This window comes from Ruegeria sp. CF2 (assembly GCF_056537385.1).
Window position 1 is genome coordinate 2,121,124 of sequence record NZ_JBQFRL010000001.1, and the last position, 57,671, is coordinate 2,178,794.

Annotated in this window: 48 protein-coding genes and 2 tRNA genes (2 of these 50 only partly in view); 17 read left to right on the forward strand and 33 right to left on the reverse strand. The window is 56.1% G+C overall.

All coding sequences use genetic code 11. From position 1 onward, the window contains the following. The 4 genes from ACR0IR_RS10500 to ACR0IR_RS10515 all read right to left on the reverse strand — a co-directional run. Positions 1-1,956, reverse strand: partial view of a 3'-5' exonuclease gene (locus ACR0IR_RS10500; RefSeq protein ID WP_480779079.1) — the 5' portion only. The gene continues 723 nt to the left of window position 1, outside the view; only the first 1,956 of its 2,679 coding nucleotides appear in the window; it begins with the start codon at positions 1,954-1,956; the stop codon falls past the left edge of the window. Between the two features lie 99 nt (positions 1,957-2,055). After that, a complete protein-coding gene (locus ACR0IR_RS10505; protein WP_480779108.1) occupies positions 2,056-2,346 on the reverse strand; it encodes a thermonuclease family protein in 291 nt (96 codons plus the stop codon). Positions 2,347-2,474: 128 nt separating this feature from the next. Beyond that, entirely contained in the window at positions 2,475-3,254 is a 780-nt protein-coding gene (locus ACR0IR_RS10510; RefSeq protein WP_480779080.1) for a COG3904 family protein, read from the reverse strand. After that, positions 3,254-4,534: a hypothetical protein gene (locus ACR0IR_RS10515; RefSeq protein ID WP_480779081.1), complete on the reverse strand. Its 1,281-nt coding sequence runs from the start codon at positions 4,532-4,534 to the stop codon at positions 3,254-3,256. Before ACR0IR_RS10515 ends, ACR0IR_RS10510 begins: the two co-directional genes overlap by 1 nt. Before the next feature lie 392 nt (positions 4,535-4,926). Here ACR0IR_RS10515 and ACR0IR_RS10520 point away from each other — a divergent pair, with 392 nt between their 5' ends. Further along, entirely contained in the window at positions 4,927-5,547 is a 621-nt protein-coding gene (locus ACR0IR_RS10520) for a thermonuclease family protein (protein WP_480779082.1), read from the forward strand. Between the two features lie 448 nt (positions 5,548-5,995). Here ACR0IR_RS10520 and ACR0IR_RS10525 read toward each other — a convergent pair whose 3' ends face one another. The 3 genes from ACR0IR_RS10525 to ACR0IR_RS10535 all read right to left on the reverse strand — a co-directional run bounded on the left by ACR0IR_RS10525 (position 5,996) and on the right by ACR0IR_RS10535 (position 11,730). Further along, entirely contained in the window at positions 5,996-6,415 is a 420-nt protein-coding gene (locus ACR0IR_RS10525; RefSeq protein WP_480779083.1) for an HNH endonuclease, read from the reverse strand. A 352-nt stretch (positions 6,416-6,767) separates the two neighbouring features. Beyond that, complete coding sequence (locus ACR0IR_RS10530) at positions 6,768-8,240, reverse strand: DUF2779 domain-containing protein (RefSeq protein ID WP_480779084.1); 1,473 nt, start codon at positions 8,238-8,240, stop codon at positions 6,768-6,770. A gap of 187 nt (positions 8,241-8,427) precedes the next feature. Further along, positions 8,428-11,730, reverse strand: a complete 3,303-nt coding sequence (locus ACR0IR_RS10535) for a hypothetical protein (protein ID WP_480779085.1) — start codon at positions 11,728-11,730, stop codon at positions 8,428-8,430. Positions 11,731-12,148: 418 nt separating this feature from the next. Here ACR0IR_RS10535 and ACR0IR_RS10540 point away from each other — a divergent pair, with 418 nt between their 5' ends. The 3 genes from ACR0IR_RS10540 (at position 12,149) to ACR0IR_RS10550 (ending at position 14,223) form a co-directional block, all read left to right on the forward strand. After that, the gene (locus tag ACR0IR_RS10540) at positions 12,149-12,832 is read left to right on the forward strand and encodes a nucleotide-binding protein (RefSeq protein ID WP_480779086.1); all 684 of its coding nucleotides are present in this window, start codon (positions 12,149-12,151) and stop codon (positions 12,830-12,832) included. Between the two features lie 10 nt (positions 12,833-12,842). Beyond that, entirely contained in the window at positions 12,843-13,136 is a 294-nt protein-coding gene (locus ACR0IR_RS10545; protein ID WP_480779087.1) for a hypothetical protein, read from the forward strand. 313 nt (positions 13,137-13,449) lie between these two features. Beyond that, positions 13,450-14,223, forward strand: a complete 774-nt coding sequence (locus tag ACR0IR_RS10550; RefSeq protein ID WP_480779088.1) for a hypothetical protein — start codon at positions 13,450-13,452, stop codon at positions 14,221-14,223. 126 nt (positions 14,224-14,349) lie between these two features. Here ACR0IR_RS10550 and ACR0IR_RS10555 read toward each other — a convergent pair whose 3' ends face one another. Further along, complete coding sequence (locus ACR0IR_RS10555) at positions 14,350-14,595, reverse strand: hypothetical protein (RefSeq protein WP_480779089.1); 246 nt, start codon at positions 14,593-14,595, stop codon at positions 14,350-14,352. A gap of 656 nt (positions 14,596-15,251) precedes the next feature. Next, entirely contained in the window at positions 15,252-15,671 is a 420-nt protein-coding gene (locus ACR0IR_RS10560; protein WP_480779090.1) for a hypothetical protein, read from the reverse strand. A gap of 166 nt (positions 15,672-15,837) precedes the next feature. On the opposite strand from ACR0IR_RS10560, the gene ACR0IR_RS10565 reads away from it, so the two are divergent. Then, positions 15,838-16,245, forward strand: a complete 408-nt coding sequence (locus ACR0IR_RS10565) for a hypothetical protein (protein WP_480779091.1) — start codon at positions 15,838-15,840, stop codon at positions 16,243-16,245. Positions 16,246-16,861: 616 nt separating this feature from the next. On the opposite strand, the gene ACR0IR_RS10570 is transcribed toward ACR0IR_RS10565, so the two are convergent. After that, complete coding sequence (locus ACR0IR_RS10570; RefSeq protein WP_480779092.1) at positions 16,862-18,964, reverse strand: AAA family ATPase; 2,103 nt, start codon at positions 18,962-18,964, stop codon at positions 16,862-16,864. A gap of 670 nt (positions 18,965-19,634) precedes the next feature. Here ACR0IR_RS10570 and ACR0IR_RS10575 point away from each other — a divergent pair. From ACR0IR_RS10575 to ACR0IR_RS10610, 8 genes are all read left to right on the forward strand, one after another. Continuing rightward, positions 19,635-20,015: a hypothetical protein gene (locus ACR0IR_RS10575; protein ID WP_480779093.1), complete on the forward strand. Its 381-nt coding sequence runs from the start codon at positions 19,635-19,637 to the stop codon at positions 20,013-20,015. A gap of 243 nt (positions 20,016-20,258) precedes the next feature. Beyond that, positions 20,259-20,843, forward strand: a complete 585-nt coding sequence (locus ACR0IR_RS10580) for a DUF1819 family protein (RefSeq protein WP_170385566.1) — start codon at positions 20,259-20,261, stop codon at positions 20,841-20,843. A 2-nt stretch (positions 20,844-20,845) separates the two neighbouring features. Further along, positions 20,846-21,445: a DUF1788 domain-containing protein gene (locus tag ACR0IR_RS10585; RefSeq protein ID WP_480779094.1), complete on the forward strand. Its 600-nt coding sequence runs from the start codon at positions 20,846-20,848 to the stop codon at positions 21,443-21,445. Positions 21,446-21,448: 3 nt separating this feature from the next. Further along, positions 21,449-24,973 carry a BREX system P-loop protein BrxC gene (gene brxC, locus ACR0IR_RS10590; protein WP_480779095.1) on the forward strand — a complete coding sequence of 1,175 codons (3,525 nt, stop codon included), beginning with the start codon at positions 21,449-21,451 and terminating at the stop codon, positions 24,971-24,973. Continuing rightward, positions 24,973-28,425, forward strand: coding sequence for a BREX-1 system adenine-specific DNA-methyltransferase PglX (pglX, locus tag ACR0IR_RS10595; RefSeq protein ID WP_480779096.1), 3,453 nt, complete (start codon positions 24,973-24,975; stop codon positions 28,423-28,425). Before brxC ends, pglX begins: the two co-directional genes overlap by 1 nt. Before the next feature lie 13 nt (positions 28,426-28,438). After that, complete coding sequence (gene pglZ / locus ACR0IR_RS10600) at positions 28,439-30,940, forward strand: BREX-1 system phosphatase PglZ type A (protein WP_480779097.1); 2,502 nt, start codon at positions 28,439-28,441, stop codon at positions 30,938-30,940. A gap of 12 nt (positions 30,941-30,952) precedes the next feature. Next, the gene (gene brxL / locus ACR0IR_RS10605) at positions 30,953-33,046 is read left to right on the forward strand and encodes a BREX system Lon protease-like protein BrxL (RefSeq protein WP_480779098.1); all 2,094 of its coding nucleotides are present in this window, start codon (positions 30,953-30,955) and stop codon (positions 33,044-33,046) included. Between the two features lie 55 nt (positions 33,047-33,101). Further along, the gene (locus ACR0IR_RS10610; RefSeq protein ID WP_480779099.1) at positions 33,102-34,859 is read left to right on the forward strand and encodes a DUF262 domain-containing protein; all 1,758 of its coding nucleotides are present in this window, start codon (positions 33,102-33,104) and stop codon (positions 34,857-34,859) included. A 270-nt stretch (positions 34,860-35,129) separates the two neighbouring features. Here ACR0IR_RS10610 and ACR0IR_RS10615 read toward each other — a convergent pair whose 3' ends face one another. The 7 genes from ACR0IR_RS10615 to ACR0IR_RS10645 all read right to left on the reverse strand — a co-directional run bounded on the left by ACR0IR_RS10615 (position 35,130) and on the right by ACR0IR_RS10645 (position 40,136). Beyond that, on the reverse strand, positions 35,130-36,347 hold the full coding sequence (locus ACR0IR_RS10615) for a hypothetical protein (RefSeq protein WP_480779100.1): 1,218 nt from the start codon (positions 36,345-36,347) through the stop codon (positions 35,130-35,132). Between the two features lie 665 nt (positions 36,348-37,012). After that, positions 37,013-37,087 (reverse strand) — tRNA-Phe (locus tag ACR0IR_RS10620). 79 nt (positions 37,088-37,166) lie between these two features. Continuing rightward, positions 37,167-37,349 (reverse strand): DNA gyrase inhibitor YacG, encoded by a 183-nt coding sequence (locus tag ACR0IR_RS10625; protein ID WP_170337460.1) that lies wholly within the window; start codon positions 37,347-37,349, stop codon positions 37,167-37,169. Then, complete coding sequence (locus tag ACR0IR_RS10630; protein ID WP_170362815.1) at positions 37,346-38,368, reverse strand: ribonuclease E/G; 1,023 nt, start codon at positions 38,366-38,368, stop codon at positions 37,346-37,348. The genes ACR0IR_RS10625 and ACR0IR_RS10630 overlap by 4 nt, the downstream gene beginning before the upstream one ends. Further along, a complete protein-coding gene (locus ACR0IR_RS10635; RefSeq protein WP_170362813.1) occupies positions 38,365-38,943 on the reverse strand; it encodes a Maf family protein in 579 nt (192 codons plus the stop codon). The genes ACR0IR_RS10630 and ACR0IR_RS10635 overlap by 4 nt, the downstream gene beginning before the upstream one ends. A gap of 11 nt (positions 38,944-38,954) precedes the next feature. Continuing rightward, a complete protein-coding gene (gene infA / locus ACR0IR_RS10640; protein WP_005978431.1) occupies positions 38,955-39,173 on the reverse strand; it encodes a translation initiation factor IF-1 in 219 nt (72 codons plus the stop codon). Between the two features lie 87 nt (positions 39,174-39,260). Further along, positions 39,261-40,136 (reverse strand): carbon-nitrogen hydrolase family protein, encoded by an 876-nt coding sequence (locus tag ACR0IR_RS10645; RefSeq protein ID WP_170362811.1) that lies wholly within the window; start codon positions 40,134-40,136, stop codon positions 39,261-39,263. A 195-nt stretch (positions 40,137-40,331) separates the two neighbouring features. Here ACR0IR_RS10645 and ACR0IR_RS10650 point away from each other — a divergent pair, with 195 nt between their 5' ends. Further along, the gene (locus ACR0IR_RS10650) at positions 40,332-41,507 is read left to right on the forward strand and encodes a S41 family peptidase (protein WP_170362809.1); all 1,176 of its coding nucleotides are present in this window, start codon (positions 40,332-40,334) and stop codon (positions 41,505-41,507) included. A 55-nt stretch (positions 41,508-41,562) separates the two neighbouring features. On the opposite strand, the gene ACR0IR_RS10655 is transcribed toward ACR0IR_RS10650, so the two are convergent. The 9 genes from ACR0IR_RS10655 to ACR0IR_RS10695 form a co-directional block, all read right to left on the reverse strand. Then, positions 41,563-42,156 carry a GNAT family N-acetyltransferase gene (locus tag ACR0IR_RS10655; RefSeq protein WP_170362807.1) on the reverse strand — a complete coding sequence of 198 codons (594 nt, stop codon included), beginning with the start codon at positions 42,154-42,156 and terminating at the stop codon, positions 41,563-41,565. Further along, on the reverse strand, positions 42,149-42,547 hold the full coding sequence (locus ACR0IR_RS10660) for a ketosteroid isomerase-related protein (RefSeq protein WP_170362805.1): 399 nt from the start codon (positions 42,545-42,547) through the stop codon (positions 42,149-42,151). Before ACR0IR_RS10660 ends, ACR0IR_RS10655 begins: the two co-directional genes overlap by 8 nt. Next, a complete protein-coding gene (locus tag ACR0IR_RS10665) occupies positions 42,544-43,002 on the reverse strand; it encodes an arsenate-mycothiol transferase ArsC (RefSeq protein ID WP_170358064.1) in 459 nt (152 codons plus the stop codon). The genes ACR0IR_RS10660 and ACR0IR_RS10665 overlap by 4 nt, the downstream gene beginning before the upstream one ends. A 3-nt stretch (positions 43,003-43,005) precedes the next feature. Beyond that, positions 43,006-43,485 carry a UPF0262 family protein gene (locus tag ACR0IR_RS10670; RefSeq protein ID WP_093962859.1) on the reverse strand — a complete coding sequence of 160 codons (480 nt, stop codon included), beginning with the start codon at positions 43,483-43,485 and terminating at the stop codon, positions 43,006-43,008. 94 nt (positions 43,486-43,579) lie between these two features. Then, positions 43,580-44,881 carry a histidinol dehydrogenase gene (hisD, locus tag ACR0IR_RS10675; protein WP_170362803.1) on the reverse strand — a complete coding sequence of 434 codons (1,302 nt, stop codon included), beginning with the start codon at positions 44,879-44,881 and terminating at the stop codon, positions 43,580-43,582. A 58-nt stretch (positions 44,882-44,939) separates the two neighbouring features. Next, positions 44,940-45,461 carry a GNAT family N-acetyltransferase gene (locus ACR0IR_RS10680; protein WP_170362801.1) on the reverse strand — a complete coding sequence of 174 codons (522 nt, stop codon included), beginning with the start codon at positions 45,459-45,461 and terminating at the stop codon, positions 44,940-44,942. Position 45,462: 1 nt separating this feature from the next. After that, positions 45,463-45,939, reverse strand: coding sequence for a DUF2948 family protein (locus ACR0IR_RS10685; RefSeq protein ID WP_170362799.1), 477 nt, complete (start codon positions 45,937-45,939; stop codon positions 45,463-45,465). Beyond that, on the reverse strand, positions 45,939-47,204 hold the full coding sequence (murA, locus tag ACR0IR_RS10690; protein ID WP_170362797.1) for a UDP-N-acetylglucosamine 1-carboxyvinyltransferase: 1,266 nt from the start codon (positions 47,202-47,204) through the stop codon (positions 45,939-45,941). Before murA ends, ACR0IR_RS10685 begins: the two co-directional genes overlap by 1 nt. Positions 47,205-47,210: 6 nt before the next feature. Next, complete coding sequence (locus tag ACR0IR_RS10695; RefSeq protein ID WP_170337448.1) at positions 47,211-47,366, reverse strand: hypothetical protein; 156 nt, start codon at positions 47,364-47,366, stop codon at positions 47,211-47,213. Positions 47,367-47,449: 83 nt separating this feature from the next. Between ACR0IR_RS10695 and ACR0IR_RS10700 the strand changes: the two genes are divergently transcribed. Next, positions 47,450-47,524: transfer RNA gene (locus ACR0IR_RS10700), tRNA-Thr, on the forward strand. Positions 47,525-47,798: 274 nt separating this feature from the next. Here the strand turns inward: ACR0IR_RS10700 and ACR0IR_RS10705 are convergent. The 5 genes from ACR0IR_RS10705 to ACR0IR_RS10725 form a co-directional block, all read right to left on the reverse strand. Continuing rightward, complete coding sequence (locus ACR0IR_RS10705; protein ID WP_040633350.1) at positions 47,799-48,044, reverse strand: MoaD/ThiS family protein; 246 nt, start codon at positions 48,042-48,044, stop codon at positions 47,799-47,801. Then, positions 48,037-50,292, reverse strand: a complete 2,256-nt coding sequence (locus ACR0IR_RS10710) for a xanthine dehydrogenase family protein molybdopterin-binding subunit (protein WP_480779101.1) — start codon at positions 50,290-50,292, stop codon at positions 48,037-48,039. The genes ACR0IR_RS10705 and ACR0IR_RS10710 overlap by 8 nt, the downstream gene beginning before the upstream one ends. Continuing rightward, positions 50,292-50,771 carry a (2Fe-2S)-binding protein gene (locus tag ACR0IR_RS10715; RefSeq protein WP_170337446.1) on the reverse strand — a complete coding sequence of 160 codons (480 nt, stop codon included), beginning with the start codon at positions 50,769-50,771 and terminating at the stop codon, positions 50,292-50,294. The genes ACR0IR_RS10710 and ACR0IR_RS10715 overlap by 1 nt, the downstream gene beginning before the upstream one ends. After that, positions 50,768-51,634, reverse strand: a complete 867-nt coding sequence (locus ACR0IR_RS10720; protein WP_170362793.1) for an FAD binding domain-containing protein — start codon at positions 51,632-51,634, stop codon at positions 50,768-50,770. The genes ACR0IR_RS10715 and ACR0IR_RS10720 overlap by 4 nt, the downstream gene beginning before the upstream one ends. 126 nt (positions 51,635-51,760) lie before the next feature. After that, positions 51,761-54,973, reverse strand: coding sequence for a reductive dehalogenase (locus ACR0IR_RS10725; RefSeq protein WP_170362790.1), 3,213 nt, complete (start codon positions 54,971-54,973; stop codon positions 51,761-51,763). A gap of 75 nt (positions 54,974-55,048) precedes the next feature. Between ACR0IR_RS10725 and ACR0IR_RS10730 the strand changes: the two genes are divergently transcribed. Then, positions 55,049-55,951 carry a LysR family transcriptional regulator gene (locus ACR0IR_RS10730; protein ID WP_170337443.1) on the forward strand — a complete coding sequence of 301 codons (903 nt, stop codon included), beginning with the start codon at positions 55,049-55,051 and terminating at the stop codon, positions 55,949-55,951. Here the strand turns inward: ACR0IR_RS10730 and ACR0IR_RS10735 are convergent. Beyond that, positions 55,942-56,793, reverse strand: a complete 852-nt coding sequence (locus ACR0IR_RS10735) for a LysR substrate-binding domain-containing protein (protein ID WP_170337442.1) — start codon at positions 56,791-56,793, stop codon at positions 55,942-55,944. The two genes, ACR0IR_RS10730 and ACR0IR_RS10735, sit on opposite strands and share 10 nt — an antisense overlap. A 104-nt stretch (positions 56,794-56,897) precedes the next feature. Between ACR0IR_RS10735 and ACR0IR_RS10740 the strand changes: the two genes are divergently transcribed. After that, complete coding sequence (locus ACR0IR_RS10740) at positions 56,898-57,602, forward strand: SDR family oxidoreductase (protein WP_170362788.1); 705 nt, start codon at positions 56,898-56,900, stop codon at positions 57,600-57,602. 4 nt (positions 57,603-57,606) lie between these two features. Here the strand turns inward: ACR0IR_RS10740 and ACR0IR_RS10745 are convergent, their stop codons facing one another. Next, positions 57,607-57,671 carry the final stretch of an NAD(P)/FAD-dependent oxidoreductase gene (locus tag ACR0IR_RS10745; RefSeq protein WP_480779102.1) on the reverse strand. 1,210 nt of this gene lie beyond the right edge of the window, so only the last 65 of its 1,275 coding nucleotides appear in the window; its start codon lies beyond the right edge, outside the window; its stop codon occupies positions 57,607-57,609.

Genomic DNA, 57,671 nt, shown 5'->3' on the forward strand with positions numbered 1-57,671 from the left:
TTCCGTATGTTTGTAGCCGGAAATGACGATACATGCGGTGCTGTCTGGTTTTTTTTGGACGAAGTCTCTCAAGTGTGTCACCGCATAGGTCAACTCCTCCTCGAGACTGTCGGCTTTCAAAAGAACCGGATCATTTAAAGATCGATTGGCGTATTTAGGATCCAGAATTTCCAAATCGTCTTTGGCGGTATCCAACATTTCCTCTGCTAGATTGTTCAACAACACCGCATAAGCAACCTCCAGGATCTGGCGTGTGTTGCGATAGTTTCTAGTAATTTTCTCGGATCGCCCGCTTACCACTATCCCCGCATTTTTTAAGACACGGTGTTTGGGCAAAACGTGCTGCGCGATATCTCCACACAAGAAAATATCGTTTGGTCCTTCGGCAACGAGATGCCGCAATATTGCCAGCTCCGTTGTCCCGAAATCCTGGGCTTCATCGACTATGATATGGTCGTAATGCACTGATAGACCGGTCAAGTGTTTGCTGACGGCTTTGGTCAACCCAAGGTAATCGGTAATTCCGACAGCCTCCATTTTTGCTTCCCAGCCGAGCAACCCGTCTAAGACGGCATTTCTTGCGCCTTCACCTAAGGGATGGCGACGACCGCTTCTTTCTATGTCCAGGTAGTTTGCTCTGTCCGGAGTGGGCAGTGCGCTCCGGATCCAGTCAAACTCTTCACGAAGATAAGATTCAGCATCAATACCCTGAGCCGTAAGATTGCGATGAATACGTGAAAGAACAGATGCATCGTTATTGTTTTGCCATTGGCGATAATACTCACGAAAAACTTCGTCGATATTGTCACCGAGCTTGTCCGAGACTTCACCGTAATAACGAATGCGATCAGGCTCTAGTTCCTCGAGCAATCTTTGGCATAGCTCGAACATTGAAACAACGGTAATGCGCTTCAGTACGTCAGGGTCGTTGCAAGACAACTTGGCCAAGTGATCAATCAACCCAGCCAGACTTTGGTTAAGAGTTACGATCAGCACTCTCGGCTTTTTCTCGTTCTCGGCTAGGCGGATAGCCCTTCTCAAAGCGATGCAGGTTTTGCCGGCTCCAGAAACGCCAGAAAGCTGCGCTGAGCCACTATAGTCGCGATCCACGATGGTTTTTTGCTCTGGGTGCATAAATAGTAGCCAATCAAGCGATTTTCCGCTTTGCGCAAATTCGTTGATTTTTTGGAGATATTCCTCACTACCAAACAGCACGTCGTATACGTTGGATCCTACATTTATTGTGACAATTTCCGCGTCACTCCAAGCGCCTTCGGTCTTTGCTCGTCCAAAATGCAGGTCTAGACGCATAGCCGCCCCTTCCCTGTCGTCTTCCAACAACGCCAAAAGAACGTCTTGGGCTAGGCTAGCGAGATTTGGATCTTCTATACCCCCGGAGACTTCATAGATCCCGCCAGGGTCTGCTTCACACTTCAAAACACTAATTTTGCGGCTGACAGACCCTGGAAACTCATCTAGGAATTCATCCAAATGATTTTCATCAAGTCGATCTATGAGATGAAAATCGGACGGAACTGCGTCTCTTCTGAGCTCTGGCTTCGATCCCGCTTTATTTTCTCGGGTATACGTAACCTCTCCTTCAAGTAGCACAGGGGTCAACCCTGAGTTTCGGTTCAGCCATTTGTCACATTCGTCATGGGATCCGCAGAACAACAACCAAATAATCCGATTGGATTGGACAGTTATCAATCGAAAGGCGTCACCCAAGTCGTACTTGACACAGCCCTTAATCCTAGATTCTCCGTGCTTTGTCGTTTTGAACGACTTGAAGGCGCCTGCACCATCTATGCCCACCGCTCCAATTAAGTCATGAAGTTTTCTAAATATATTTCTACGGGTGCCGCCCAGCTTGTATAGATTTTGAAGTGAATGCGTAAATTCTTTAGTCCCAAAAACTTGCACTAAGCTTTGCGGATACTCACTGTCACTGCTCATTTTGGTCTCTTGTAAGATCTTGTACCTAGGCACTATTCAATTTGCCCACTCTCAAATTGAAACAAGACACGCAAAGCGTGCGTTGTCAAACCGTGCACGTTACCGGCAATAACCGGCCCGCTTTAGACGCGACCTCGCCGCCGGGGCCTCCAATTGCCTGTAGCGCCCATTCGAGTACCTCGCGCAATCCAGAGCATGTCCAGCCGCTATCACGGCCGCCCCAATGTCTTCCCCGTCCGCAAAACAAACACCGACCCAGCGATCATGCGTGCGCTCACCATTTAGTTTGCACTCTACGTCCTTGCCTCGAAGGAAATTCACCATCCAGCGTTTTGCGTCTTGACCAGAACGAGTGCCAAGCTCGGGCGCATCCACGCCGTTCAAGCGCACGGGAGTACCATCGACAACAATTGTGTCTGCATCACGTACTTTGAGACCACCCGCAGTGGCAGTCGTAGCGAACAGCGCCGCGGCAATGGTTAGCTTCTTGAACAAGGCAAAGTCCTCGGTGTCTGGTGTTAATCGATTATTTGGGTTGCTATGCGGGTATCCACGAGTTCATCCTCGACAAGCGCATAGATCTCCTCTGGAGGAGTATTCAGCGAATACAACATGAGCGCCGGGTCCACACCCATGTCGATGAGATGCTGCATGGTTTCTCCTTGCCCTTTTTGGATACCCTCGACGGCGAAAACGACTGGTATCAGGCGGGGCTGCTCGTAGTAGTGTTGATGCATACCCACAAGGCCGCGCAGCGAGACAATGCGATCTTCTCCGCCTGCTAGGATGTAAGGGCATGAGGACACGCACATCGCGCCAGCGAGAACGGCAGAAGCCAGCTCAGCCTCTCTAACTTTCTTGCCGATGGACAATGCCTCTGAAACCACTCCTCCTGGACTGTGAAGAGCCACTAGGTCAGGCTTCTCCTGCATGTCCGACAAGTAAGAAGCGAAGCGAGACGAGTCATCCACCTCTATCTGACCGCTGAGTAGAAGTACCCGCCCTAGTCCTTCGACTTCCTTAACCGTGAAGTCCAATCGGTCAGGAAATGCTTCAGGTACGGGGACGTCTAGTGGCCCGTCTTGAGGCACAAGCGATGGATCACTGCGGTCAGTGCGGTACTCGCGGCGTTGATCACCAGGGGATATAGGCCCGGTCGGGAGTTCAACACGCTCTTTGAACGGGCTGGGCACTACACCAAGAACGTCCGAAGCTATCAGAACGCCTGCAATAGCGAGCTGTAGGATGAGAACGTAGCGTAGGCCTGAACGAGGATCGAGGCGACTCAAGAGGCCCATCACGTTTCATCTTTTTGTGGAGTGGCGCGGTTAAGGATAGCTGCGTCTGCCACACCCATTGTCGCCTCTACGTCCTTCATGGCGTTCATCGCGGCTCTCAGATCAGCCAGTGTCAGCGTGTCTTCGATGCTCATACCATCCTTTCCGCTGCGTATAGCCGCCTGTGTGATTGCCAGCACAAACACCAAAACAGCGGGCAGCAAGTCGATGGCTATGGCTCCGGCCCAAGAAGGGACGAAGTTGTGGGCGTACTTGATGACTGCGTCAGCGCTGGAAATCGGGTTGTATGCCGTCTCGATGGGCGGCTCCATGTCTAGGACCTCATCAGCAGCGTTCTTGAGTGTCTTGCTGCGTTGATCCAGCGCGTTCAAAACGGAATTGATAGTGGACGATTGCGCGTCTCGTACGTCGGAACTGCGCCCGTCAAGCTCTGGAAGTACGACCGAGGATGGCAGGTCCTCAGCAGCACGAGCAACAAGTGGTGCCACGCTGTACTGGTTGAGGCGCGAGATAACACCCGCCAGCTTCACGCTTTCCTCGGAGAATTGAACAGAGCGGCGGTCTACTTGACCTGGAGCAACAGTGAGCTCGCGCATCTTTGCGAGGATTTCGTTGCCTTGTTGGAAGGCTTCCTCGATAGGTTCCTGCTGTGCCGCAATCTGCTCTTCAAGATTGCGTAATTCTTCAGCCTTTTGGGTCAGTACGCGAAACACTGCGCCTCGGCCGGCGGTTCCAGAGAGGTCTCCGGATTGCTCCAGTTCAGCGAGTTCTTCAAAACTCTGGCGGGCGCGTTCCACCTCGCGACCCAACGCTTGACCACTCAGAGCTATATCGTGAGCTTGCTCAAGAGCAGCTTGGTAGTCACGGACAGTGTTTTCCAAGTGTTGTTCGACCGCTGCGGAACCTGCAAGGGCGGCTGCGTTAAGCCAGCTAGACATGGCGATGATGGCGACAGAGCCAACAATCGTGGAGATGGTCAAACCGATGAAACCACTGGCCGTACGCATCGAAGGCAACAGACGGAGCATATAGCTCCAGAAGACAAAGATACCGACAGAGACAGCGATTGAGTACGCGACCGCAGCGAAGAATGAGACCGCGCCATTATCTTCAAGCAGCGAGGACACACCAAGATAGGTGTAAATGCCAGACGCAATAGCTAGGACCCCCAATGCTGCGGGAGTAAAAGTATCTAACCAGGCAAGATGACCTTCGAGTTCTTTAGCCGTACGAAGTCCCTTTGCTTCTTCAGCCGTTAAGCGATCCTTGTTCTCCGTCATACTGCATATTGCTCCACACTCATCACGCGATAGTTCGCTACTTAATCATTCATTAAGATTTTTCACCTTGGGTTGCACATCACGACGTCACGAAACGATTGCTTGCGCGAAACTGCCATTCTTCTGTGAGTTTCCGTCAACTTGCACCTCGAGTCCTAGTAGACGTGAATAATAGGAACCAACTGAGATTCAGGTTGTTACTCTGGGAATATCAATAGGTAGAGATCGGTTGCCTCGCCGCCCGATGCGTGAAAACGCCCAGCGGGGCAAATCCGTCACATCTCTTTGATCGAATATGAGGTATCCCTAACAAGTCAACCCGAACGTGTGCTTGGGTCTATCCTGATTCAGTACGACATTTTTGATTGACCTAACTTTTGGAGGCCTGTCTCGTGGAAATCTTGATAGTTTTGGGTTTGGTTTTGGCTGGCGCCGTTTATTTTGCAGTTCGCTGTAACAGGCCAGGCGATACGACTACTCCGTCGAGTCAGTCAGGTTTGCATGAGAAACCTGGATTGACCACGAACCAACAGCAGCGCACATTGCAGCCACAGCGTTTTGACCCGGATCATACGGTCCCGAAACCCGACGTCACGATACTAGCGGGTTCAGCGTACGTTGTAGATGGCGATACACTGGTCATTAAGAAAACACAGGTTCGCCTGTTTGGCGTCGATGCTCCTGAGATGAACCATCCCTACGGAAAGAAGGCGAAATGGGCGCTCGTTTCGCTTTGCAAGGGTCAAAAAATTAGGGCCGAGGTGACCGAGCAAGACACCCACGGACGGACTGTTGCGAAGTGCTACCTTGAGGATGGCCGTGATCTATCCGCTGAAATGGTCAAACTTGGTCTAGCGATAGATTGGCCAAAATTCTCCGGTGGACAGTACCGGTCTATGGAAATGCCCGACGCACGAAAGAAGCTGTGGCTGGCCAACGCACGACAAAATGGACATATGGGGTTGTGGAAGCAATATGAAGATAAGCAAGCCGCTCGAAAACTGAACAACTGATGATTTCAGAAACCAACGCCAATCCGGATTATCGAAAATAATTTGAGCCGATAAAGCTGTGCCTCGGCCCGGTGCAGAACATCATCAGGTTTTGCATTCGGGCAGATACGCTACCAGAACGAACGAAAGGAAGTCAGTGGCGTCAATGGAAAACCAGTTTGCGCTCTGTGATCCCGTGAAACATCAATCAACTGACCTAGATTAGAAATAACTGGCCAGAGGTTGCGAAATGTTCAACGACGATGTCCTTGCAAAGTGCCCAGAATGCGGCTCTACCGATAGTACAATTTCGAATGAAGATATCACTTGCACTGCGTGTGGATTTAGCGAGTTGCTTGTGCTTGATGATCAGGCACGCGAAGGAATGCAAAACGACATAGCAAACGCAATGAATATGGCAAAAGCGCGAGACGTTTTGCAGCGATGGAGTTTCGCGGGTTAATCGTTTTCAGCCACTAGCCGGTGCGGTGTCTGATGAACTCAACCGCATCCAGCCACCCATTTCCATTCGGCCGAGCACTTTTAGCTTATATGCTTCCGGCGATAGTGGCTGCTTTGATCGGTGGCGGCTTTGATTGCAGAACTTGCAGGCAGCGACAATGTTTGCTGGAGTGTCTGATCCACCATCCGAAACAGAAAGTAAGTGTTCTGCTGTACATTGGAACCAACGCGCCTTGCGCTCTGAAACAGAATGGGCGGTTTGGAATTTTAGCGGTGATCCTGACCACATCGGTTGATTGCAATAGAAGCATCGACCACCTTGAGCGGCATACTTTTCATCGCGAATTCTTCTTAAACTATTGGTCATTTCACAGTCCTGGTTTCGATTTAAATCGAGAACCGGCTGTGAAAGCTTCCTGCTCTTCACGGGTGCAGCCTAAAGGATCAACGCCCTAGTTCCTTGCCACGGAACACGCCTATCTGGCTTGAGCTCCGCCCGGCCAATATCGAAAACAAATTCGCAACTGTCAATTGCGACGCGTGTGCTCCTATACTCGGAGGGAAGACTAAAGTTTACGAATTTGCACCCGACAATTCTGCCGCTGTTCATCATAAGACGGCAGGGTAAGCAAAACAATTTCGAGCCGGGCAGGAGTCTGGATTCAGGATTTTGCCGTTCTAGCGTGCCTCCACCTCATGTTTGCAGCCAATGGAAAAACCTCAAAAGATCCGACACCCAATAGATCAGCGTCAGCAGCTTTTATGACAAAACGCAAACCTCACATCGCCAGCAATTCCCGATGAATTGCGACCATTGCCCAGGTGTCGCGCGTGCAATACGCAACAAGATCAGCATATACCTTCTCGCGCGCTGGATCATCCGGTTCCGTCAGTGTTACGTCCTTCCAAAGGCGGGACGCGCTCGCCCCCTCTTTGATGTCCAGATCGTCGTATGAAAGTTCTGGCAAAAACGCTGGAAGAACGGCCTTGATAGAGGCGCTTCCTTTGAACGCGGGATCGTTGATCACTTCATCCGCAAACGGCTTCATCAGATCTACAACGCGGGCGTTTAGGCCTTCCAGGAACTCTGTGTGCTCTGGATAAGTTTCCGCCATCTCCGTATTGCGCGATTTCTCGAACGGCGCATACCAAACTACAACGGAGCCAACCTCACCCATGTCCTCACGTAGCCTTTTCAGCAAGGCTGGCATCGGGTTACTGGCGTCTCGGTGGAGATACTCCCTGTGCTCAATTTCTCCGCCAGGCTCATGCTGGATATGCAAGGAATACTGGAAAGCCACTTGCTGATAGGGACGCGTTCCGTCCCAGGGTGGCACCAAACTCTGAGACGTCTCGTAGTCAAAATAATAGACCGGATAGACAATCTCGCTCAGAAACCTGCTTAACTCCTGATGATCGATAGTGCGTGCACCGTTCGCCACTGCTCTCAAGTAGCGCTGTGTCGATTTGCCCAACACAGATGGATCACTGATCTCGTCAATCTTTGTGATCCCGTCTGCGATGAGTTCTGAGGCTTTTTCCGCGTTCATAAACGGAAGGCGGTGGATGCTGTCTTGCACGATAGGAGGGTCTAGCTTCTCGCGGATCTCCAGCCATTCACCATAGGATTTAAGGCGCGCACGTTCGGGGGACGGATCAGGCATCGTACCGCTGGCAACGACGCTCAATGCCTGATCGATACGCGTGCGTGTTTTTTCGAGCTGCTCAGTTACCGCATCCGTGATGTCAGTGATGCCGACAAGCTCTTGCGGGTTGATTTCGCTGTTTCTGACGTAATCACGGTTCACATGTGCCACTTCGCAACGCGCAATGGGGAACCCGGCCGCCTCAAGCACAACACGCTGGAATGCGAGATCAAAAGTGTGCTCGGGCTTTGCAGAAGTCCCGCTCTTGATCTCTGTCAGAACGTACCCATCGTCACTGCGGCTCACGATGTCGGAGATGCAAGTTATGGTTCCATCTTCATAACGTCCCTGCGCCACTGCGTTTGCACCGTTTCTCCAAGCCTCCAAAGTACGCGCGGGCAGAGCCTGGTATTCTGAAAAATCTGAAAAACCGAGGCGAACGAGGTCACCAAAAAGCTCCTCTGCATAAGGCTCAAACGCGTGCCCCTCGTCAAAGCGTGCTTGCAATGTGGGGTCAATTGGCGGCAACAGATGCCTGGCGTGTTTTTTGATCCATAGCCAGGCAGGGTGCCTGAGAAAAATCATGTAATCTGATTTGGACAGCATCGTTCAATCAACATTCCAGAATTGACGTGATCAGTAAACGGTCTCGGGGAGGCGGTTTGTCTCGGCTCGGAGTTAACCAATGACCCCGAGCACTGAGGCTCCCGTGCCGTTAGGTGAAAGCAACCTCAAAATTTCTTGAGGAACAGACATGAGGTTGCCGCCGCTCACCTACTGGCGGTTGGTGGATCTATGACTTGCGAAATTCTGTAAGTGGTCCAGTCAGCGCTTCCAACGTCGTTTTTGCCTCTTCAGGTTTTGTGAATACCAGGGCTGATTTTTCCCGTGATGAACGTCCAGCATCGGTTTTCATCCGAAACATGACTCGGGTCGGGCACTTACCGTCAAAGCCCCCGATATAGATAAATCTATATGGGTCTTTTGACGTTTCTTTCGCGGTGGGTAGGTCTTGTGCGGCGAGCTGTTTGGAAGCCCAGATTTCGGGCATGAACCTGGCACAGTCGGATGGGGAAAGAAAAACGACACCATGCTCCTGAATGGCGCGTTGTAGCCGCGTGCCACCTCTCTTGAAATCGTGCCAAGATTCAATCCGATCAACTGTGGCATCCACCACCACTTGCGAGAGAAGATACACGTTTTTAGGATCTTCATTGTGGATCAACCGGATGCGATCCATCGCCTGCAAAATCTCCATTTCTCGTACCTGCCTTAGGACCCTATCTCCCCAGGTATCTGGATGTGCAAAAACCTCTAACGGGGTAACCCCTTTTTTATGCCCAATACCCCTTGAGACCTTTATGTAATCTCCACCTGTGAACGGATCACCTGCTGCCGCTGCAAATGCGCGTGCGATACGTTCAATGTCAGAGTACGCAGGTTGCTCTCGACCAATTAAGATAACTGATGAACAATCTTCCCACCTGTTTTGGCCTCGAAGAGCACCGAAATGTCCTGCCCGATCCGGATTGTCTATATCGAGCGACCGGATAACACTCTTGTTCCCAAAAACAGCAGCATCTCGATGGCGTGCAATAACTTGATTAACCCAATCCTTGAGCTTTTGGTTTTCTTCCTGGATCTTTGCGCTCAAGCCTTGCCAGATCTGGCTTTCAGAACACAACCGACGCTTGGAAAAGTTGCATCCAAGTACTTGAGTAATTTTGGCGTGTCGCTCCACTGGGTAGTGATGGCAAGCGAGGTCAGCGCCAAAGGCAATACGAGACAGATCCAGATCTGCCGTCCCGTCAAGATATAGGAAAGGGATATTGTGTCCGTGTTTGAGTGGTTTGACTCGCACCGCTGTTAAACTTGGTTCTCGGTTGAGATCATTCCAATCAGGACCTCGTTTGATAACACCGACGGCTTCTTCTTGCCTGTTTTCGATTTCCGCTCGCAAACATTCCAACAAAAATTGAAGAGATCGAGCTATTCCGCCGGGTTGTCTCTTTAAACTGCTGCCCAAACGCGCAAGGTCGCCCGGACCCCACATTTGATTGTCGTTTCCCAAGACCTTGCGAACAGCCCCAAACACGGATCTCGATTTAAAGTCGTCTAGATCCGCGATTGCCTGATCTAGCAGATCGCGCGTTACCCCGGTCGCTCGCAGCGCGCTCAAAGAAACACCTGGCGACTGCCCAAGTGAGCGCAGCAAAGCGTGCTGAACCCGGGCAACGGGTTGCACCGCAGCGACGGGAACCTCTACGATCTCAACACCATGTTCTGGCAGGTTCGGTTGACGAAACCTGTTCTCCGGAGGAATGAAGTCTCCCAGCTCTTCCAACGCCAAATCTACGGCTTCGACCGCGAAGTCTCTCGGGCGCTCATCAAAGACCACAAGGTCGGGTTTCGCTTCGCCTGGTAGAGGCAAATACCCAAATTCGTGGGGTGCAAAAACGACAAGGCCGGTCTTTGCCGCCAAAATCCCTTTGATTTCGGCCTCCTGCCGAAGATACCCGCAGTCTTCCTGATGCGGACACCGTTTGCACAAAGATGAGCGAATGGACATGCCTTGCGCAGATACGAGGCGCGCCGTCTCATAAACACGGCACATGTTTACACCATCTACGAGTGGATCGGGTTGGTTTCGTCCCCTCAGACCTATGGCAGCGGGCGCGTCAGCAGGCGCATTTGCGAGATAGTCATTCAGAGCTTCTTGTACCTTTGCGTGATCAGGCAGAAGCATCAGAGAAACCAAATTATGTGTTTTGTGAAGGAAACCCGGCCGCCTCTCTCTGCCGACAAGAAAAGCCGTTTTCCCAATTCCTTGCGCCCCGGACAGAAGAACACGCGGCGCTGTTTCAGGTCGAGGGTCATCTGTGAAATGCCAAGATTTGGCATGGTAAGCCAAGGCTTGTCTTCCCCAGTCTTCCAAAACCTGGGCATGCTTTGCGATGGCCTCTTCACGATGGAGGGTCGGCGCTGGATAGAAAGGTACTGTCGCGACTTTAATGTCCCTTTGGCTGAGTGGTCGCTCCAGGCCAGTTTTGAGACCGTTCTCAACAACTTCGTCCGCACGTTTGTATCCAACAGATCGCGCCGCTTGCATAAGGCTTTCTCGAGCTTCATCGTAGGAAATTTGTCCATCTGCCACGTAGCCGCCAACGACTTGAACTTCGTCGAAAATCCGAGGGTTGGAGGCCCCCTTCAGAACAATTCGTTCGCAGGCCTTGGACAACTGCTGTCGTCCAAAATTGGATGTCGACGTGCATCCTTTTGAAGGCTTGGGAAAAGAACCATTGTCGTTTCTTTTATTGGATTGCCTTGGATTGGCATGCCTTTTCTTGGCTTCGATTGGGAAAGCAATGAGCGAGGCATCAACGGCATCTTTGTACCCTCTAAACACTCCTGATCTGGGGCGCCCTGCGAGTGGATCAGATACGCCCTGAAAGATCGGGAAGGCCGTATAATTGGGTTGAGCAATACCCGCGAGAGACTTGTCGCTTCCGGCATGTTCGAACAAAAATCGACGCTCGTGTGCAAACAGAGGACGATTTGCCAGGCACCAGAAGTGAAATTTGGCGAAGTCATCTTTCCCGGGGATTGCCGCGCTGGAAGACGCTTGCCAAACCACGGATACGCTTTGCAGCACAGGTATTTTGCGACAGAGCTCGTTCCAGACCCATCGCGCTAAGGCCGCCGGATCTTCCCATCCCAAATGGCCGGGACGTACGAGATCATCCACATCGAAATGTAAAAGGTAGGAGCCTCTGTCTTCCAGCGTCGCAGGCGCCCCTTCACGTGGATTGGCCAATCTTCGTATTTTCTGTTGATTGCGGCATGCCTTGGTGACTGAGCCCATCACGACCACTTTGGACGGCTCGTGAGCCAGCTTTGCGAGCAAAGCTGCAAGACCATCAAACCCTGAGATTTCGGCTTCATGAGGTTTGAAGTGTTTTGCTCGACTGCTGCGCTCCACCCCGCCTGGATGAAACACCTTCGTTTGAGGTTTATTGGTGCTGGCCTCTAAGACAGTTACTTTGAATACATTAGTTTTGGCGGCGACCTTAGTTGTTCGCTTGGCATCAATTGCCATGGGCGTTTCTCCTGGAGCACATAGCCAGGCGCGATCAGTTTACGTAATGCGAAAATTCTCAAATTGACTGACACTGCTCGGGTCCTGCCGTTGGGCTCTCATCCATTGGCCAGCGAAATTGCTGACATGCGGAGTGTCCCGACCTTTGGTTTAGCGGTGGTTTCTAAAGCCGAGACTCAAGGCTGGCGTTCAGGTTTTGTTAACTTCACACAACACCAGGGCTTACCCGAGGATAGGAAGGGCTTGGAAAGGCAAGCCTAAAATAGCCAAGTCTTGGTATGGCAATCCTCGCAAAACCAAGACAAAGAATGCCAATCTGAGACTTGGCCTCCAAATTCTTGGTTTTCCAAAGCATCCTTAAATTTTCCGAAAGGTCGATCTGCCATTATGGAACCAGGCAAGAAAAAGGAGTCTATAAGTGCCTGTTATTTCGTTTCTTTCTCCAAAGGGTGGTTGCGGAAAGTCAACCGTCTGTGCGTTGATTTCTCAAGAACTCTCAAGGTTGGACCTATCCTCAATCATCCTGGACACTGATCCAAAACGCTGGATTTCCAGTTGGGCGAACTTGAAACAGCTGAACAGCAATGTCGATGTGCGCCCAGTTGACCAAGAGAACCTTACGGATGCCGTCTTCAAATCCGCAGTAGAGGCGGATTTTGTACTGGTGGATGTTGAAGGCTCAAACGATGCCAGCCTGATTGACGCAGTCTTGGTTTCTGACTTTGTAGTTGTACCATGCCGGGCAAGCAGGATGGATGCACTAGGAGCCGTACAGGTTCTCAAGCAAGTATGTCAGAAAGGCCAGGTTCTGGGTCGGAAAATTCCGGCTGGTGTACTGCTCAACCAGACTGAACCAGGGGCAGTAGAGTTCCGGATCACAGGCGCCATTAAGGCCATTCTCGAAGAAGCCGGCGCGCCAATTTTCAAAACGCAATTGGCGGCTCGACCCGTTTTTCAGGCGATGATGAGTCTGGGTGGAGATTACGTCGATCTACCGCGTGCGTTTCAAGGATCTTCACCAAAATCAGCTTGCGAAAATGCGAGGGCACTGGCTCGCGAGGTTCTACTGCGTGCCACGACACCTGGCTACGAACATGTATAAGGAAAGCCGGATGAGCACACACACAAAAGTACCGAATATTGGCAGCATTCAGGAACACAAACCAGACGACATGAGTTTCGAGCGCAAGGCACCAGTATCGCCGTCACAGTTGAAATTGGCCCAGATGAGCCCAAGCCGACGAAGAGCAGCACTTCGGACAAAATCCTTTACTTCAGATGTAAACCCGGAGCTATACGCGGCGTGGGACGAACTCCGTGAGGTTAAAGAGCTAACAGTCGTTCGAGCTCTCGAGCTGTCGCTAATTTCTTTCCTCAAAACCAATGGCAAGGACTTCAAACTCTAAATCCAATCTCCGGTGCGCTCTGCTCCGGAGATACCTTTAATTAGTACGACTACCCTGCCTTACCCGTGCGTTTTTTTCTTATGAAAAAAGAGATTGGTAAGGTAACCCTTCATCCAAAGAGACGATCACTCTCAGGCCAAATCCCTTTCAGTCTCTGTAATTCGAAGACTAACTATTTGCTGGCCAAAATCATACCGAAGCAATCGTTTTGCTAACGGACTTGGGCGACGCGGCGTAATTGACGAATTGATCTTGCGCGAGGCGAAATGAAGCTTTTTCATGCTTTCGACGGCATCGAAAGGCGGGAAGCATATTGGCAAAAAAACCCCTTCACATCTACCCAAGCGGGACAAAAATTGCTCCGGAATGTCTCGAGAACCCAAAGGCATACCTAAGCGTTGAAGGGACGATCACCTACTGGGAGCAAAGGCTCAAAAATAGCCAGTCTAGCGTGATCCAAAGACATGCCCGAAACGCGCTCGATGCATGTAAGCGATATAAGAAATTTACTGCGGGAGCACTGACGCTAGTTGAAAAGCCCGCCGTTGCAGTTCCTCTATCTAATACCGAAGCAGGAAACGCCCCGACCACGGTTCAAACAGCGACTAAAAGGAAAAGGAAGTCAAAGAAGCTCTCCAAAAAAGAAGTAAAAGACGCTTTGCTTCGAGACCGCAGAGCACGTGAGCAAAACACGTTGCGCCTCAGAGCATTAAGAATGGAAAAAGAAGCCAACGAAAAAGCGGAGCGTGATGCTGCGCAAAGGCTCACTGAAGAACAAGAGCGCATGCTAAATGCGATGCGCGCGAACCATGAAGCTTGGTCAGTGGCGTTTAGAAAAGCGAGAAAAGAAGGACCGATCCCGTTCCGTGAAGAAGAATTCACGAAAGACCAACTGGCCTTTTGTATTCAGCAGGTCAGGCTTGGTTTGTATCCACTTTGGACGGCTCGTCGCGCTCATTGGCGTGACAGAGGTCTAACATACGTGCATGCCCACAGCATGATTTCCTGGGTTACAAAAGAAAAGTTTGAACATGCCGGCTTCGACCCTGTTGCATTTGAGCGCCGCGCTTTAGGACGCACCATGTAAAGGCGAGACCGAAGTAATCTCAGCTGTTCCAAGTTTCGCGTCTGCGAGGCAACTACCTTTCGCAAACTGCGAACTTTTCTCTTTTTTGTTTGTTCCACACAGTAAGCTCATAGGTCGCCTGAAGAGTCATTCATCAAATTCTTCTGAGAATTCAAAAACCAGGTCTCTAAGGATTCCAATGGCCTTGTCCCGATCCGGATGCTCAAACCCCGCTTCATCGCAAGTTTCGGTCACGAACTCCCACACCCCGCCCAAGAGCTGTTCAGCAGCCTCAGGATCGACGGGCTTTCCAACGTAGCGGATGCCGTCCATTGCGCAAAGTGCAGCCCACCGCTCCAAATCGTTTTTGAAAACAAGAATATTGTCATTCAAAATACACGCCGTCCTTCTTCCAGGCGCCTTGGGGATCGTCCAGGCCCCTAGCCCCTAATCTTAATCCAAATATTCATGCTTTTGCCCATCTTCGATCAGATTTACTGACAAGTTGCTCGACAAGATGGAAAGTCGGCTAGTCCAAGGGGTTACCCCCCCCTTTTTCTGTACCAAGGAAAAAAGGGGGTAAACCGGGGGTAGCCCAAGCGAGTCTTCAACGGTTCTTCCCAAGTTTCTAAATTGGCGGGTTTAGCTACCTGCTCTGAACGGAGCTCATCGGCGAACACCGGTTATCTTTTCTATATTTTCTCTTTTCTACAGTTTCTCATTTCTATCTTTTTGCCTTCCGAATTCATATCTGGCCTCAAGCAAGATCCTTAAAAAATTCATTACTATCAACATGTTACGTAGATATTTTGTTGACATGCAGTTTTAGACATGTCAAAAGAACTGCGTGAAAACAATCAAATGGAGATGCTCATGCTTGAGTATATTCGAACCGCCTACCATCAACTTCACGTCGCAGCAGTTATCATTCATGTTCTGCTTGTTTTCGGCGAACTGCTTCACATCCTGCCACATGCATAAGGACCCCCAAATGACCTGTACGCACTTTGATATAGCCATGCAGGTGCAGCCTCTCCTTCGACACCGTACTATTTCAGCCTAACGGGCTTGATACGCGGTCGGCGTCGAATGACAGGCTGCACCTGCTTCTGCTCCTCGATCATAGAAAAAGTCAAAAGAAAGTACCTTTTCCCGTTCGTATCGCGGCACATCCAACATCCGACCGCAAAACGTTTCTGGTGGATTATTGCCACTCCAAAAAGGTGTGGCTCGCTCTCCTCGGTTCTTTTGTGAAAGACCTCAAGCTTTGCTTTTTGGCTGGTTCGCACACCAGAGCGCCTTTCATGAATCTCTAAAAAAAGTGCTGCGTCGGATGGAGAAAAAATCTCAACAAACGCTGTTACAAGATAACTTTTGCCGCAAATATCTAGCACGCCAACCCAAGCAGAGCATTCATTGCGATTGGGGATCCCATTTGGGTACAGCTTTGCGGATCCTGTCTTTGTCATATTGCATAACCTCATTTGCTCGATGGCAAATGTATGTGCGGACGCAAGCAACAACGGCCCGTCCCGCGGTCGTTGATAAGTTGTTTGTTGCAAGGTCGTTACCAAACTTCTGGCTACGCGAACGTCCAACAACAAGTTGTGCCGCTAGCCAAATGGAGTTTACGCGATGGGAAAAGCTGCCCGGAGTTCAAAGACCCGACAAACTGAACTCATTGGAGTTAGGTTGAACTTGGATTTGAAAAGCCTGTTGGATGAACGGGCCAAGGAAAATGGTATCTCACCTACTTCGCAGGCTCGCGTCCTGCTTGCACGTTCACTCGGGTTCTCAAACGAAGTGGAAACGCGGCCGCCATCTCGGCGTTGCACTCAAAAAAAGATCTCGCAAGATCTAAAACGCGCCATCTGTTTTCTGGATCTTTTGCAGGACATGCGCAGAGAACTTCGATACCTCACGCATACCCTAACGCACGCTCATGACGATCCTTCTGAATACCACGCCATTGCTGCCGCTCTGGCCAAGATATCTGCTTCCCTACATGGCATCCAAATCCATGTGATAGGAGGCAACACGTGATCATCAAAACATCTCGTGTCCCTACCGGTCATACCAACAAGGTTGCCAAATACCTTGCCGCCAAGGGCGAAAACGAACGGGTCGATTGGCTCTGCGGTCATCCCGATGACATCCAAATCATGGGTGAGATTTCGAAGCTCTCGGGAAAAGCTTTCTCCGTACGGCATGTGGTTCTGGCACCCCAGGTCCGTTTAGATCACACTCAGCTCGCGCAAGTGATCAAGGCATATTGCCAAGAGTATCGAGTACCCAATTCCAGCGTAAGACGCCTTTGCCTGATCAGGCATATGAAACCGCGTGCTTCCACGGAGTGCACAAATGTTCACTGGCATCTTGCGATACCGGAGACAGATCCCCTCAGTTTGAGAATACTCAACAGTTCCTTCACACGAATCCGAGACGAGAAGTTGTCCCGAATGTCCGAATTAATGCTCGGCCACCCCATTGTGCCAGGGCGATTCACCAAGCAGATATTAGAAGCTTTGACGAAGGAGCAGCCAAAACTTGATCTTGCTCCTTACTGGAAAGCGCTAGAAGGAGTTGGTCATGGCGCAAATTTTTCGATCATCCTCGACAGACCTATCGGACTGGCCCAAGACGAAGAAAACAGTCCGTCTCACCCCACCGGCACAAGCTCCGGTGAGGTAACAAGTGCTCCCGAGCGGGACGCGACATGTGTCCCATTTTGGCGAAAAACTGTTTCGATATCTGCTTTGTAGATCTCGCGTTTCTCAACCAGAAGAGCGCTCAAACTTTCGATGACCGCTCGGTTTTTTTCGATGACGTCTTTCGCCCGAGAACTCGCCGTTTCCAAACGTTGCAATACGTTATGCCGAATTTTTTCATCCTTAAGGATGTCACTAAGGTTCGTAACTTCGACAGGCCGCCACAGCAAAGGATGTGCGCCAAGCCCAAACATCTCTTCCAGGCACGTCGCAAGAATCGTCGCTTGCGCAAGGTCACTTTGCGCACTGCCGCCAGAGCCAGTAGAAACCGATCCAAGAAAAGCCATTTCCGCTTCGCGCCCTGCAAGAAGCATTGCCAGCTTCGCTTCAAGCTCAGCGAGCAAAGGAAATGGGCTTTTGTTCTCAAAGGAGACAATCCCACCTCTAGATCGGATCTCGGCACGATCAGGCAAGCCGAGCCCAAGAATGCTCCCTGCAATAATGTGACCCGCTTCGTGGTAGGCTGCCCGCAGCAAATCCGATTGCGAACTCTCAGGTACAATCTTCTCCGCGGCAGCCCACAGATGAGCATCTTCTAATGTGGCTCCTTTGTATCTCGCCAAACTGCGGGCTTGTCTCACAATCGCCGCCGCATCCGCGCCTGTGCAGCCAATAAGATGTGCAGCCACGTCCTTAATCGTGCGCAGCGTAATTTCATCGCCGCAATGATCTAAAAGAATGTCGGCAAGTGCGTCTTTGCCGGGCAGTGACATTTCAATTTTCAGATCAAAACGCCCCGAGCGCACCAACGCTGCATCCAGTTTTTCTGGATGGTTACACGCCCCAACAACCAAAACACCCTGACGTTGATTGGCTTTATCCATTGCCTCAAGGAGGCCATTGAGGGCCGATCTGGTATAGTTGGCATTCTCACCGCTGGCGGTTGCACGATCCTCAAAGGAATCGATTTCATCGATGAACAGTACTGTCGGCGACCTTCTGCACGCATCATCGAAGGACTTGTTCATTGCCGCCAGAAAATCACCGAGGTGGCCATATTGCTGCCAGTCGGCGTAGCTCGTCGCAATGAAATGCGCGCCGATCTGACTGGCAAGCCTCGAAGCGGCAAAAGTCTTACCTGTGCCCGGGGCACCAAACATGAGAACACCCCTGGGAATTTCCGACCAATCCAATTGACCGCCTCTCCATGTTTTAATGTCGGCAGACAGTTGCTTCAGAACCGCTTTGGTCGAACCCAAGCCTTTTACTGCGTCAAGCGCCGACTTATCGGCCGCAACCGAGTTGTCATCAGTAAATCGAACAAGCGTTTCCACCATCTTCTTGGTGTCCGACTGTCGCACTGCGGTGGTCAGCTGTTCCAGCGACAAACACTGCAACTCCCGCGCTTGAGGCAGTTGCCCAAGGATCGGCTGCATGTCCGGGTTGCAACATGGACGGTGCAGTACCTGATGAAGTTTTAGAACGATTTGCTGAGAGATTTCCGCTAGCCGCACAACTTGTGTTGCCGCCTGTCGGATTGTTTCAGGAATTTCCTCCAAACACTCGACAATGCACAAGAACGGCCGTGGCTCCGCCATGCGATCAGACAAGTTTTTCTCAAACTCATCTTTCCCTTTAGCTCGACGCGATGAATAGGTCTTGGAATTCCGAGTAATAAGGCTGATCTTTGGAAGGTGCTTCTGAGAGTTCTTTGCGGCCGGCATGAGACCACGTTCAAAAGCGTCCTCGACATGCTCAATCCATGCTGGATCACCGGTTTCAACGACGGTGAAGCCATATGGGGCATACAAGTTTTCAATGACGATCTTTTGGTCCTCGGGGAAGCTTGCAAACAGCCGGATCAAAGCTGCCGCAGAGTGGATATCGAGTTTTGGTGAGCAAGCGAACCATTTCGTCCCCACGCCCGCTTTTCCCTCATCTGCGCCCCAAGCATTTTCTTTAAAATCGGTAGAGCATAGTTCACGCAGTGCGTCATCGAACCATGTGTTGAGTTGTTTGAAAAAATTGGAAGAAGTCTTAGATCCTCGTGGCATCGAGCACCCCTTTTGTCGGATTCAATCTGAAGCGGCTTGGAACGGTCTAACTACGACCCGGGACTATCCAAGCGATATCAGCCGCACGCTGGGGCGACTGAACAGTTCAGGTTGTTTCACAACAAAAGTCATCAATATTTCCAATTTTGGATCAGTAACTTAGCGCCGTTTGACACCGAGCACAAGACCCGATTAACTAACTTCTTCAGAGCTCGAGCTTACGGATTTTTGTCCATAATTTTGTCTCATTGTTTAGATACCCGGACATGGTGCCAGAACCAGGTTAACTTGGGATTAACGTTTTTAGCCGAGTTCGTCGTTGACTGTAGACAGAGGCGATAAGGCTCAAGCCTTTTGGGATGTTTTGAAGAAGCCATGCACAGCCCAAATGGCACTTCCAGTGTATACTTTTTATATAAAAACTATATAATATATTGCATTCAAATTTTCTCCGGCTAGTATCACTTCGAGATTGAAGGGTTGGAATCCTATGCCTACGGCCATGGTCATTTTTACAAGCAAGAAGCCAGAAGACGTCGCGAATTTGGGTGGGACGGGGTGGTGGAAAGTTGACCCCGTAAAGGCCAGGGGTGCAACGCATGTTGTCCTTACTCACAACGCCTTCGACAAGAGGCGACCTGGGGATCCAGAGCATCATGGTGAATCGTTCATGGTAGCAACGATAAAAGATGTCTTGCAGGATGAGGACGGTCGTTGGCTTATTCAGTTTGATCAGTATGCAATGACAAGTGCAGGGCTGAAGTGGCCCGGCTATAGAAACCCTGTCAACTATACGGACACTGATATAGTTCTCGATCAGCTTGAGATCGGCGATTGGAAAAAGGTGCAAGAGGTCTCATTTAAGGACGCGCAGGCAATTAGGCGGCGTGACGATGCCTCCGCGACGCGCATGCAAGCCAGGCAGGCTGCAACATCAGGCACCGGCGAGCTGACATTTGGCGAGATCATCGAACTGTACCGCGAACGCATTGCGTTTGATCTCGGTGTCGAGCCTGCTGCCGTAAAAATCACGATAGAGACCTCAAAATGAACCACTTTGGCATAGAGTCACAAGTTCCTGGCGTTAAAAAAATACTCGCGGACCTCCTCCAAACTTATATGAAGTCCAACTTCTCATGATCCAACAACAAATTGGGATATTTGAGGGCTCAAACCATAACCTGCTGCTTCGGCGACGCCGCGGCATCTATGGCTTCTTGGTAGCGAACACCGAAAAACTGACACGCAAAATAAAGTTGTGAGGGAACGAGTGGAAGGACCAAACGACTACCGAATGTCTTTTTCCACAGGTGGGTTGTTTCTCAACGAAAGCGTTGAGTTTGCCTCGCTGCACCGTGAAGATGAGGCTTGGGAGGAAACCCAGGCACGGGCCGTGAAAGAAGGCACCACCCAACTGCCGAAAGATGCCTCCAATACTCGCAGCATTCGAGAAATCAAAAACAGGGTGTCTACCCTCACCGCAGAAGAGCTTGCCTACTTTGTGAATGAGGCCGACCGCGCAGACCAAAAGGCGCTTTTGTGGTTAGCGTGTTGCCGCGCCTACCGTTTTGTGCGCGAGTTTGCCGTCGACGTTCTGCAAGATCGGTATCTGTCCTACCAATTGGACCTGCCGCTGGAGTCGTTTGACATCTTTTTTGATGCTAAAGCCGAATGGCATGAAGAGCTGGCAGAACTGAGCACGTCCACCAGACTAAAGCTACGCCAGATCCTGTTTCGGATGATGCGTGAGGCGGACATTCTCTCCGAGCACAAGGAGATCCAAACATATCTCCTGTCTTCAAAGCTGATTGCAATGATCCAGTCTAACACCCCGGAAGAGCTAAACTATTTCCCCGGCCAGACATGGGAGGGATCGTGACGATGCGAGCACCCATTAGCCGTAAAGACCGCCTCGAGCATGTTCTAAACGCCATCACCAGCCCACGGTTTCTCGACATGCAGGGCTACAACGAGGTTCCGTTTTTCATCTGTGATTATCCGGCCTCTGACGGGTTGGCGATCAATGAAGATCGCGAAGACATCATCAAGCGCGCAGGTCATGCCGGCGTTCGTGTGTTGGATTTGAACCTCTATGATCTCTGCCTTGAAATCCTGGATGAGCGGGACGTCCTCGACCAGGTGTTGGAAGCAGAGGCGGAGTTGGGGAAATCCGAGCTTCTGGAATTGCTGCAAAACGTTCTGGATCCTTCAGAACATCTCATTCCCAAGATCGCTGGAAAGATCAAAGAAGCAGACCACGACGTCATCTTCTTGTCCGGAGTTGGTGAGATCTACCCCTATATCCGATCCCACAATGTGCTGAACAATCTGCAAAGCACCGCAAAACACGTGCCCACGGTGATGTTCTTTCCCGGCACTTATACACATGCCTTGGCAACCGGTGCGTCACTGGATCTCTTCGGATTGCTCCATGACGACAAGTATTACCGTGCCTTCAATCTCATGACTTACGAGGTCTGACCAATGACCACCTTGATGCGTGACATCTTCCAAAAACCCGTTGATCGCCCAATTGATGCTGTGATCAAGGCCGATGACGATGAAAGCCTGGTGATCGAGCTGGAAGAATACGTTATCACCGGCGAAATCGGCCAGCGGTTGGAGCGGTTCCTAGAGGAATACAACAACTACCGGAAGTCGAACGGTGTCTGGATCTCTGGCTTCTATGGATCAGGTAAGTCGCACCTTTTAAAGATGCTGGCGTTGCTTCTTGAAAACACCCCCATGAATGGCAAGACGCCACTGGAGATTTTCGAAGACAAGCTCACGGATCAACCGATGCTGGCAGGCGCGCTACGCAAAGCCGTCTCGGTGCCATCCAAATCGATCCTATTTAACATCGACCAGAAGGCAGACGTTATCTCGAAGGGCGATGTGGATGCGCTTCTGTCTGTGTTCCAGAAGGTGTTTGATGAGGCCTGCGGGTATTTTGGCAAACAGGCACACATTGCGCAGTTCGAGCGCGATCTCGATGAACGGGGTCAGCTCGATGCGTTCAGGATTGCCTATGAGACGGCTGCCGGGAAGCCTTGGGTGCGCGGGCGCGAGCAAGCCGTTCTTGAAGGAAAGAACATTGGTACGGCTTATGCGTCTGTTTCCGGAAACGATGCCGATGATGCGAAAGACATCCTGAAGCAGTACCGCGCCGATACACGGGTATCCATCGAGGATTTCGCCAATCAGGTGAAAGACTGGATTGATCGTCAGGGCTCGCAGTTTCGTCTGAACTTCTTTGTTGATGAAGTTGGCCAGTACATTGCCGACAACGTTAAGCTGATGACCAACTTGCAAACGATTGCTGAAAGCCTGAACACCAAGTGCAAGGGTCAGGCCTGGGTCATCGTAACCTCTCAGCAGGACATGGAAGCCATCATCGGCGACAACCAAGCGTTTCAAGCGCAAGACTTTTCCAAGATTATGGCCCGCTTTGATGTGCGGATGCCGCTGAACTCCGCGGATGTGGCGGAGGTCATTCAGCGCAGGCTCTTGGCCAAAACGGACGCCGGCACGATCACGCTTGGTCATCTTCATGACCGCGAAGAAAACAATCTCAAAACGCTCTTTGATTTCGCTGACGGCTCAATCAAGCTGAAGAACTTCAAAGATAAAGACCATTTTATCGCGAGCTATCCGTTCCCCGGATATCAATACGATCTGTTCCAAATGGCCATTCAGGGTCTGTCGCAACACAATGCCTTCGAAGGCAAGCACAGCTCGGTTGGGGAGCGGTCGATGCTTGGCGTATTCCAGGACGTCTCCAAAGCGATGGCGGATCAGCCGGTTAAGGGCTTTGCCACATTTGACATGATGTTCGAAGGCATCCGCTCTGCGCTGAAATCCGCTGCGCAAAGCTCCATTCTTGTGGCAGAGCGTAACCTGACGGATCCCTTCGCGGTGCGCATTCTGAAGGCACTCTTCCTCGTCAAATATGTGAAAGAGTTCAAACCGACTGTGCGCAACATCAGTATTTTGATGCTGTCGGAGCTCGATACCGATCAAACCGTTCTGAAACGCAATGTAGAGCAGGCGCTGTCAGAACTTGAACGCAATACGTTGATCCAGCGTAACGGGGATGTGTACGAGTTTCTGACGAATGAAGAAAAAGACGTCGAAGACGAGATCAAGAATGTCGACATTGACCCCTCTGAGCTCTCCGCTGAACTGGAAACCCTGGTTTTTGACTCAATCGTAAAGCTTCGGAAAATCCGGCATACGGCAACGGGGTTCGAGTATCCCTACACGCGCATGCTGGATGACAGTGCGCTGGGGCGGACATATGAGATGGCCATCAACGCGATCAGCCCTTTTCACGACGATGCCGACAGCCCTGAGGCCATTCGCATGCGCAGCATGGGCAATGACGAGCTTTCGGTGGTGATGTCGGCTGACCAGCGATTTATCCGCGACCTAACTTTGTTCAAGCAGACCGACAAGTTTGTCCGCCAGGCGCGCACCGGATCCCCGCAGCCAGGTCGCGACAGGATCGTCAGCGACAAGGGCGAGCAAAACCGCCGTCGCCAAAAAGATCTTGAGTTGCGGTTGCGCAAGCTTCTCGGCTCTGCAAGCCTTTTCGTTCGCGGCGAAGAGTTGGATATCGGAGGCGAGGAACCGCAAGACCGGATATTCAAGGCATTCCAGACGCTCGTCGACAAGATCTACGTCAACCTCGGCATGCTGCGCGGCGTGACCTACACGGAAGTGGATCTTAAGAAAGCCGCCAATCCGGACAGCTCTCTATTTGGAGAAAGCGGTGCAGGCTTGACCGAGGCCGAGCAGGAAATGCTGAACTTTGTACAAGGACAAGCGCGCAATGGGGTGAAGGTTACCGCCAAGTATCTTAGAGACAGGTTTTCCTCCAAGCCCTATGGCTGGCCGGAGATTGCAGTAAATTGCATTGCCGCAAGCCTGGTGGGCAAAGGCAAAGTTGAAGCGCGCTCGGATGGAGTTGTCAAAGAAGGAGACGCACTGGCGAGCGACCTTCAGAACAATCGCTTGCTGGAAAACCTGCTCTTCACGCCCCAAACCGAGTTCACACCTACTGAGCTGCGTAAGGCCAAGGACCTTTATGGCGAATTATTCGATGCGCCTGCCGATGGCTCAGATGCGCGATCCCTTGGCACGGAATGGTCTCAAGCTGTGCTGAAAATGATAGACGAGCTAAAGGATTTGCTACGTCAAGACACTCGCTATCCGTTCGTGGCAGCGCTGAAACCCCTTCTGGATCGTCTGGACGCCATGGCAGACAAACCGGCTACATGGTTCATCACGGGCGTTGCACCGCAAGAAGATGCGCTGCTCGATGACAAAGAAGATCTGCTCGACAAGATCAAGAGCTTCCTGGGTGGTAGCCAGCGGAGCATCTACGATGATGTCCGCCAGTTCCTGACCGATCAGCGGGCAAATATTGACTACGTCGATGGCGAAGCGGGCAGCCAATTGCAGGCAGCAATTGATGATCCGAATTGCTTCAAAGGCTCTGGCATACAGAACGCTAAAGCAAGTTTCTACGACCTGAAGGAAAAGGTTGATCAGCAATTGCTTGCGGAACGCAAGGATGTAGAAGCTGAGGTGCAAGCGGTTGAAAGCAAGGTCACTTCCCTCGACGAGTTCCTGGCTCTGCCGGACGAGGCAAAAGCCCAGGTTCAGGCTGCGATTACATCTCGGACCCAAGGACTGGCGCAAATCGGCCTGATCCCAGCACTGCGGGATAAAAGGAACAGTGTCAGAAACGACTTGATGGTGCAAACGCTCTCGCTAATCGAACGGTTGAAGCCGGTGCCGGATGAGGACAAGTCAGACGGGACAGGAGACGATGACGCTCCGCCCCCTGCAAAACCGACAACTGTGCCACCGGCTAATATCCGCGATGTGTCTGTCGCCTATGACGGCGTCTATCTGGCCGATGAGGCGGATGTGGATCGCTATGTCGAAGAACTCAAGAAATCGCTCCTCGCGGAAGTCCGTGACGGCAAGAAGGTAATTGTGTGATGGACACAAACGCGCTCAAGAAGTTCGCTCAGGACGCCCGCACGCAACTGATCGAACAGGTGGCTTCACGCTTTGACCGCGTGATCGCGGAAAGCAGCGTTGAACGTCGCGAGCATCCCCAGATCGTCAAACAGCTGGACAAAGCAGTTTCTAGGGATGGGCGTGCGCAGGTGATCGACAAAGTCGCCTATACCTGGTTCAACCGCTTCACCGCGTTGCGCTTCATGGACGCCAATGGCTACAACCGCGTCCGTGTTGTTTCTCCCGCCGATGGCGCCACAAGACCCGAGATTTTGGCCGAGGCAGCGGCGGGCAATCTGCCAGATGGTGCGCCGGATCGGATCATGCAGCTCTTGGATGGGCGCATCCCGTCCAATGATGCGCAAGGCGAGGCCTATCGCCTGCTTCTCGTCCATGACTGCAACACGCTGCACAAAACCCTGCCTTACATGTTTGAGGCCATCGACGACTTCTCCGAGTTCCTAATGCCAGACGATCTGCTCTCCAACGATGCGATCCTGGTTAAAATGCGCGCGGTCATGACCGAAGACGCCTGTCAGGACGTCGAGATCATCGGCTGGCTCTACCAGTTCTACATTTCCGAGAAGAAGGACCAGGTATTCGCGGGCCTCAAGAAGAACCAGAAGATCACCGCCGAGAACATCCCCGCCGCGACACAACTGTTCACGCCGCACTGGATCGTCCGCTATCTGGTCGAGAACTCGCTAGGGCGGCTCTGGCTGCTCAACAATCCGCAGAGCGGGCTAGCGGCCAAGATGGACTACTACATCGCGTCGGAAGAGCCCGAGACGGACTTCCTGCGCATCACCAAGCCCGAAGAGATCCGCATCTGCGATCCCGCCGCAGGCTCGGGGCACATGCTGACCTATGCCTTTGACCTGCTCTATGCCATCTACGAGGAAGAGGGCTATGACGCGACCGAGATCCCTAGCAAAATCCTGATGCACAACCTGACAGGGGTCGAGATTGACGACCGCGCGGGCGCGCTGGCGGCTTTTGCGCTGGCGATGAAGGCGGCGGGCAAGCTTGGGCGGCGGCGGTTCCTGCGGATGGAGGCAAAACCCGACATCTGCGTGTTGCAAAACGTGGCGTTTACCGATGCCGAGATGCAGGACGTCGCCGCTGTGGTGGGCAAGGACCTGTTCACCGATGAGCTGCGCGAGACGCTTGGGCAGTTCGAGCAGGCCAAAAACCTCGGCTCGCTGATCGTGCCGAAGCTGCGCGACCCGGCAGAAACGCTGCGGGTGGTCGAGGCGCGGGATTTCGGCGGCGACTTGCTGCTGAAGGAGGTGCAGGAGCGCGTCATCGCCGTGCTGCGCATGGCCGAGGCGCTGTCGCCGAAGTATCACGTGGTGGTGGCCAACCCGCCTTATATGAATTCGAACGGTATGAATCCTATTCTGAAGGAACACCTTCAGAATTTCTTTCCCAATTCAAAGTCCGACCTGATGACCGCGTTCATGGAGCGTGCGATCTTGGCGCTTCGTCCAAGCGGCACTTATGGAATGATAAACCTTCCCTCGTGGATGTTCCTTGGTTCGTTCGAGAAACTGCGTCTATCGATGGTCGAGAGGACAACTATCGCAAGTCTTTTGCACCTCGGTCGCGGCATCTTCGGATCAGATTTTGGCAGCGTCGCGTTCGTCATACGCAAAGTTGCACCCACTGATGAAACTCAAGGGCTGTATCGAAGGCTCTTTGAAAAACACGTTCAGGTTAGAACCCCATCAGAAATTGAAAACCTCTTTTTGGATTCCGAATATGGTCGCTTTAAGTTCAAGCAAACTGACCTCCTTTCAATACCGGGTAATCCCATATCTTACTGGCTGTCAGCAGAGATGCTTGATGCCTTCAAGAGAAATGAGAAGCTCGGCGAGCAATGTGACATCTGTGTCGGACTGCAAACTGGCGACAATTCTCGTTTCTTGAGGTTTTGGCACGAAACTGACCAGGCTTTGCTAAAGACTGAAAACAACTCAGGATGGAAATGGGTGCCATACACAAAGGGGGGCGAGTTTCGGAAATGGTATGGGAACAAGGACTATGTGCTGAACTGGTCCAACAATGGAGCTGAAATACGCGCGCACCCAAGTGCAGTCCTGAGAAACCAGAAGCGCTATTTTGAAAATGGCATCACCTATACGAACCTGAGCTCTGGGTCTTTTTCGGCGCGGATAAAGGACGATTTCGGCATTTTCGACCAGAAAGGGAGTGTTTTTCTTCCGCACGATCCAAGAACAGCTAACTCTGTTTTGGCGCTTCTTCTGAGCAAACCGTCTGCAAAGATACTTGAAATCATATGCCCGACGCTTGATTTCAATCCGGGCAGCCTTGTGAATTTTCCGGTCTGCGATGAAGTCGGAAGGACAGACGTCCAAAGTAATGCCGAAGCTTCGATTGCCTTGGGAAAGTTCGACTGGGATGCCTACGAAACCTCCTGGGATTTCACCACGCTGCCTCTGCTCTCGCCCGATCACCGGGCCGAAACGCTGGAGGCCACCTATGCCCGCCTGCGCGCCCATTGGCAGTCCATGACGGACGAGATGCGAGCGTTAGAGGAAGAGAACAACCGCATCTTCATCGACGCCTATGGTCTGCAAGACGAGCTGACCCCCGAGGTGCCGATTGAAGAGATCACCCTCACCTGCAACCCCGCCTATCGCTATGGCGTGAAGGGCTCCGAGAACGACCGTGAAACCCGCCTGCGCGCCGACACCATGGCCGAGTTCCTGCATTACGCCGTGGGCTGCATGTTCGGCCGCTACAGCCTCGACCAACCGGGCCTAATCCTCGCCAATCAGGGCGAGACGCTGGCGGAGTATCTCACCCGTGTGCCGAAACCGACGTTCGAGCCGGATGAAGACAATGTCATCCCCGTGCTGGACGAGGATTGGTTCAGCGATGACATCGTGGCGCGGTTCCGCAAGTGCCTGCGCGTGACATTCGGCGACGAACATTTCCAAGAAAACCTGCGGTTTGTCGAAGACAGCCTTGGCAAGGATCTGCGAAAGTACTTCACCAAGGATTTCTACAACGACCATGTAAAGCGCTATAAAAAGCGCCCGATCTATTGGATGTTCACTAGCCCCAAGGGCACGTTTAATGCGCTGATCTACATGCATCGCTATCGCAGCGACACTGTCTCGGTTGTGCTGAACGACTACCTGCGTGAATTCATCACCAAGCTGGAAGGCGAACGTGCGCGGCTGGACAAGCTAGCCGATGATGCGACCGCCACCCAAGCGCAACGTGCGAAGGCGTTGAAAGACAGCGCCAAAATCGCCAAGCAGGTCGATGAGCTGACGGAATGGGAGCGGGATGTTGTCTTCCCCCTCGCGCAGCAAAGGGTCGAGATCGACCTCGATGACGGGGTGAAGGCGAATTATCCTAAATTCGGCACAGCGCTGAAGAAGATCGCAGGTTTGTCATGAGAGGACTGAGCTGATGTCAGATCGCGTCTCAGCTACGCTGGCAAAGATGTTCGAAGAGGAACGGATTGTCTTTTGGTACGATGCCGACCGCGACATGCGCGACACGTTCGAGGCGCTGGCCCTGCCGGGTGTGGAAAAGGTCGAAATCAAGGATAACGAATTCGGGCTGAAATACCGGATCCTGCGCAAAGAGCCGGACCAGAAGTTCCTGATCTACCATCATGGGCCTGAGCCTGCGATGAAGGACAACTGGCTGCTGGACGTGCAACTGGCCACGGCGATGTTCAAAGCCGATCAGGCGGCCATCTGGGTTCAGGAATTGGGGATCCCAACGCAATACGACCCTGCCGTTCGCGATCACATGGCCTTCTATCGCTCACAAAAGCGCCTGGACCGCCTAAAGCAGTTTGAGGCCGACAAACCTTCGGCCAGTGTGTCTGACATTCGCCGCAAGATGCTGGCGGTGTGTGCAGAAGCCGATGGGGAGCTGGATACCGTTGTCGAGGCGCTGCTCGAGGATCTCGCGTTTGGTCGTGATGATAGGATACGGGTGATCGAAAGATCCGGTTTGCTGTCTTTCTTCTGGAAGCAGGTCGCCAACGCCTATGTCTATCAGCCTGAACAACCGGATTTCCAAGATTTTTCAATCGCCCTGTTCCAATCCGCCTACAAGCGGGCAATAGGAGAGGTCGGCGGTCTGAACGGTGAAGCCTTGCTCACGTTCCGACGCTGGAAGAACAGCCGTCACAATGGTCAGGCGTTTGAGCGCTTGTCGGAGAAATATCAGGACATCCTGAAGATCCCAGAAGACCTCGAACTTCGCGATGTCCGTGCGGTCGTCTCTATAGACCATTTTGAAGAAATCGACCGACATATCATTCGCGCTATCGTCAACGCGATGTCGGAGCAATCGGCAAGCAGTGTCGATGTTCTGAAATGGGTTCGAGAACGCCGCCAAAGCCACTGGTATCCCAAATACGCCGATATCTATCAGGCCATCGCCTGCGCGACCGAGTTCCAGCAGGCCCTTGCCAGTGCCGAACTTGTGATGCACAGCCCTGCGGACGCGGTCAGGCGTTATTCGACAAGCTGGTTCAAGCTGGATCAGCTCTATCGGAAGTTCCTCTATCACATGCAGAAAAGCGGTCAGGCGACGTTGTTGTCGAGCCTCTATGAAAGCATCGAAAACCGATACGGCACGAACTTCGTTCTGAAGATCAATGACCTCTGGCAGGATCAGATTGCAGGTCTGGATGAGTGGAAAATCTCCGGTTTCGAACGGCAGCAAGATTTTTTCAGACTTCAGGCCGACAGGTTCAGAAGCAAGGACCAAAAATTCGTTGTGATCATCTCGGACGCATTGCGCTTTGAGGTGGCAGAAGAATGCATGCGAGAGATCCGATCACTGGATCGGTTCGATGCCGAGCTGACCCCTATGATCAGCTCGCTTCCAAGCTATACCCAGCTCGGCATGGCGTCGCTTCTGCCAAACAAGGACTTGGAGATCACGGAAAAAGGTGATGTGTCCTCACATGCTTTGCCCACATCTGGCACGAGCAACCGGGGTAAGGTTCTGGCCATGGGACGCGGTGAGGACCGCACCAAGGTCCTGAAGGCCGAAGACTTCATGAATATGCGTACGGACGAAGGCAAAGAGCTCTTCCGAGACCATGATGTCGTCTACATCTTCCACAATCGCATCGATGCGGTGGGTGACAAGCTGCAAACCGAAGACCGGCTGCCGGAAGCAGCTGAGGAAGCTGTCGAAGATCTGAAGAAGATGGTCCAGAAGCTAAAGTCAGCCAACTTCTCCAACATCGTCGTTACAGCAGACCATGGCTTCCTCTATCAGCATAAACCCTTGGACGAGAGCAGTTTCTCGGTCGCAGATCCTGCCGGCGATAGTGTCACGACCAAGAACCGCCGTTTCGTGGTTGGGCGCGGCCTGAAACCCGCAGATGGGTTCAAACTCTGGGACGCCAAACAGCTTGGCTTAGTAGGCGATCAACAAGTGGCTATTCCAAACTCGATAAACCGGTTGCGTGTAAGCGGCTCTGGTGCCCGATTTGTCCATGGCGGTGCCAGCCTGCAAGAAGTTGTGATACCGGTTCTCAGGGTTGGTAAGCGGCGGGAAACGGATGTCAGCAAAGTTGATGTCAGGATCGTTGTATCTGGCAAGAGCTTGATTTCTTCGGGCCAAACGGCAGTGATGCTCTATCAGGAACAGCCGGTCTCAGAGAAATGGCATGCCAGAACCGTGACGGCTGGGATCTATGCGTCCGGTGATGAACTAATCTCTGATAAGCACGAACTGACATTTGATTTCAGCTCGGAGAACGCCCGGGAGCGGGAAATGCCGTTGAAGTTCCTGCTGTCTCGTGCTGCGGACGAGCACAATAACCAGGATGTTTTTCTGAAACTCAAAGAGCAGATTGGCAGAACCAGCCACTCTGAAGAAATTGCCAGCCATCGGTTCCAACTGAAGCGTGGTATAAAAACCGACTTTGACTTTTAAGAGGGCGAACAAATGAGCGCACTTGATGACAAGATAAACGAACAGTTCGCTGGATTTGTGGTACGTAAGGACCTCGTTAAAGCGGTCAAAGGCAATGCCATCGTGCCGGGGTATGTGCTCGAGTACCTCCTCGGGCAATACTGTGCGACCGATGACGAAGCATCCATTGCGACAGGCATAGAAACGGTCAAGGAGATCCTACGAAAGCACTATGTGCATCGAAACCAGGCTGGTCTCGTTCAGTCAGAAATCAAAGAGCGAGGGCATTTCAAAGTCATCGACAGGGTATCGGTATCGCTCAACGAAAAAACGGATGCATACGAGGCTGTTTTCGAGAACCTGTCCATCAAAAAAGTCGCGATAGATTCTGGTACGATCAAAGCTCATCCAAAGCTGCTTGTAACTGGCGTTTGGTGCATCAGCGACGTGAGTTATGAATTCTCAGAACAATCCGGGATTTCACCTTGGACCGTTGACTCCCTAAAGCCGATCCAAGTCGCTGGGGTGGACTACGAAACCTTCAAAAAAACAAGAGACGAGTTCACAACAGATGAGTGGGTCGATGTTTTGATGCAAAGCATCGGTTTCAATCCAGAAGAGTTTGGAAAACGCAGCAAGCTATTGCAATTAATGCGGCTCATTCCCTTCGTAGAACGAAACTACAATCTGATTGAACTTGGTCCCAAGGGCACTGGTAAATCGCATATTTATTCGGAGTTTTCTCCACACGGGCAGTTGATCTCAGGCGGCGAAGTTACCGTACCCAAGCTTTTTGTGAACAATAGCAACGGCCGGATCGGTTTGGTCGGCTACTGGGACGTGGTCGCCTTTGACGAATTCGCAGGGCGTACCAAAAAGCCCCAGAAGGCTTTGGTCGATATCATGAAGAACTACATGGCGAACAAGAGCTTTTCGCGCGGAGTGGCGACCATGGGAGCGGAAGCTAGCTTCGCTTTCGTTGGCAATACTGCCCACAATGTCCCTTACATGCTGAAGAACTCCGACCTTTTCGAAGAGTTGCCTGCCGAATTTCATGACTCAGCGTTCATAGACCGTATCCACGCTTACCTTCCAGGGTGGGAAGTCGAGGTCATTCGTAGTGAGCTATTCTCAGAAGGATACGGGTTTATCGTTGATTACCTTGCTGAGATATTGCGCCACCTCCGGAACGACGATCTCTCACTTGTGTACCAAGATGCTGGCTTCAAGCTGAGCAGCCAAATCTCCACTCGCGACAGAGATGCAATCAACAAGACGATGTCTGGCTACCTGAAGCTCCTATTCCCGAATGGGGGAGCGACAGAAGCAGAGATCGAAGGTTTGTTGACCCTCGCAATTGAGAGCCGCAAGCGCGTCAAAGATCAGCTGAAGCGTATCGACAGCACGTATCCCGAGACGGACTTTCACTTTTTGCGTCCAAGTGGAGAGAAACGCACCGTCACAACTTTGGAAGAAGACGAGTATCCCAAGTTTTACTATCGAAATCTTGCTCAGGACGACGATTCCGAGGATGACGAGGTGCTGATCGATACAGAAGACACTAGCGTCTCAGAAGCCGCGACGCCAAGCGAGCCCACTGGATCCGGAAAACCGACCGAGATGCAAGCTCGCGAAGGGCATATTGTGGTCAAAGAAAACCTGAAGGGCGTGACTTTTGAAAAGATCTTCGGCCCCTGGATTAAAGGTGCCACCAAGATCACGATAACGGACCCTTACATCCGGATCTTCCACCAGGCTCGCAATTTGATGGAATTCCTGGAATTGGTCATCCGTCAAAAGAAACCAGAGGATCACATCACCGTTGAGCTGATCACAGCGCCCAACGATGGAGACGTTGCAAAGCAGCGCGAGTTCCTAGACGAAATTGTTGGGTCGTGCAGCACGGCAGGCATCGACTTTACCTGGCGATTTGATGACGCCGGCACTGCGCACGCTCGACATATCATCACGGACACGGGCTGGAAGATTTCACTCGACCGTGGCTTGGATATTTTCCAGCACTTTGGGTCTAGCGCCTTCAGCTTAGCGGGCCGTTTTCAAGAGCACCGAGCGGTTAAGCAGTTTGAGGTGACCTATTTGAAACTGGACCGGAACGAAGGCCCTTGAAGACTACCCAAGGCGAGACCTTTGGGCTGAATTTAGAAAACGTATAGGAAATTAAATGTACAAACCAGGCGGAACCATTGCCGACGCACTCACTGCAATAGCAAGCAAAGAGTACGTTCTACCAGCAATTCAAAGAGAATTCGTCTGGAAACCAGCTCAGATTGAGAAGCTTTTTGATAGTCTTATGCAAGGTTATCCGTTTGGTACTTTTTTGTTTTGGAAAGTGAATGCCGAGACCAGTTCAAAATTCAAATTTTACGACTTTGTCTTGAACTATCACCAACGCGATGCGGCTCATTGCCCCGAGTTGGGTCCGATTCATCATCGTGAGGTGGTGGCTGTTCTAGACGGCCAGCAACGGCTCACAGCCTTGAACATTGGCTTGCGGGGTTCCATGGCCATTAAACTGCCAAACAGGTGGTGGACAAATCCTGATGCGTTTCCACTAAAGACTTTGTACCTAAACTTGATTGCGTCTAATGACCCGGATGAAGACGGCGTTTGTTACGAGTTCCGGTTCCTTACGGAAGAACAAGCAACACGCACCGAAACTACTTATTGGTTTCCGGTTCCCAAAGCGCTGCTTATGGAAGACGGACCTGCAATGCTGACGGGACTAATGGCCGATGGGTTGGAAAAGGAGGAACTACAGGTTGCCTATAAAAACCTCGATAGGCTCCATAGCGTAATTCACAAGGACAATCTGATAAATTACTTTGAGGAAAAAACGCAGGACTTGGAGCGCGTGTTAAACATCTTCATCCGTTTGAACTCGGGTGGCACTGTCTTGTCCTATTCTGACCTTCTACTGAGCGTAGCGGTGGCGCAGTGGAAACAGATCGATGCACGTTCCGAAATTCACAAATGCGTTGATGAGCTAAACCGTACCGGTGCGGGCTTTGATTTCAGCCAGGATTTCGTGCTGAAGGCTGGGTTGATGTTGGCGGACATCGCCAGCGTGGGCTTCAAAGTCGAAAATTTCACATCTGCTAATATGGCTAAGTTGGAAGCTGAGTGGTCGAAAATACGGTCGACTCTGATAAAAACTGTAGAGCTGGTTGCGAGCTTTGGGTTGAATGGACAAACGTTGCGGGCCGACAGTGCTATTCTACCCATTGCCTATTATTTGCACCAGCTTGGGCCACCGCAGAACTACGTTACTCATACAAGCTTTCAAGAAGACCGAAAAGCCATTCAAATGTGGTTGATTCACTCATTGCTAAAGGCATCGGGCATATGGGGAAGTGGATTAGATACACTTCTTACAGCCCTTCGAGAAACCATTCAAAAATCAGGGCAAAATAGGTTTCCTAGCTCTGAACTTGGACGCGTTATGGCGCAGCGAGGTAAGTCACTGTCGTTCGGAGACGACGAAATCGAAGAGCTGCTGCATGTCCGCTACGGGGACAAGCGTACTTTCGCACTGCTATCCCTTCTATTCCCTTTCGTAGATCTTCGAAACCAATTCCACGTTGACCATGTTTTTCCAATTTCCAGGTTTACTCCGACCAAACTGAAAAAAATCGGATTCGACGAGGAACTCTCGAAGACGCTCGCCCAGTTGGCAAATGAATTGCCAAACTTGCAGCTTCTCGAGGGAGCGATGAACAACGAGAAACGCGCCAAGCTTCCGGCTGACTGGTTGCAATTAGCCTTTAACGGGAACATTCAAAACAGAGAGAATTATCAAGAAAAGCATGCTCTTGAGGATATTCCTGAGAACCTCGAGGGTTTTCAAGACTTTATTGTTTATCGACGAGAGAAGCTACGAGACCTCATTCAACAAACGCTGAACGCCGAGAAAGGCGTATAAGAAATGAGCAAATGAACAGGCCCTTTTTCCGGCGCCAAAAAGCGCTGAATACTGTCTGTGCGAGATAGTAAGCTAGTTCTGACTTATGTTTGTGGACCCGCCTTTGGGCGGACTCCACCATTTTGTGCAGCCTGCTAACTTCAAACTCCTTAGCGCGCCTGCCCACCCGCTTTCAAGATCATCGGGCGGCAAGAAGTGGCGTACAAAAAGAAATAGGGGGATTTGCGTTGCGAATCCTAGCACTAGATATCCGACCGTACGCTTAGTTACCTAAGAACTATGCACGTGGACAACTGTAGGCTTGTCGGGATCTGATTTGCCTTTCCAGTGAGGTCTTCGAAAAACCATTTTGCCGTTTCTCGCCAAGAACATATGACCACGTACCAAATGCCTGACAGGTCCCCTTCGACGTCCAGTAGAAACTTTTTCAGTTGGCTCCCCAGAGTATAGCTTTTCAACAGTTTTGTCAGAGATCTTTAATTTAACTACGTTGATTACCCGGGGTTCGCTGTCTTTTTGTATGGTTGGTCTTCGTCTGGTTCTTTGCTTTACAAGGCCAGCAAAGACAGGCTTCTCTTGCCGAACGACGGCGTCTCCATCATTGGCCAACAAAATGGCCAACATGGCTGCGATGTTGGAAATCTCTCCACTTAGATCCTCAGGGTCGTTATGGAATAGCTCCTCTGCTGTGAACGGATTGCTCTTCGTTAGTTCGTTTACGTAACTTCTTCCTGTCTCGCTAAGTGAGATTTCTTCCATCATGGCAGTGTTGTAGACCCAAGTTGCAAAACTTAGTTTCTTTTTGTGAGGAACCCTTAGAAAATCTCGGTCTGTTGGCCCAAACAAGTCCTTGAAATTATCGCTAAGGTCTTGATGACCGCTGTTATATCGCCGCCAGAGTTCCTCGGGTGTAATGAACGAAGGTTTGTTCCTGACATCGATTACACCGTCGTAGCAATTGAGACCCAAGCGCCAGAACTCAAACAATGCCCTTTCCTCCAACTTAGTTCTCCTCACCGCGTATGAGGCCTCCATGGTTTCCTTGGCAAATGCACGAGCCCGCCGAGACTCCTCGTGCGAGACCGGCAAATTCCAGCATACCGAGTACTTTGCCAGACCAGGTGCGAGAACCTTGACCCGAACCCCAACCCGGTTCGCGATTGCTTCTCCGGGAAGCACGTCTTGAGGAATGTGTTCGCGCAAAGGATTTAGGAGAAGATTCCTTTCACACCCGCCGGCTTCTAGGAAATAAGTCTTTGGTGCGTCGAAAACCGAAAGCAGTACTTTGCGGAGGCCCTCAGGGTCTCTGATCCTAAGATCTGAGGCCATGGATAGAGCGGAACCTTCGAAGAAGTAGGATTCTGCACTCTCCGTGACATCCCTCGCAAAGCTCAAGACGTGACTCAGATGGTTTGGAGGGAGCACCGCCTTATCCGCGTCTGACATTCGAGTGATATAGCCAAGGCTCTCTGTCAAATAGTTTGTCATTAAACGACCGCTCCAACTTGAAGTTCAATCAAACCAACTGGCTTGTTTAGCCAAAGCCCGTTTAGCCCAAAAGGCTTAATCACCAATCCGGCAAAGCCACTATTTACAGCCAGCCTTGAAGCCTGAGAGTTTCTTTGGGCCCGGATGTGGGCTCTCGCATGTGAGCGTTGTAGTTTTTCAGTTGCCATTTCTGTCCTGCTCATAACGTTTCGAAGTGACGTCATGATTTCCAACAATCGAGAGGATTTCAATGCCAAAAACTCTCATACTGCATTGATTTTATTAATTAAAAAGTTAGTCGCCTTTTCCAAGGATAGCCAAGAATAGTGACAAGAATAGATGCTGAGAGCCAAGGATAGTGAGGTTGCACTTTTGCAACACGCTTGTGCTCTAACCTTTGGTAATAAAGCGAACACCCCATATGCAGCGGCGTTTCTATTCAGCTTGCAGGCCTCTAGACAGTCCACCTGTAAGCTCATATCCAGCACCCATTCGCATTGTACCAACACACATTTTGCACAAATGAACCCATGAAGGAGCGCTTAAGCTTTTGGAAACATCATTTAAAATGAGGCCAAGTGGTACAGAGACGGTACAGGAGCAATTGTAGCGAAGTAGAAGCGAAGCCCCATTGAGAATTGTTCTATAAAATTCAATAGATTAAATGGTGCCCGGGGGCGGAATCGAACCACCGACACGAGGATTTTCAATCCACTGCTCTACCCCTGAGCTACCCGGGCACGGGAACGGCGTTTGCCGTTGGGTGCAGGCCTTCTATGACTTGCCAAACGCGGTGTCCAGAGGCTTTTTCAGATTTTTTCAGTGCGGGCGATCCTTGATTTCGACAGCATCCTGAATCTCATCGTCAAGGTCATCCTCGCGCTGCGACGGAACCGCATAGGAGCCGTTCAGCCACTTGGCCAGATCGATATCGGCGCAGCGTTTCGAGCAAAACGGACGAAACTGTTTGACCGTATCTTCTCCGCAGATCGGGCAACTCATCTCAGGACCTCCGACAATGGGATACGGCCGCGTTTTCGCTGCAATTCGAAATGTCCCAGCGGTGTCCAGCCGGCGAGGATCGTTTCTTCGCTGTCAGCCCTGAAAGCAGCGCGGAGTGCGGATTCGAATCCGCGCCGGTCTTTTTTGGGCATCGGCGCAAGGTCGAGCGTGATCTGCCCGCCCAGCCCGCGCACGCGCAGGGCGCGCGGCAGTTCCTTGGCGCAGGCGAAATTGGCCTTTGTTCCCGCAGCCAGCGAGCCATCCGAACCAGTGTTCACATCCACGGCCACCAACGCCCGGGTGGGTTCGATATACATATGCGCCCCACCCGCCAAAGGATGGGATGCGCCACGTGCGGCGTCCAGCGCCTCGAGCACGCCATGGTCCGCGAACCCGCCCGCCTGGGTCGAGACCTCGGCCGGCTCCACCCATTCGCGCCAGGCGAGAACATGCGGTCCGTCGCCCTCGGACAGCGTTTCCGGTGCGTCTCCGGTGTCGTTCACGACCTGCTCGGCCAGCGCCCGCATGGCGGCGATGTCTTCGGCAATTTCATCGGCATCCGCGCCCCAGCAACCGGAGCGCAGGATCAGACCGAAGGGGCTGCCGTCCATCTGCTCATGCGCGATCACCAGCAGCCGGTCGCGCTCATCATCATCACGGATCGAGCGGGAGATGTTCAGCCCGGGCGCGTCCGGCGTGACGATGGCATAGCGGCTTTTGAACAGGATGCGGTTCGTAACTGGCAGGGCCTTGCCCGGTTCGGCATAGCCCGTGACCTGCACCAGCAGCATCTCGCCCGGCGCCAACCCTTTGACCTGCCGAAGGAACGCCGGACCATCCGGCGTTGTCAGGAACATCCCGCCTTGTCCCTTGATCGCCCGCTCGGCCCGGGCCCGGTAGATCGTACCCGGGGCGGGCGCATCGGCAGCGATCAGGAAATCATCCAGTTTGCCATCCACCATCAGGGCCGCGGCTTCGCGGCCTTGAATGTGATCCAGAATGATCGTTCGACCTTTCATGATGCCTCGCGATACAGGGGGTAACCGATGCCTTGCAACAGTCCTGCGGTTTCAGACAAAGGCAACCCGACGATACCGGTGAACGAGCCCGAGATCCACGGAATGAAGGCGCCCGCGGGCCCTTGGATGGCATAGGCACCGGCTTTGCCCTGCCAATCGCCGGTAGCGAGATAGGCGTTGATTTCCACGTCCGAAAGACGCTTGACCTTGACCTGACTGACCACGTCACGCTGCAACACCCGATCGCCGCGACGCACCGCGACCGAGGTGATCACACGGTGGCGACGTCCCGACAGGGCATGCAGAAATTCGGCTGCCTGTCCGGCATCCTGGGGCTTGCCCAATATGCGTCGACCTAGCGCAACCGTCGTGTCGGCGCACAGGACGATATCGTCCGGAGCCGCCTTCACGGCATGCACCTTCTCGCGGGCAATGCGCGCGCAATACGGCAGCGGAAGCTCGCCCCTTTGGGGGTCTTCGTCGATGTCGGGGGCAGAAATGGTGTCGGGCTGCACGCCAAGCTGACCCAGCAGGTCCAGCCTTCTGGGGCTGCCCGATCCTAGAATGAACGCCATTGCGGCAGGCGTTACTTGAAGCGGTAGTTGATCCGACCCTTGGTCAGATCATAGGGGGTCATCTCGACCTGAACCTTGTCGCCGGCCAGAACACGGATGCGGTTTTTGCGCATCTTGCCTGCCGTATGTGCGATGATCTCATGGCCGTTTTCCAGCTCGACCCGAAACGTCGCATTAGGCAGGAGTTCCTTCACGACACCGGGAAATTCGAGCGTATCTTCCTTGGCCATGTTGTCTCCATCTTTGCGTTGCCCTGCAGAATCCGCAGGTGGCGCCTAAATGAGCCTATTTCGGCCTTATTTCAAGGGTGGAATCACTTAAAGGCGCGACATTGTGACCGATTCGACTCGGGGCGTCTGCTCTGTCCAGTGGGATCGGTTCAGGACATGGCCATCCGCCCGAACCTCGGCGATCGCCGACAGATCGACGTCTGCGTAGGTCCAGCCGGGCTGGTTGAGCACGCCTTCCGACAGCACGCCGGTTTGTGGAAAGCCCTTGTCCGGCGGGCCGAAAACACCTCCGGTCCCAGTGTTTGCGTCCACGGACTGGGACCATTCGTTGTTGCCCACCAGCGACCCCATGACCGTAACGCATTGATTCTCCAATGCACGCGCCATCGCGCCGATACGGACCCGCCAATAGCCCGACAGGGCCTCGGTGCAGGACGGCACAAGAATCAAGTCGGCCTCTGACAGGGCACGGCCAAGCAGGGGAAACTCGCTGTCATAGCATATCAGAACGCCGATCCGACCCAGCGCCGTCTCGAAGATCTTCAACGGACCGCCCGGCGCGATGTCCCAGTCTTCGCGCTCGAACCGGGTCATGATTTGCTTGTCCTGATGATCCTGCGCGCCTGAGGGGGCGTAGAATTCGGCGCGGTTCACCGGGCGGCCTGGGCCGGCCTGAACCGGGGCGGATGCGCCCAGAATGTACAAGTTGTACTCGGCCGAGAGGCGTCGATGCAGGATTTGTACATCTTCCATCCGCTCGGATACCGCCTGGATCGAGCCTTCGAGATCCCCCGCAACCTCGGCCCCGGCCAGCGTCGAAAGCTCCATCGCGCCGTACTCGGGAAACACCAGCAGTTCAGCCCCCTGCCCTGCGGCCTGCGAAACCCAAGCGTCCAGCTTGTCTTCGTACTGCGCCCAGCTGTCGAGCCAGTCGAGATTGTAGGCGGCGGCGGCGATTTTCATGATGCTGGTTCCAATGCTGTTCTTGCGAAGAAGTAAATAGCCGTTGTTGTCCGGTGTACAGGCCAATCGGGTTGTGCGACGCAATAGAAACTTTTGGTTCGATGCATAGCCTTGCAAAGCAAAGGGCCGGGCCGGGAGAGCGCCGGATCCGCACCCAATCTGGACATTGCCGATCGTCCATGCGCACTGTGACCCATGTCGCTGATCGATGACTTGGAGCTCATTCTGGAGACTGTCCTGCCAAACGATCCCAGCTTTCGACGGATCGAAAGGACGGCGATAGACCGCTGTGTCAGCGACAGTCGGCGATACGCACTTGAGGGCTCGGTCGAGGAATTTCTGCTGTCGGCGATGCGCCTTCTGGCACTTCCCAGCAACGGGCACACACGGCTGATCCCGAATGATGCAATCTCAGTGTTGCCTCTGCGGTTCGTGAGCGTGGGGCGTTCCGTCCAAGTCCTTGGATCGGCATCAAGGTTGATCGCCCCACAAGGCAAGCTGCTGGCAATCAATGGCGCAGCTGTAAGCGAAATTGAGGCCGCGGCGGACAAATTTCTGGCGGGAACGCGCCAGAGGAAGCGGGTCATCGGTCCGATTATCCTGGCTTGGCCGCACGCGTTGGAACGGCTGGGATTTTCGTCCGACGACGGTACGACCGAGTATCATGTGCAGGACGAAAACGGGCAGACAACCAATCTGAAAATAGCAAATGGAAACCCCGTTCCTGCGTCGACGCTCTACCCGAGAAACGAGCACGGCAAAGCCGATCCAGCATGGGAACCCGAGAGCTTTGTGGAGATTGAGGATTGGCAGGCACTTGGGCTTTCAATTCAACTGCCGAGTTTCTTTGACCCGGGCAGAGATGCGCTGCGCAAAGCCATATCCGAGGCAGCGGATCGCGTGCGCGCTTTGTCTGACAAAACGCTTTTGATTGACGTGCGCGGAAACACCGGCGGTGATTTTCTTCTGACGATGCCTTTGATCGACGCACTCGCCCAAAGCGCAAGTCAGCAGGTCGTCGTACTTGTCGATAAATTCACGTTCTCCGCCGCGATCGTGTTTGTCGCCATCCTCAAGCATCGCTTGGGTGACAGGCTCAAACTCATCGGGGAAGAAATGGGAGACGGACTGACGTTCTTTGCCGAAGGTGGGTTGCTTGACTTGCCAGCGAGCGGAGCGGTCGTTCGATACTCCTCCGCCTTTCACGATTGGAGGACGGGAACGTCTGACGAAACGACACCGCCCGAAATCGCGCGGCAAATCGTGCCCGTGGGAGAATTGAACCTGGATCGGGAATGTGTCGCAGGACCATTGGGCGCTGGAGCACGAGGAGCGTTCTATCGACGGATCCTCGAAGATTTTCGCGGCTAGACGAACGGCTGTCCGCGCGCGTGCCGGCGGGCACACACAACGCGTTGCGGCGGGTTCACAAATCCCTGATCCAGAACTGCAACGGTTTGAGGGTTTCCGAGTCCTCGCCCAGGTCCTTCCACGAAAATCGGGCGATCACGCCGGGCAGGGGCGCATAGCCCCGCGCGCGCCAGAACGGGTCGAGCGGCCGATAGTCGGCCGGCCGCATCGGGTGGTCGCCCGGACGCTGCACGCCGCAAAAGGCACATCTGGCAAAGCCCAAGTCCCGCGCGTGACCCTCGCGTAGATCAAAGAACGCATGCCCGACGCCCTGCCCCCGATAGGCGGGCAGCAGCACGGATTCGGCGCAATAGAAAATCTGCGAAAGTTCCAGCCCGGTGCCGTCGAAAGCGGCGGCGAAATCCTCGGCATGGTCGGCCAGCGGCGCGCCGGTCGCGGCCCCCACAAGCCTGTCGCCGTCAAAGGCGCCGACGACGATCGCCCGGTCGCTGTCGCGGTAGGATTGCAGGTATTTGCGCTCGTAGCCCAGATCGCCGTCATAAAGATAGGGCCAGTCGTGGAACACCGAAATGCGCAGGCGCGCCACGTCGTCCAGCGCCGCCTCGAGCGCCGGCCCCGTCAGCGCGCGGACCTTCGTGACCTCAGCCACCCGACACCTGTTTCACCCAGTCAGCAAGATTGTAATAGGTGGTCACGCGGGTGATCTTGCCGTCCTTGAGGTCAAAGAACGACCCGGCGGGCAGGCGGTAGGACTGGCCCGAGGCCGCGGGCAGGCCGGCATCGGTTTCCAGATAGGTGCCGTTAACGATGTATTCAGCGGCCGCGCGGGTGCTGCCCTGGGCCTCGAAGATCACCATGTCGGTCAGGGTCTCGCGATAGCAGCGGTTCATATGCGCGCAGAATTCGGCGAATTTCTCTTTGCCGACGCGGATCTTGCCTTCGTTCACGTGATGGGCCACGTCGTCGGACAGGCAGGCCAGCATGCCGGTGACATCCCCGGCGTTGAAGGCATCGAAATAGGCTTGTACGGTCTGGGTCATGCGATCTCCGTAGGTTCCCCCCAACGATCCTTCAGGTGTTTGATGATCTGATCGCGGGTCTGACGGTAGTGGTGTAGCTTTTCCTCGCGCGTCTCGCCCAGTCCGGTAGGGTCCATTATTGGCCAATAATCGACATCGAGGTGAAAAACCCGCGTCAGCTCCAGCGCTTTGCGCTGGCTGGCAGGCGACAGGGCCACGATCAGGTCGAATGATCCCAGGTCATCCCCCCATTCCTGCATCTCGTCGAACGACCGCGACCGGTGGCGTGACAGTTCCACGTCGATCTCCTGGCAGACGGCGATGCTGAACCCGTCGATTTCCAGGTCGTTGTGTACCCCGGCCGACTGCACATATGTGCCCGTGCCGTAGAATTTCTTCATGATGCCTTCGGCCATGGGCGAGCGCACCGCGTTGTGGTCGCAGCAGAACAGGACCGAATGCGGCAGAGGCTTCACCCGTCAGCCTCCGAAATGCAACACGCAGATCAGCGTGAACAGGCGGCGGGCGGTGTCGGTGTCGATCTCAGCCTTGCCCTCGAGCCGTTCCTGCAGGACCCGGCTGCCTTCGTTGTGGATGCCGCGCCGGGCCATGTCGATGGTTTCGATCTGGCTGGGCGGCAGGGTCTTGACCGCATCGAAATAGCTTTCGCAGATCTGGAAGTAGTCCTTGACCACCTGCCGGAACGGACCCAGTGACAGATGGAACTCGGCGGCTTTCTGGCTGTCTTCGGTGGTGACGTCGAACACCAGCCGCTTGTCGCGGATCGACAGTTGCACGTGATAGGGGCCGTCGGGCACCAGCCGGTCGTCACGTTTGGGCAGGGCAAACGAATTTTCCTCGAGCAGGTCATAGATCGCAACCTTGCGCTCCTGCTCGATCTCGGGCGTGGGCGGCGGCAGGTTTCGATCGTCCAGTTCGATATGCGAAATGCGGGTCATGGTCATCGACTTCCGTTCAGGTCAGGCCAGACCTAGCGCACCTATGCCCGAGGGACAACGCGGGAAACGGGCCGGACGCAAGGTCAGATGGCCGTCAACCGTTCAGCCGCTTGAGCCGCGCGCCCACGGATAACCCGTGCGCCTCCAGGCTTTCCGACCGCGCCAGCTGCTCGGCCGCCGGGCCGATGGCGCGCAGAGCCTCGGGGGTCATGTGGCTGAGCGTGGTGCGTTTGAGGAAATCCAACACGCTGAGCCCCGACGAAAACCGGGCCGAGCGTGCGGTGGGCAGAACATGGTTCGGCCCGCCGACATAGTCGCCGATGGCCTCGGGCGTGTACTGGCCCAGAAAGATCGCGCCGGCATGGATGGTCTTGCGGCTCAGCGCCGCCGGATCGGCCACGCACAGTTCCAGGTGTTCCGGAGCGATGCGGTTCGACAGCGCAGCGGCCTCCTCCAGGTCGCGCACGGTGATCACCGCACCATAGTCGCGCCAGCTCGCTCCGGCGATCGCGCGTCGTTCGAGCGTCTCCAGCCGTTTTTCCACCGCCTCGGCCACCGCGCGGCCGAAACCGGCGTTATCGGTGATCAGGATCGACTGGGCGCTTTCGTCATGCTCGGCCTGGCTGAGCAGGTCCAGCGCGATCCAGTCGGGGTCGTTGTCCTTGTCCGCGATCACCAGAATTTCGGAGGGGCCGGCGATCATGTCGATGCCCACCTTGCCGAACACCCGCCGTTTGGCCGCCGCCACGAAGGCGTTGCCGGGCCCGGTGATCTTGTCCACCGGCGCGATGGTTTCCGTGCCATAGGCCAGCGCCGCAATCGCCTGCGCGCCGCCGATACGATAGATCTCGTCGACGCCCGACAGGCGCGCGGCCAGCAGCACCAGCGGGTTGACCTGCCCGTCCGGCGTGGGCACCACGATGGCCAGCCGCTCGACCCCGGCCACCTTGGCGGGAATGGCATTCATCAGCACCGAGGACGGATAGGAAGCCAGCCCGCCGGGAACGTAAAGCCCCGCGGCAGAGACCGCCGACCAGCGCCAGCCCAGCGTGGCGCCCGCCTCGTCGGTCCATTCCTGATCCTGCGGCATCTGGCGCTCGTGATAGGCGCGGATGCGCGCGGCGGCCAGTTCCAGCGCCGCGCGGTCATCGTCGCTGACGGTCGCGATGGCCTGCGTCACCTCGGCTGCGCTGAAGGCCAGCGTGTCCGGCGTCAGCTGCAACCGGTCGAATTTCGCCGTCAACTCGATCACCGCAGCATCGCCGCGCGACCGCACGTCGGCGATGATCTGCGCCACGACGGCGTCGACATCGGGGCTGTCTTCGCGTTTGGCGGACAGAAGGGCTTGGAAACCGGTTTCGAAATCGGCGGATGTCGTGTCGAGGAAAACGGGCATTTGCGTACTCCGGGGCGTTTGAACGGGTCTTATCGCCCGCCGGGGCGGGCCTCAACCCTCAGCCCGGGGGGTGCAGCGATTTGCGCAGGGGGAATTGGGGCATACCGTTCCAGTCCGCGGGCTCCCCTGCAGCGACCCAGCCATACCGGCGATAGAAGCCCAACGCGGTCCGGGTGGACATCAAATGGGCCACGGGGGCCCCTGATGTGGCCAGTTCGGCCTCGAGCCGGGACAGCAACGCGGCACCGACCCCCTGCCCTGCGTGGCCCGGATCGACATAAAGCAGCGAAATCTCGGCCGGTGCGCGCAGCCCACCGACGGCGGCCACATTTCCGTTCCGCTCGGCCAGCCAGATCTGGGTGCCCGAGATGATCCAGTTGCGAACGGACTGCGGGTCCTTGTTGGCTGTCCATGCCGCGATCTTGTCTGGTTGATTTCCGTGGTCGGCCTCACACAGCCGGGTGACGGAGCGTACCAGAACCTGACTCAACCCGAACACGTCGAACACGGTGGCCCGGCGCAGCGACACGCCGGCCTGCCCCGGAGACAGCGCCTGCGAAATGCCACGCTTGTTCTGCATGTCAGTCCGGGTGCCGAGGCGCCTTGCCCGAAGGCGCACGATAGGGGCGCGTCACATCCTTGAGCGTTGCATCAACCGCTTCCACCGTCAGTCGGATCGCGCCATCCCCGGCCAGCACAAGCAGCACCTCGCCCGTGCCATCATCCGAAGGGTGGAACTCGATATCAAGAACCGAGAGGATCAGGTCCTTGTCGGATCGATTAACCCCTTGGCTGGACACCGACAGGACCGAGTCGAATACCAGCAGCGACTGCACCCGCTCGAATTCCCGACCACGGCGCTCGGCTGCTTCCTTGTCCTCCCACCGGAACCGGTTGAGCAGCAAGGCAAAGCGGCGGCGGGTTGGTTGCCAGGTCATTTCGCTGACCGGAAAAACCGCATCCTGCGTCAGCGTTGCGATCACCTTGAGGTCCTCGGCATCCAATGCGCCAAGGTTCAGCGGCGCCTCCCGCCCGTCTTCGAATGTTGCGTCTGCCATCAGCCCTTGATCCGTTCTATTTTCGCGCCCACGCCTTCCAGCTTGCGGACCACATGCTCATATCCGCGGTCCAGATGATAGACCCGGCTGACGGTTGTTTCGCCCTCGGCCGCCAACCCGGCCAGGATCAGCGAGACCGAGGCCCGCAGATCGGTGGCCATGACTGGCGCACCCTTAAGACGCTCGACCCCGGTCACCGTCGCGGTGCCGCCATGCACCTCGATCTGCGCGCCCATGCGCACCAGTTCAGGGGCGTGCATGAAGCGGTTCTCGAAAATCCGCTCCTCCAGCACCGAGGTTCCCTCGGCCGTGCACATCAGCGCCATCATTTGCGCCTGCAGATCGGTAGGAAAGCCCGGGAACGGCTCGGTCACCACGTCCACGGCGCGCACCCGGCCATTCTTGCGAGAGACCTTCAGACCCTTTTTCGTCTCGGCGACATCCACCCCGGCGGCCGTCAGCTTCTCGACGAAGGATTCGACCAGTGACAGGCGGCCGCCCAGCAGTTCTACCTCACCGCCGCAAATGGCGGGGGCCAGCATGTAGGTGCCCAGCTCGATCCGGTCGGTGACCACCTGGTGCGTAGCCCCGTGCAGGCGGTCGACACCCTGGATCTCAATGGTCGAGGTGCCCTCGCCCTGAATCTGCGCGCCCATGCTGCGCAGACATTGAACCAGATCCACGATCTCGGGCTCGCGTGCGGCGTTTTTCAGAACCGTGGTGCCCTTGGCCAGCGTTGCGGCCATAACGATGTTCTCGGTGGCACCCACAGAGGCAAAGCGCATTTCATGCACCGCGCCCTTCAATCCACCTGGCGCCTTGGCGTGCAGGTAGCCGTCCTTCAACTCGATTTCGGCGCCCAGTGCTTCCAGCCCCTCGACATGCAGGTCCATCGGCCGCGCCCCGATGGCACAACCGCCCGGCAGCGACACCACGGCCTGCCCGAAACGCGCCAAGAGCGGCCCCAGAACAAGGTTCGAGGCCCGCATCTTGCGCACGATCTCGTAATCGGCCGTGTGACTGGTCAGATCATGGCTGGACATCGCCAGAACCTGCCCGTCCTGCAGGGCCGACACCTCGGCCCCCAGCGACTGCAGCAGCGCGGTCATGGTCTTGATGTCGCTCAGACGCGGCGCGTTGGTCAGCGTCAGCGGATCTTCGCTGAGCAACGTGGCCGGCATCAGCGTCAGACAGGCATTTTTGGCCCCCGCGATCGGAATTTGGCCGTGAAGCGGCCCGTTGCCCGTTACCAGAATCGAATCCATCTGCTCTTAGTCCTTGTGCTGTCCCGGCCGGTCATCCTGTGCGCTGCGCGCCTTGGCCTGCGCCTTGCGCCGCGCCAGGTTTGCCTTGAGGGCAGCCTTGAGCCGATCTTCGCGCGCGGATCCGGATTGTCCGTGTTTTTTGGGTGATTTTTTCTCTGCCATGATCTTTCTCTACAGGAGGCGAAAAAAACCGTCCAGAGACCCTTGCGCCCCGTTTCGTTTGAGTCTAATCACCCGCCCACAGCGCTGCTGTAGCTCAGAGGTAGAGCACTCCCTTGGTAAGGGAGAGGTCGAGAGTTCAATTCTCTCCAGCAGCACCATCTTCCAGTTTTTACCCGGATTCCGCTGCACGACGCCTCGATATCTTTGCAGGCGCAACTTCCCTGACGTCAACCACGCATGGCCGGAAATCACACACATCTGACACCTTCCCGCAATACTAATGCCAATATTGCAATACATAGCGGATCAATCCTGCCGATCCGTTTGATGGTGTTTTTTTAACGAGGGGGTACTTCGGTAGGACCAGGGGTGAGGCCGAAGCGCCGAATTCAAGACCGGGGCTTCCGGTCCTCCCCCGCCGATTTCACGGGGCTACCCGCCCCGCAACCTCTGCATCAGATAGACTTCGGCACCTTCGGGAATGGGTTCGGACAGACCCGCTGCAATGATCCGGCCATTGACGGCAACGGACACGCCCGCGTCGATCGGCGCCTGCAGTTGCGGATGAAGGCGCACCAGTTCGCGCAGCAGCTCGCCGGTTGTCGCAGCCTGAACCTGCACCACTTCCTGGCCCCCGGTCAGCGACCGGAGACCGGACCAGAGATGGACCTCAACCATTGCCCTTGAGGGCGGCCAGAATGCGCGGCGGCGACATCGGCAGTTGTCGCATCCGCACGCCCGCTGCGTTCGAAACCGCATTCGCGATGGCCGCCAGCGGTGGCACGATGCCGGTTTCGCCCACGCCACGCACGCCGAACGGGTGGCCGGGGTTGGGCACCTCGACGATCACCGTGTCGATCATTGGCAGGTCGCTGGCCACAGGGATACGGTAGTCGAGGAACACCGGATTCTGCAGCCGGCCATCCTCGCCGTAGATGTATTCCTCGTTCAGCGCCCAGCCGATGCCCTGCGCCGCGCCGCCCTGGAACTGGCCCTCGACATAAGCCGGGTGGATCGCCTTGCCTGCGTCCTGGATGACCGTGTAGCGGGTGATCGAGGTCTTGCCGGTTTCGGGATCGACCTCGGCATCGACGATATGGGTGCCGAAGGACACGCCGGCGCCTTCGGGGGTCGCCTCGAAATGGCCCGAGATCGGCCCACCTGTGCGCCCCATGTCGGCGGTGATCTCGGCCAGCGGCAGCGGGTCGAAATCGCCCGCGTTGGGGCCGGACGGCACCGCGCAGCCGTTTTCCCATTTCACCGCGTCCACGGGGATGCCCCATTTGGCCGCCGCGCGTTCGCACAGTTTCTCGACCGCGTGCTGCGCCGCCTTGATCGTGGCCAGACCGCTGGCATAGGTCACGCGCGAGCCGTGGCTGACGTCGTTGTAACCCAGCGTGGCGGTGTCGGCGATGGTCACGCGGATGTTCTCGTATGGGATGCCCAGCACCTCGGCCGCCATCAGCGCCATCGATGCGCGCGAGCCGCCGATATCGGGCGTGCCGACCATCAGCTGCGCCGAGCCGTCCTCGGACAGGGCCAGGGACACCGAGGTCTCGCCCCCGTGGTTGAACCAGAACCCGCAGGCGACGCCCCGCCCCTGCCCCGGCTTCAGCGGCGCGGAATAATGCGGGTGGCCCTTGGCGGCCTCGAGCGTCTCGACCAGGCCGATCCGGTCATAGGTGGGGCCATAGCTGGCCTTGGTGCCCTCGCGCGCGGCGTTCTTCAGGCGAACCTCGATCGGGTCGAGACCCAGTTTCTTGCACAGCTCGTCGATGACCGATTCTACCGCAAACGCCCCCATTGGCGCGCCCGGCGCGCGATAGGCGGCCTGTTTCGGGCGGTTGGACATGACGTCATATCCCACCTGCCGCACATTGGTCAGGTTGTAGGGCGCAAAGGCGCACATCGCGGTCATATCGCCCGGGGCACCCGGAAACGCACCGCCTTGCAGGCGGAACACGCCCTGGGCGGCGGTGATGGTGCCGTCTTTCTTAATGCCGATCTTGACGTCCATCGAGGCCGAGGCGGTCGGCCCCGTGGCCCGCAGAACCTCGGACCGGGACATCACGATCTTGACCGGACGGTTGGCCTTGCGCGACAGCGCCAGCGCCACCGGTTCGATGAACACGGTGGTCTTGCCGCCGAACCCGCCGCCGATTTCCGATGCGGTCACGCGCAGCTGCGCGGTTTCGATCCCCAGCAATGCCGCGCAGGTTTTCTGCACGATCCAGTGGCCCTGGGTGCAGCACCATAGCTCGCCCTTGCCGTCAGCGCCCAGCGAGGCAAGGCAGGCGTGCGGTTCGATATAGCCCTGGTGGGTGGCCTCGGTGACGAAGTGATCCTCGATCACCAGATCGGCCTCGGCAAAACCCGCCTCGACATCGCCATGCCCGCTTTCGTGATAGCGCACGACGTTGGGGTGCATCCCCTCGGGCACCGAATAGTCGGCCGCGCCCTCGCGGATCACCGGAGCGTCGGGCGCCATCGCCTTGTCCACGTCGGTGACATGAGGCAGCACCTCGTATTCGACCTCGATCAGCTTGAGCGCATCCCGCGCCGCCAGCGCCGAGCTGGCCGCAACCGCCGCCACCGCGTGCCCGTCATAAAGCGCCTTTTCCCGGGCCATGACGTTTTCCAGAACGTTCCAGAACTCGCCCTCGAGCCCGGGCTTGAACGGAACATCGGCGAAATCGGCGCGGGTGACCACGGCTTTCACGTCCCGATGCGCCTCGGCCTTCGAGGTGTCGATCCGAACGATCCGCGCATGGGCGTGGGGCGAGCGCAGGATGGCGCCGAACAGCATGCCCGGCGCGGTCACGTCGGCCCCGAACCGGGCGCGGCCGGTGACCTTGTCCAGCCCGTCGGGACGGTTCGGGCGGGTGCCCACGAAGGTGAAATGCGACTTGCGATCGTCGAGTGCCATTACGAAGCCTCCCGCAGCTCGGCGGCCGTCTCCAGAACGGCGCGGATGATCTTGTCATAACCCGTGCAGCGGCACAGGTTGCCGGCCAGCCAATAGCGGGCCTCTTCCTCGGTCGGGTCGGGGTTCTTTTCCAGCAGCGCCTTGGCGGCGACCAGAACGCCCGGTGTGCAGACCCCGCATTGCAGCGCGGCATGGTCGATGAACTTGCGCTGCAGCGGGTGCAGGGTTTCGCCCTGGGCCATGCCTTCAATGGTTTCGATCTGCTTGCCCTCGGCCTCGACCCCCAGCACCAGGCAGGAACAGACCAGCCGACCGTCCAGCGTGACCGAGCAGGCCCCGCAATCGCCGGTGCCGCAGCCTTCCTTGGCGCCGGTCAGGTTCAGCTTGTCGCGCAGACAGTCCAGTAGGGTTTCGCGCGCGTCGCACAGGTATTCGACCGTATCGCCGTTGACGGTGGTGGTGACGTGATGCTTGGTCATGCGGTCTCTCCCTTGGCGCGGGCATAGGCGATTTTCGCGGCGCGTTTTGCCAGAACGCCGGCCACTTCGGTGCGGAATTCGATCGTGCCGCGTTTGTCGTCGATGGGTTTGCAGGCGGCCGAGGCGGCGGCGGCCAGTGCCGCCGACGCGGCATCGTCCAGCGTGGTGCCGATCAGCGCCCGGGCGCAGTCTTCGACAAGCAGGACGGTGGGCGCCACGGCCCCCAGCGCAACGCGGGCCTCGGTGATCGTGTCACCATCGACGCGCAGGTTTACGCCCACGCCGACCACGGCGATGTCCATCTCGGTGCGCGGAATGAAGCGCAGATAGGCGTCGCCGCCATTCGCGCCCCGCGCCGGGATGTGCAAGGCCGAGATCAGCTCGCCCTGTGCCAGAGAGGTCTTGCCGGGGCCGGTCGGGATGTCCTCGACCGCCACGACCCGATCGCCGTTCGGGCCGGTCACCGTCGCCGTAACCCCTGCGGCCACCATGGCCGGAACCGAGTCGGCTGCGGGCGAGCCGTTGCACAAGTTGCCCGTCAGCGTGGCACGGCCCTGAACCTGAGTCGAGCCGATCAGGTCCATCGCCTCGACCACACCGGGCCACTCGCGGCCCAGATCGGGGTGTTCGGTCATCTCGGCACCGGTGACGGCCACGCCCAGCGTCCAACTGCCATCGGCGTGGCGGGTGATGTCGCGCACCCCGTCGATGGCCTTGATGTCGATCAAGGTGTCGGGGGTCAAGATCTCGGACCGCAGCTGCACCAGAACGTCGGTGCCGCCGGCCAGAAACCGCGTAATGCCCGTTGAATGAGCAGCCAGATCCGAAGCTTCGGCAAAGCTGGCGGGGCGGTGATATTGCATGATTGTACCTCGCGCCTGTTGGTCAGGGTTCACTGGGTTTGGGGCGACGTTAGAGCAGCCGCGCGGCGGCGTCCATGGCCCGCGCGACCTATTTTTTCGCCTGAAAATGTCGCTTTCCGACCGGGGTCAGAGGTCGATTTCGACCACCCCGCCCGGCTCGGCCGCGCGACTCTGGCACAGAATCAGTGCCGATTCCCGCTGTTTGCGCGACAGGACGAAATCGCGATGCTCGACCTCGCCCGCAATCAGCCCGCATTTGCAGACGCCGCAGATGCCGTCGGCGCATTTCACGTCGACATGGATGCCGGCCTCGTTCAGCACCTGCGCCGCGTCCTTGTCGGCGGGCACCTCAAGGTCACGCCCCGAGCGCGCCAGCCGCAGGGTGAACGGGTGGTTTTCATAGTCGGGCTGCTCGGGTACCGAGAAATACTCCAGATGCCGGGCCTCCTCTGGCCAACCCTGACGTTCGGCGGCCTGCATCACCGCCTCCATGTATCGGTCCGGGCCGCAAGTATAGACATGCCAGCCGTCGCTATAACCCGCCAGGATCGCGTCCAGATCGGCGCGGGTGCCCTCGTCCGAGACATGCAGATGCACGCGGTCGGCCCAGGGCGCGGCGGCCAGATCGGCCTGGTACCCGGCCTTTTCCCGTGAGGGAATGGAATAGTGCAGATCGAAATCGCGGCCCAGCGCGTGCAGGCGATGGGCGAAGGCGATCATCGGGGTGATGCCAATACCACCGCCCATCAGCAGGGTGCGGGTGGCGGTCTCGTCCAGTTCGAAATGGTTGATCGGCTTTGACACGAACACCTTGCGGCCCAGCGTGAAGATCCGGTGCAGCAGGGCCGATCCGCCGCGGCCCTGATCCTCGCGCAGGACCCCGATCTGATAGGTCATGCGGTCGGCCGGGTCTCCGGACATCGAGTATTGCCGCAGGAATTCCGGCGCCACCAGCACATCCAGATGCGCGCCGGCCGTCCAATCCGGCAAGGGCGTACTATCTGGTGTGGAGAACTCGTATTTTGTGACGTCTGCCGTCATCTTCTCGACCTTCGACAGCACCAGCTGCATCACCGGCGCATCGCCCGAGATCGTGTAGCGATGCACCACCGACATGTCTCCGGCGGCCAGACGGGTCTTGTACTCCTCGGCCGTGACCATCGCCTGATAGGCGGCGATCCCGGCCTCGCGGTCCATCGCAAAAGGATAGGGCCAGGGATGCGGCGCGAGCGGGGCGGGATAGACGGCCAGCGTCTGATCCTCGTATTTCAGATCCAGATCCTTTTGCAGATCGCGCCGGTTCAGCGGGTGCGCGGTGGGGCGATAGGCGCCGTCGGGCTGTAGCTCCAGATCCCACCACCATTTCTTGGTGTCGTTCAGCCCGCCATTGCCCAGCACATCGTCCAGTTTCGCCAGCGCGGGTGCCGCGGCGGGAATGGTCATCGCAGCCCAGCGGAACGGGCGTTCGGCGAACAGCCCTTCCAGGTTCCACGGGCAGGTCTTCATGCAGCGCCCGCACATCGCCCCGCCGGGCGTGGTGATCCGGTAGGTGGCGCATTTCTGGCTGTCGGATTTCCAGATCTCGTAGCCGTTGAACATCAGCTTGGGCCCGGCGGTGATGGCCCCCGAGGGGCATTCGCGGGCGCATTTGTTGCAGCTTTCGCAGAACCGCTGCAGGCCGAAGTCGATGGGCTTGTCATGGGTCATAGGCATGTCGGTGGTCACGACCCCCGATTTCAGGCGCGGGCCGAGGAACGGGTTCAGAATGACCTCGCCGATGCGGCTGACCTCGCCCAGCCCCGACAGCAACAGCAGCGGCGGCTGCAGCACTTCGCCATCCATCACCGTATGCGCCTTGGCCTTGTAGCCCAGGTTGCGGATCTGACGGGCCAATACCCCGCCCAGCAGCGAGAACCGCAGATAGGCGCGCATCGACTGGGCGACGCTGATCCAGTCGTCACCGGATGCGCCCTCCATCGTCTCATAGCCCTGATCGATGATCATGCTGACGGCCTGATCGTGGGGCGGCACGATTTCCTCGCCGGTGGCGTCGTGGGAATACCACGCCCATTCGGGGCAGCGGCTGAGGCCTACGGCATCGACGCCCAGGAAATAGCTGGCCGCCTTGATGTTCGCCGCGTTGCGCTCGGCATCGGTGGGTCTGGCGACCTCGGCGCTGTCGCCGTCCTGCAGCAAGACGAAGGCCCCCAGCGCGCGCCGTTGCGCAAAGCTGGGCGCGGATTTTCGGACGTAGTGCCCGCCCTTGGCCGCATCCTGCAGCGGCTTGCCCATATCGCCGAACTGCGCCCGCGCGAACATGTCGGCCCGTTTGGGCACGCGGGCCACGTTCGCCTCGTCGATATAGGTGGTCGGGCTGTCCACGCGTTTGAGCGTCTCGAACGGGTGCGCGCCATCGGCATAGCGGCGGCGGGCGTAAGGGTCGCGGTTCAGCGCGCTTTTGGCAAAACCCGCGCCCAGCCACCACGCGGGGCCTTGGGTTCTGAACCACGGCTGCCGGTCGCGCGGGGCCAGCGGGCGATCATGGGCGATTTCCAACTCGGTAGTCACGGCGGCCAGCCCGAACCGGCGCCCCAGCCAAGGGGCCACGGCGGTGCCATCCTCGGCCCAGACCAGCCCGGCTGCGGCGGCAAGGCGCGGCAGGTCCACGTCCGAGGACATCACCGAATGCGCCCGCGCGTCATACCCCAAAAGCCGGATGTAATTGGCGATCACCACCGCGTTTTCGGTGGCCAGCAGGCAGGCGCGGTGGTCCTGCGCATCCAGGATCCACTCAGCGCCCGGCTCGGACGGATCGGGGTCGCGGTGATGTTCGTACAGGAACACGATGGCATGACGGTGGGCGGTGATCGGCCCCGGTTGGGCTGCCACGCTGTCGCGCAGATCGGCCATGATCACGTCGATCCCCGAGGCCAGTGTCTTCGTCTGCCGGGTCTGCAGCGCATGGGCCAGCCGGTCGATATCGGGGTTTCGCCGGGGCCGGTCCAACAGCGCCTGCGGCGGCAGAGGCCCACAGCCCATCATCGAGGCATCGTTGAAATAGCCGAACGCCTTCAGGTGGTTGGCGCGTTCAGCCGGATCGCGGGGCATCTCGGCCCGGGCCGGATTGACGAAGCCATCGCGGATGGTGTCCAGCATTGCCTGAAACTCGCCCATCGCGTTGACGATGCTGTGGGGCTGCTCGGGGCGGTCGAAACTCAGCACCGGCATGGGCGCCAGCGCTGACAGGTCGGGCAGCGCATCCTGTCGCCGCAGCCGTTCCAGCGGATAAGGACCCATGTGAACGGGTCGGTTCTTGTCCGAGAAAAAGCGGATCCCCATCGCGTGCCTCCTGTTGCCAAGCTTCCCCTAGCGCGGCATGAACAGCAACACCATTCATGGCAGATCATAAACGGTATGAAGAAAATCGATTTCACTGATCTGGACGGCAAGGTCCTGCGCACCTTCCTGACGATTCTCGAGGAAAACTCGGTCTCGAAGGCCGCCGACCGCCTGGGCGTTACGCAATCGGCCATCAGCCACACGTTGGCCAAGTTGCGGCATGTGCTGGGCGATCCGCTGTTCGTGCGCTCCGGTCAAGGGCTTACCCCGACCGAGCGGGCGCTGGCGCTGAAGGAGCCGGTTCAGAAGGTGCTGGACGGGATGCGCGCCCTGACCGACGAGCGGCCCTTTGACCCGCTGTCCGAAGAGATCGCCGTCCAGATCGCCACCAACGACATGCCGCGCGAGCTGATCTTTCCGAAGTTGCTGCGCAGGGCGCGGGCCGATGGGGTGCGGCTGCAGCTGGGGTTCATGCCCTCGGGCGTGCCCGACCCGGAACTGCTGCGCAGCGACCGGTGCCAGTTGATGCTGACCCCGCTGCCGCCGGACGGCCCCGACATCTTTCAGAAGCTGCTGGTGAGCAGCCCCCTGATGGTGTTTTACGACGCCGAGCGGCGTGATCCGCCCGCCGACTGGGCCGCCTATTGCGCCGCCGACCATGTCGAGGTGCGGTTTCCCGATGGGCGCAACGCGCGGGCGGTGATGCGCGGCGTGGATCAGAGCCAGATCCGCCCGCCCACCGTGACCTTGCCGCATTTCAACGCGATCCCGGCCTTCGTGAAAGGCAGCGATCTGATCTCGACCGACACGGCGCTGATGAAACAAGGGCCTTTGGCGGCGCTAAACTGCGCGCCCTTGCCCTTCGATTGTCAGCCGGTTTCGATCTACATGGTCTGGCACCAGCGGTTCGCCAACGATCCCGCCCATCGCTGGCTGCGCCGGCGGATCGCGGCGATCGCCGCCACGCTTCAGGCCTGAGCCCGCAACCAGTCGCGCATCAGCGCCACCAGATCCGGCTGCCGCGGCTTGCGCGGGATGACGATATGGAACCCCAGATCGTCCAGCAGCACCTGCGCCAGCGGTTGCACCAGCCGCCCCGCCATCAGCTCGGCCGCGACCAGTGGCGCATTTGCCAATGCAAAGCCCTGCCCGGCCACGGCGGCGTCGATGGCCAGGCTGGTCTGGCTGAAATTCATCATTCTCGGGCGCCCCTGCACGCCGGCGCGTTCCAGAAACAGGGGCCAAAGGCCATGAGAATCGCTCAGCAGTACATGCGCCAGCAGGTCTTGCGCCGATGTCACCTGCGCGGCCAGGTCGGGGCTGCCAACCACGACGAATTCGGTGGGGAACAGCGGCTCGGCCACCAGGCCGTCGCCAAACCGCGCGCGGCCCTGCCGCACCGCGATGTCCACCCCGTCCGTCTGGAAATCAGCCAGCCGCTCGCGCGCATCGACCTGCACCGAGACATCCGGGTGGCGCGCGGTGAAATCGCCCAGCCGCGGCACCAGCCATTTCGAGGCAAAGCTGGGCGTGACCGATAAGGTGATCTGGCGCTGGCCGGACAGGTCTTCGACCGCCTCTTCAATCAGGCGAAAAGCGCGACGCAGAGGCGCGTGGAATCGCCGTCCGGCCTCGGTCAGCCGCAGGCCGCGCGGCAGGCGGTCGAACAACGGGGTTCCCAGCCGCGCCTCGAGGCCCCGAACCTGCTGGGCAACCGCCCCTTGGGTGACACCCAGTTCCTGCGCCGCCAGCCTGAAGTTCAGGTGACGGGCTGACGCCTCGAAGGCGCGCAGAGCGTTCAGCGGAGGAAGGGCAGCCATGGCGTCCACACAATAGATTTTCTACAGCCATAGGGCAGAAGAACTGATTGGTCAAACGGCCGGCCGCGCGTCATCTTGGCAACAGATGGAAACGGAGAACGAAGATGACGGAAAAAGTGGCTCTGATCACCGCCGGCGGCAGCGGCATGGGCGCGGATGCGGCGCGGCGTCTGGCGGCGGACGGGTTCAAGGTGGGCGTCCTGTCCTCGTCGGGCAAGGGCGAGGCGCTGGCCGCCGAGCTGGGCGGCGTGGGCGTGACCGGCTCGAACCAGTCGACTGACGATCTGCAGAGGCTGGTGGATGCGGCGATGGCCCATTGGGGGCGGATCGACGTGCTGGTGAACTCGGCCGGACACGGCCCCCGCGCGCCGGTGCTGGAGCTGACCGATGAGGACTGGCACCGCGGCATGGAGGTCTATTTCCTGAACGCCGTGCGCCCCACAAGGCTGGTCACCCCGATCATGCAGACGCAGGGGGGCGGGTCGATCATCAACATCTCGACCTTCGCGGCGTTCGAGCCCGATCCGGTCTTTCCGACCTCGGGCGTGTTCCGGGCGGGGCTTGCGGCGTTCACCAAGCTGTTCGCCGACAGATATGCCGCCGAGAACATCCGCATGAACAACGTCCTGCCCGGCTTCATCGACAGCCTGCCGGAAAAGGAGGAGTTCAAGGCCAAGATCCCCATGGGCCGCTACGGGCGCAGCTATGACGAAATCGCCTCGGTCATCGCGTTCCTGGCCTCCGAGGGCGGCGGCTACATCACCGGGCAGAACATCCGGGTGGATGGCGGGATCACCCGCTCGGTCTGATTGGTCAGACCCTTGCCTTGACCAGATGCGTCAGCGTCGCGCCGGTCTCAAAGTAGGCGCGGCGCAGGC

What these genes read in the sequence shown, in the direction of transcription:
- ACR0IR_RS10645 (WP_170362811.1), bottom strand. Translation starts at nt 40,136, where the DNA reads ATGAAAATCGCCGCCGCCGCCTACAATCTCGACTGGCTCGACAGCTGG.
- ACR0IR_RS10725 (WP_170362790.1), bottom strand. Translation starts at nt 54,973, where the DNA reads ATGGGGATCCGCTTTTTCTCGGACAAGAACCGACCCGTTCACATGGGT.
- ACR0IR_RS10740 (WP_170362788.1), top strand. Translation starts at nt 56,898, where the DNA reads ATGACGGAAAAAGTGGCTCTGATCACCGCCGGCGGCAGCGGCATGGGC.
- ACR0IR_RS10685 (WP_170362799.1), bottom strand. Translation starts at nt 45,939, where the DNA reads ATGGCAGACGCAACATTCGAAGACGGGCGGGAGGCGCCGCTGAACCTT.
- ACR0IR_RS10650 (WP_170362809.1), top strand. Translation starts at nt 40,332, where the DNA reads ATGTCGCTGATCGATGACTTGGAGCTCATTCTGGAGACTGTCCTGCCA.
- ACR0IR_RS10680 (WP_170362801.1), bottom strand. Translation starts at nt 45,461, where the DNA reads ATGCAGAACAAGCGTGGCATTTCGCAGGCGCTGTCTCCGGGGCAGGCC.
- ACR0IR_RS10635 (WP_170362813.1), bottom strand. Translation starts at nt 38,943, where the DNA reads ATGGCGTTCATTCTAGGATCGGGCAGCCCCAGAAGGCTGGACCTGCTG.
- ACR0IR_RS10565 (WP_480779091.1), top strand. Translation starts at nt 15,838, where the DNA reads ATGGGAAAAGCTGCCCGGAGTTCAAAGACCCGACAAACTGAACTCATT.
- ACR0IR_RS10660 (WP_170362805.1), bottom strand. Translation starts at nt 42,547, where the DNA reads ATGACCCAGACCGTACAAGCCTATTTCGATGCCTTCAACGCCGGGGAT.
- brxC (WP_480779095.1), top strand. Translation starts at nt 21,449, where the DNA reads ATGACCACCTTGATGCGTGACATCTTCCAAAAACCCGTTGATCGCCCA.
- ACR0IR_RS10735 (WP_170337442.1), bottom strand. Translation starts at nt 56,793, where the DNA reads ATGGCTGCCCTTCCTCCGCTGAACGCTCTGCGCGCCTTCGAGGCGTCA.
- ACR0IR_RS10510 (WP_480779080.1), bottom strand. Translation starts at nt 3,254, where the DNA reads ATGGGCCTCTTGAGTCGCCTCGATCCTCGTTCAGGCCTACGCTACGTT.
- ACR0IR_RS10625 (WP_170337460.1), bottom strand. Translation starts at nt 37,349, where the DNA reads ATGAGTTGCCCGATCTGCGGAGAAGATACGGTCAAACAGTTTCGTCCG.
- infA (WP_005978431.1), bottom strand. Translation starts at nt 39,173, where the DNA reads ATGGCCAAGGAAGATACGCTCGAATTTCCCGGTGTCGTGAAGGAACTC.
- pglX (WP_480779096.1), top strand. Translation starts at nt 24,973, where the DNA reads ATGGACACAAACGCGCTCAAGAAGTTCGCTCAGGACGCCCGCACGCAA.
- murA (WP_170362797.1), bottom strand. Translation starts at nt 47,204, where the DNA reads ATGGATTCGATTCTGGTAACGGGCAACGGGCCGCTTCACGGCCAAATT.
- ACR0IR_RS10585 (WP_480779094.1), top strand. Translation starts at nt 20,846, where the DNA reads ATGCGAGCACCCATTAGCCGTAAAGACCGCCTCGAGCATGTTCTAAAC.
- ACR0IR_RS10720 (WP_170362793.1), bottom strand. Translation starts at nt 51,634, where the DNA reads ATGCAATATCACCGCCCCGCCAGCTTTGCCGAAGCTTCGGATCTGGCT.
- ACR0IR_RS10615 (WP_480779100.1), bottom strand. Translation starts at nt 36,347, where the DNA reads ATGACAAACTATTTGACAGAGAGCCTTGGCTATATCACTCGAATGTCA.
- ACR0IR_RS10575 (WP_480779093.1), top strand. Translation starts at nt 19,635, where the DNA reads ATGGTAGCAACGATAAAAGATGTCTTGCAGGATGAGGACGGTCGTTGG.
- pglZ (WP_480779097.1), top strand. Translation starts at nt 28,439, where the DNA reads ATGTCAGATCGCGTCTCAGCTACGCTGGCAAAGATGTTCGAAGAGGAA.
- ACR0IR_RS10570 (WP_480779092.1), bottom strand. Translation starts at nt 18,964, where the DNA reads ATGCCACGAGGATCTAAGACTTCTTCCAATTTTTTCAAACAACTCAAC.
- ACR0IR_RS10530 (WP_480779084.1), bottom strand. Translation starts at nt 8,240, where the DNA reads ATGCTGTCCAAATCAGATTACATGATTTTTCTCAGGCACCCTGCCTGG.
- ACR0IR_RS10710 (WP_480779101.1), bottom strand. Translation starts at nt 50,292, where the DNA reads ATGGCACTCGACGATCGCAAGTCGCATTTCACCTTCGTGGGCACCCGC.
- ACR0IR_RS10560 (WP_480779090.1), bottom strand. Translation starts at nt 15,671, where the DNA reads ATGACAAAGACAGGATCCGCAAAGCTGTACCCAAATGGGATCCCCAAT.
- ACR0IR_RS10515 (WP_480779081.1), bottom strand. Translation starts at nt 4,534, where the DNA reads ATGACGGAGAACAAGGATCGCTTAACGGCTGAAGAAGCAAAGGGACTT.
- ACR0IR_RS10630 (WP_170362815.1), bottom strand. Translation starts at nt 38,368, where the DNA reads ATGAAAGGTCGAACGATCATTCTGGATCACATTCAAGGCCGCGAAGCC.
- ACR0IR_RS10715 (WP_170337446.1), bottom strand. Translation starts at nt 50,771, where the DNA reads ATGACCAAGCATCACGTCACCACCACCGTCAACGGCGATACGGTCGAA.
- ACR0IR_RS10610 (WP_480779099.1), top strand. Translation starts at nt 33,102, where the DNA reads ATGTACAAACCAGGCGGAACCATTGCCGACGCACTCACTGCAATAGCA.
- ACR0IR_RS10580 (WP_170385566.1), top strand. Translation starts at nt 20,259, where the DNA reads ATGTCTTTTTCCACAGGTGGGTTGTTTCTCAACGAAAGCGTTGAGTTT.
- ACR0IR_RS10545 (WP_480779087.1), top strand. Translation starts at nt 12,843, where the DNA reads ATGAGCACACACACAAAAGTACCGAATATTGGCAGCATTCAGGAACAC.
- ACR0IR_RS10730 (WP_170337443.1), top strand. Translation starts at nt 55,049, where the DNA reads ATGAAGAAAATCGATTTCACTGATCTGGACGGCAAGGTCCTGCGCACC.
- ACR0IR_RS10535 (WP_480779085.1), bottom strand. Translation starts at nt 11,730, where the DNA reads ATGGCAATTGATGCCAAGCGAACAACTAAGGTCGCCGCCAAAACTAAT.
- ACR0IR_RS10705 (WP_040633350.1), bottom strand. Translation starts at nt 48,044, where the DNA reads ATGGTTGAGGTCCATCTCTGGTCCGGTCTCCGGTCGCTGACCGGGGGC.
- hisD (WP_170362803.1), bottom strand. Translation starts at nt 44,881, where the DNA reads ATGCCCGTTTTCCTCGACACGACATCCGCCGATTTCGAAACCGGTTTC.
- ACR0IR_RS10695 (WP_170337448.1), bottom strand. Translation starts at nt 47,366, where the DNA reads ATGGCAGAGAAAAAATCACCCAAAAAACACGGACAATCCGGATCCGCG.
- brxL (WP_480779098.1), top strand. Translation starts at nt 30,953, where the DNA reads ATGAGCGCACTTGATGACAAGATAAACGAACAGTTCGCTGGATTTGTG.
- ACR0IR_RS10670 (WP_093962859.1), bottom strand. Translation starts at nt 43,485, where the DNA reads ATGACCCGCATTTCGCATATCGAACTGGACGATCGAAACCTGCCGCCG.